This window comes from Paenibacillus sedimenti (genome assembly GCF_014534655.1).
Lineage (GTDB): Bacteria > Bacillota > Bacilli > Paenibacillales > NBRC-103111 > Paenibacillus_E > Paenibacillus_E sedimenti.
On sequence record NZ_JACVVD010000003.1, the window covers coordinates 461,372 to 517,738 of the forward strand.

Sequence of the window (56,367 nt, forward strand, 5' to 3'; positions counted from 1 at the left end):
AAGATAAAATTAAAAATAAGCATATGCTTTATATGAACTGGTCGAACGGATCCTTAGACTGGGAGATGACGAATAGTAAAAATGATCCTAACAAAGTATTGGAGAATGTGATGAAGCAACTTCATGGGGGCAGTAACATTTTAATGCACGAGCTGCCGTGGACGGTTACGATCTTAGATACGCTTTTGACCCAGCTTGAGGAAAAAGGATATTCCTTCGTTGATCCCAACGCAATTGAACTTGAGATGAAATGAGAATGAGCAAAAGGCCCTGTTGTCCGACCACGGACTTCAGGGCTCTTATTATGATATTAGTAGTTGATAAGGACAGTACGCGTGCTCTCTACATAATCGACTTTGGCGCCTAATGTTTCTGAAAGTAAGCGGACTGGAATCATCGTCGTCTCATTGATGAGCTTAGCTGCTGAGTCCGTTTCGCGCTCTACTCCGTTAATGCTATAAGCATTTCGATTCGTATAGAAAATGATCGTCTTTTCTTTTTTCTTATAAATCGCTGCTTTCTTTTGATCATCCCATTCTACAGAAGCCCCCAGCGCCGCGGCTAGATCCCGGATATAGAGATAGGACGTTCCATCCTCGATATAAGGCTTCTGCTGCATGTTGTATGAAATCAAATCCAGTTTGTACTTATCATCATTTAAGCCAAAAGTAACGGTATGTGTCCGGTTCAAGCCAAAGTTGGCCATTTGGATCGTGTAGGCGACTGCGTCACTATGCAGTTTTTGGACACCTAAACCAACCTTGGGCTCTGTCCGGAAGGTCCAATCCTTATTGAAAGCTCTTGTACTGCCATCCTCCATGGTAGCAGTCAGCTTAACGCTCGCTTTATAAGTGGTGTCCAACAGCAAGGGCTGTTTTGGCATCATAAACACTTCTGTATCCAGATGGTCGTCTTTACCTGGTGCATTCAATAAGAGAGGTACCTCTTTGCCGCTCTCGTCTTTTAATTCCGCTTCATTTAAGACGACCTTAGCGACACCGGGACCATTGACCGATGCCATAATCGGATACCCGACAGGATACTCGCTGCCAGAATGTATACGGATAGGATCAGGACTTTCGTGTCCATCAAAAATAGTCGGCACGTATATATCATTATTGCTCGGTGAAACGACTAACTCGGGAGCAACGCCATCAGAGAATCCGAACTCGACGACATGGTAATCCCCTGCCTTAAAAACGCCTATCTCCGTAAGACCTGGTACCATGAAAGGTGAACGATGGTATGGGGCATCAAACAAACTATCGATCGCTTCCACAAGAGAAACACGGTTATAAGCTACATCTTCACCGCTTGTACGTGAGTAACCTATGTACCTCATACGTTCCCCGAGCGTTTTCCCAATATACCCCGGTTTCGACGAATCCTCTTCATGCAAGGATACATCCGTATGGATCGGATCGATTTGGTTATCGTACAAATACTGGGCATGCTTCTGTGCAGCCGTATTCAGCAAATCACTGAATTTGACCGACGAAAGGCCAAGCTTTGCCCGATAATCGTTAATGGCGCGTAGACCATCTCGCTGCTCTTGCGTAGTTGCCGTAGATAAACTAGAGGCATTTTGCGTAATAGTAAATTTCCAATCAATGCTAACAGGCTCATACCCGCTAAACGAGAAGACTAGACGGGCTGTATAATCACCTGGAGCCAGATCTGCCGTTGGCCGGTAGATATATTTGACAGAGATCGGATCATATATCGCATTGACTTCTGTATTATTTAAGTAAAAATGATAGCTTTCAGGCGTTTTTCCTTCACTTAAGTTAATTGTAGCACCAATATCCGGTCTTAACAGTCCTACATTCCCTTGCGGATATGCCATATACCCATAAGAAAGCGCGTATGAAGGTTTTGCTGACCAAAACATACTGGAAACTAACATACAAACAATTACGCATACCTTGATTAACGATTGCCATTTAGTTGCTTTCAAAACGATCATCTGGCTGCTCCCTCCTAAAAAAAAGAAACTATGAATCTATCATAGCTTTTTGGTAGAAGTTGCACAACTTTGCTTCGTTGGTATATTTTAGACCAATTATTTAGGAATAGCGTATCCCCCATACGGTTAAGCCGACTACAAGCGTGATAAACAACCAGAGTAAAGTTAGATAAAAAATGCGAGTCCATTTCCCATTCTCGGAGGGATGCACCGCTTTTCGCGGCGGCAAATAGGTATCGTCCTTTCCTTGTTCACTCCTCGTTTGATCTGATCGCAATGGTGTCTGTTCTTCCACGCTCATGAGCCTTGTTCTTCCTCCTTGCCAAATCGTAAAATACAGCCCATCACAAAATCAATGACAAAATGGGCGATAATTGGGGTCCATAGACTGCCCGTTTGCTGATAGATCCAGCCTAAGCCATAACTGATGCTGAAAACCATCCCAGTCATCAGCCAATGCTGCAAATAACGAATATGAATCGCCGCGAACACAATACTGGTCCAATAAGGTCCCCACCAATGTTGAATCGCCCCGCGGAACAATAATTCCTCGCAAATAGATACGATCAAGGAAATGAGCGCAATATGCCATACAGCGCGATTACCGAAAATCATCTCATTAATCCCGCCGTCGTCGGATACTTCTTTGGGTACCCATCTGGATATGATCAGATCCACACCAAGCACGACTGCAGCGAATAAACAGCCCCATATTGGTATTGCCCACCCTGCACCAAATTGAAACATGGAAAGAATATTATTATTACTCTGAAAAAAAACGATGACGATACCGATAATAAGCGTAAGAAGTTGGGTTATGTACAAATTGAGCAATAAAGTCCGATCATTTAAGTCGTTCAGATCGACTTTGCCGAAGCGAATATTTTTGAAATCGAATTTTTTCATGTAAGCTTCCTCATTTCCTCACATATTCCCTTTTCTAGCTATTTCACCTATACTAATTAAAAGAAAAAGAGAGAATAAGGAGCTTTTGATTATGGATAAGCGTCTGACCCGCACTGATTATTTATTCGCCCTCATGTTCATTTTTATGCTTGTTTGTATACTAGGCGCTTTTTTCTACGGCCTCAAGATAGGAGGGCAGAAATCAGACCAGAAGTATGAGAAAATATTGCATGCGGACAAGGCTGCAGTCCAAGAAATAGGGGCTTACGATCAGCAGGTTTTGGTCTCTTATTACCATACCATCTTTTTACCCTTTAGGGAATTTCAGAATAAATGGTTTGAACAGATGAGTCAAATTGAAATCGGCAACTCAGCGATTGATGCATCCGCCGTTCTCAAAGAACTGAATAAAGTCGCTGATGACAAATATAATCAGTTACAAAGCAAAAACATGCCTGCCTCCTCACCGCTGCTTGTGCAGTCGCATCAGGGTTATTTAAAGAGTCTCAAGCTGTTTGCTGACACATCGAAAAGCTACCAAAGCAAAGCGAACGGCATGAGCGGCGCCCAGCTTCTAGCAGCCATTGATAGTGATGCCTATTTCCAGGAAGCAAAGACGCAAGCTTTGACGGCGCAAAAGAACTACTTCGAATCGATTGTCGCTTGGAACGTAACACTGGATCACGACTTGGAATCTTTCGATCCTAACAATAATGCAAACTTAGATCAATGGCGGGCCATGAATGTGAATGTTAAAAATCTATACATAACAGCAAAATTACTGAAAAATAAAGCATTTTCACCATTTTATCCGCAAGATTTGACAATTCGCATTGATGAATTCATCGTTTCCGGGCAAGCCAAGAAATTGAATGTAGGCGATGTGAATCAAACCATAGATTTGCTGCTTAGTACGAATGCTGTAAGATCCGGCGATTTCGTAAAAGGAAAAGCCAAATGGTACAGCAACGAGCCGCTTCCACAGCTGCCATTTTTCTCGGATGTAAATTGATATGAAGAGCCGGGCGCATTGCGCCTGGCTTTTTTCATTTTTGATAGCGGGGGACTCTAGTCGTATTGAAAGCCGCGCAGCGTGCCGATCGCCGCCATCCCGCCTTCCACATTAATGACGCGGTCAAAGCCGTTTTCTTGTAAAAATTCGGCAACGCGATAGCTCCGCACGCCGTGCGCACAAACGAGATAAATATCCTTATTTTCCGGAAGCTCGCCCATTCGATGCGGGATTTGCTGCATCGGAAGCAGTACGGCCTCCTCCATGTGATAGTAGTCCCATTCATAAGGCTCTCTCACATCCACGATGATGCTGTCCTGCAGCTGACCCTGATCAAGAACTTCCAGAAATTTATGCGGTTGTATGCTTGTAATATCCATATATAATCCCCTTTCATAACCTGCTAATCATAGTAATTGATGTACTGAGAAGAATAGCGAAAAACAGGTTGAAATTCAAGCTTTATGCATTGCATTCTCTCAGCGCTTACTATAAAATGGAGTACGGTAAGCTTGCAAAGAGGACCTGAAGGGTTTATTTATAACTTTCATGTAAATGAATCGACATGTATTGACACGATTTCAAACCCATGTTAAGCTATTGAAAATTCTATAACACAGTAAAGCATTGACGGAGCCAAGCAAAACAAGTAGCTTTCAGAGAGCCGGTGGCAGGTGTGAATCGGCAGTGAACTTTTGCGGAGCACTCCAGAGTTATTGCATTGAATCATAGTAGATGCAATCGGCAATAGGAACCCGTTACAGTTCCAGGTCGCAAGACCATTGAGGCTGTCCGTGCGAACGGATAGCGAATTAGGGTGGTACCACGAAAGCAATCTCTCGTCCCTTTGGCTATAGACACTCGTGTCTGTATCTGAGGGATTGGGAGTTTTTTTTATATCCAAATTCGCAAAATTCTAAGGAGGCATTCAATTATGTTTAAAGTATTAGTATCTGATCCGATCAGCGACATGGGAATTCAAATGCTTTATGATGCAAGCGACGTTGAGGTTGTTAAACAGCCAGGACTCTCCGAAGATGAACTCGTAGCGATCATCGGTGAATATGATGCCCTGCTCGTTCGCAGCCAAACGAAAGTTACTGAAAAAATTATGACGGCCGGAAGCAAATTGAAAGTCATCGGCCGTGCCGGCGTAGGCGTTGACAATATTGACCTGGAAGCTGCGACCAAACGAGGCATCGTTGTTATCAATGCTCCGGACGGAAACACAATCGCGACTTGCGAGCTTACATTTGCCATGATGATGTCAACGGCACGCATGATTCCGCAGGCATATAAGAAAACAGTTGGCGGCGAATGGGATCGTAAATTTATCGGTGTCGAGCTTCGCAACAAAACACTCGGAATTCTAGGTATGGGTCGTATTGGCAGTGAAGTTGCCAAACGTGCGAAAGTATTCGGTATGAATGTGATCGGTTACGACCCGTTCCTCACCGAAGAACGCGCTGAGAAAATGGGCGTGAAACTGGGTTCCGTAAATGAAATTGCAGCGCAAGCGGATTTCATTACTGTGCATACGCCTCTTACCCCGGAAACTCGCCATCTGATTGGCAAGACACAATTCGAGTTGATGAAAAAAGGCGTTCGCATCATCAACTGCGCTCGCGGCGGAATTATCGATGAAATGGCGTTGGTCGAAGCGATTGATCAAGGTATCGTAGCTGGAGCTGCATTCGACGTATTTGAAGTGGAACCTCCGCAAAAAGATCATCCGTTCTTAAATAACCCTAAAGTCATCGTAACGCCTCACCTTGGCGCTTCCACAATCGAAGCACAAGAGAACGTAGCGATTGACGTATCGGAAGAAGTACTTCACATCTTGCGGAACGAGCCGTTCAAAAATGCGGTTAACATGCCTCCTGTTCCTGCAAACGTGCTGAATAAGCTGCAGCCTTACTTCAGTCTTGGCGAGAAAATCGGCAGCATCCTCGGTCAAATCGCGCATGGAGCCGTTGCCGAAATCGTTGTTAACTACGCAGGCGATCTCGTTGATGTCGATACAAGTCAATTGACCCGTTACATCGTAAAAGGTGTATTCCAGAACCAATTAGAGTCGATTAACATCATCAATGCGATGCATTTGGCAAAATCGCGCGGTGTTAACATCGTGACTCAAACGTCAAATGTGGCGAGCAGCTTCACGAACTTAGTGACGGTTACCGTAAAAACGAAGCAGGAAGAAAAAACACTCGCAGGCACATTACTCGCTGGTTTTGGCGAGCGTATCGTACGCATTGATCAATATCCGGTAGACTTCGCTGCGGAAGGCAACCTGCTGCTTATCTCCCATAACGATAAACCGGGCATTATCGGCCGCGTAGGTACACTGCTCGGCAGCAATGACGTCAACATCGCTACGATGCAAGTAGGCCGTAAAGTTATCGGCGGATCGGCGATCATGGTTCTGACTATCGATAAACCGGCACCAGCTGAAGTACTGGCTGACCTCACGAAACAAGCAGAAATCGTCAACGTACGAGCTCTTACGATTTAAGGGATTCTTGTTAGGAGCCCCCTCAAGGCTGTCCCTAAAGTAGGACACGTCTGATATTCATAATCATGAACAAAGGAGTTAAGCAGCTTATATGTGCTTAACTCCTTTGTTTTTAGCATCTATCGCTGATTTCTTCAGTAGATTGGGGCGAAATCGACCGTGCTGCTCACTGCTAAGTCGGAAAAACCGACTTACAATGGTCGGAGCACCGAAGATGAGCCAGGTAAGCCGGAATAATCGGATTACGGCATAGTTACTGGTGAAATCGACCGTGCGGCTCACTGCTAAGTCGGAAAAATCGACTTACAACGGCCGGAGCACCGAAGATGAGCCAGGTAAGCCGGAAAAATCGGATTACGGCATAGTTACTGGTGAAATCGACACTGCGGCTCACTGCTAAGTCGGAAAAATCGGATTACAGCAGGGTTACAGGCGAAATCGACCGTTCGGCTCATTGTTAAGTCGGAAAAACCGACTTACAACGGCAGGAGCACCGAAGATGAGCCAGATAAGCCGGAATAATCGGATTAGGCCAGGATACGGCGCCAACGTTCGTAAATGAAAACTTCCTCTCGAGTGTTTCACGAACAACAAGATTTTTTCTGAATATTCTACAAAATAAAGGCGTTTGCTGAGAAATTCATCAGCAAACGCCTCTTAATTTGTCGAAATAGTTACGCAATTCTCACTTTGGATCGCAAGGCAGCAATATGGTGAAAGTTGTCCCTTGCCCCAACGTGCTTTGCGCGTTTACGCTGCCTTGATGGGCATCGATGATGTTCTTTACGATGGCGAGGCCCAGCCCCGTACCGCCTGAAGAACCGCGCGTACGCGCTTTATCCGCCTTGTAAAAGCGCTCAAAAATAAAAGGCAGGTCATCTGCGGGGATCCCTTTCCCCTCGTCGGTGACCTCAATGCGGATCGCCGGCTGTTCCTTGTAGGCCGCCGGCTCCGCCTTCACGGCAATACGGGCCCCGCTGGCCGTATGCCGGAACGCATTGTCGAGCAGGTTCGTCAGCACCTGCTCGAGGCGATCCTCATCCGCCCGTTGGAGGATGAGGGACTGGTCCGGCAGCTCGGCGCTAAGCGCGATGCCGCACTCTTTGGCCAGCACCGTAAATTTACGGTGCATGCGCTTCACCAGGGAGTCGACTTCGACCTCCCTGAAATAGAGCTCGAGATGGCCCGCTTCCATCCGGGCCAGATCGAGCAGGTCGCGGACGAGACGCCCCATGCGGAGCGACTCGTCGTGGATGACCTGCGCCAGCCCCTTGCGCTCCTCCGGCGAGGAGGCGATATCATCCAGCAGGGCTTCGCTGTAGCCCTGCAGCATCGAGAGCGGCGTGCGCAGCTCGTGCGACACGTTCGCGACAAAGTCTTTGCGCAGCTTGTCGAGGCGCTCCTCCTCCGTGACGTCGCGCAGTACGGCGACCGCGCCACGCACTTGATCGCGTGAATAGAGCGGCGTCATGGCGACAGACCATACTCCGTTTTGCACGTACAGCTTCGACGCAGCCTCGGATGACTCTGCTACGACCGCTTCGAACAACGGTATGAGAGGCACAGGAATCGGCTTGGAATCCAGATTGCTATAGCTGGTAAGCCCCCAGTCACCAAGCGATGTGTCAGGCTTACGGAATCGATCGGTACCTTCATCATCCGACCAGTCAATCGTACTCCACTCTTGAACGATCTTCTCGCCTTGCGGATTCGTCAGCATGACCGAACCATCCGCATCCAGGGTAATGACGGCGTCTGTCATGCTTCTCAGAATGCTGGACAGGTGCTCTTTTTCTTCACTAAGCGCTCTAACGCTTTCCTGCATTTTCCCGCCCATATGATTAAAAGTTTTGGCAAGCTCTCCAATTTCATCCTTGGACAGAATGGGAACGCGCGTTCCGTATTCGCCTAACGTAATCAGATCTGCCGCTTTTTTCAACTGCTGCAGCGGACGCGTAATCCGAGAGAACAAGAAGAATGCGAAAAAGGTGGTCATCAAGAAGCCCACAAGTGATACATAAACAAAAAGTCTCAGCATATAGGACTGCGTGGCTTCAAGCGATTGAAGAGATTGGTAGAGCAGCGTCGCGCCGATAATCGCACCTAATTGATTTTTCAAAGGAACAGCGACAATCAGATACTCTGCCCCCGCATGAAACCGCCCGCTCCCGGAGCTGCTGATTTTCTTCTCCAGCGTTTGCCCGGCGAATACTTGCTTCAGCTCATTCTCAGTAAAGAAGTCCGTCGCATGAAAGTTAACCGGATTGCTTCCCGCAGGTGTTGGCAGCGGCGTCTCCTTCATGTCCTTTGTGATGACAAGCATTCTTGCATCCTGAAAGCTTAACAGTTCATTACTTAGTAAATAAAACTCATTATCGTACATATGCCGCGAAGCTTCATCCGAGAAGCGAAGCGCGAGTTTTTTCGTATTCTCCGTTTGATCATTGACTTGGGAGAAATATTTTTCCATATAATTGACAAGAAAAAAGCCCAGTATGAGCAGTACAACCGCAACCAGGCCAATAATCGTTAACCACAGCTTGCCTACGACGCTTCTAAAAATAAACACGTTATTTGGGCACCTCTAGCTTATAGCCAACTCCCCATACGGTCGTAATCATTGCAGCAGCATCCGGGGATACTTTGTTTAATTTTTCGCGAAGTCTTTTTACATGGGTGTCTACAGTCCGCAAATCCCCAAAGAACTCGTAATTCCATACATCCTTGAGAAGTTCCTCACGGGAGAACACTTTATCAGGAGAAACCGCCAAATAGTGCAGCAGTTCGTACTCTTTTGGCGTTAATGCCACCTCTTGACCGCCTGCCGTTACCCGGTGCGCATCATGCTCTATGACCAGATTCGGGAATACGATATTATTGCTGGATCCTGCATCCTTAGATAAATATGCTGTCGCTGAAGAGCGGCGAAGAATCGCCTTAACCCGGTAAATGACCTCACGCGGACTGAAAGGCTTAACGACGTAATCATCGGCGCCAACTTCAAAACCGCTTACCCGGTTCGTCTCCTCCCCTTTGGCCGTCAACATGATGACCGGTGTGGACTTCACCTGGCGAAGACGTGAGCAGACCTCAATACCGTCAATACCCGGCAGCATGACATCCAACAGTACCAAATCATAGTCCGTATCAGTTGCCATCCGCAATGCGGTTTCGCCGTCCTCCGCTTCTTCGATGATATAGCCTTCTTTTTCCAGATACATCCGCAGCAATCTGCGAATCCGTTCTTCGTCGTCAACAACCAGTATGCTTGCCTTCATTTCCATAAAGCTTCACATCCTTCATGTATTAATCACTAGACACCCGCGTAAGAGTGAAGACCGGCAATGACCAGATTCACCCCAACTAAGGTAAACATTACCACGATAAAACCAATGACCGATAACCAAGCTGATTTTTTGCCTTGCCAGCCTTTGGAAAGACGCAGATGTAAAAATACAGCATAGAACAACCAAGTAATCAATGCCCATACTTCTTTGGGATCCCATCCCCAGAAACGACCCCAAGCTTCTTGCGCCCAAATCATGGCGAAAATGAGTGCGCCCAAGGTAAAGATCGGGTAACCGATCGCAATTGCCCTGTAGCTGATTTCATCCAAGTCCTCAGGATCCATTCCTTTTACAACAGGTCCGATAGCAGCACCTAACGGTTTACGTGCAACCAATCGAGCTAAACCGTATAGAATTAATCCGCCGAGGACCGACCAGATCACAGTATTCAGCTTACGCCCCGCGCTAGCGCCTTCCATCCAGGATGGGGCAGTGAAAAGCGGCTCAGTCATACCCAGAAAAGGTCTCATTTCGACCGCTTGCATTCCATAAGGCTGAACGATTGGAGGCAATACGTAGGTTTCATTTTGTGTGTTGGTCTGCTGCTGACCTTGGGCATCAGTAACCGTCACTTGTTTGGTGAATGTTACTTTATATCCGGATCCGTTAAATGTGAAAATACTGCCAATGAAAGCAATCAGCATCAAAATGAAGAACAACGTCAATTCGATGCCTCTTTGCTCACGCTTATCCTGCTTGGTTGTACCTTTGAAGTCAACCGCTCGCAGCAGATACATCAATCCGCCGGCAAAACCCACAGCGAAAAAGGCTTCTCCCGCCGCGGCAGTGGTCACGTGTATTTTGAGCCAGTAGCTCTGCAAAGCAGGTATTAATGGCTGTATTTCACTTGGGAACACGGATGCATAAGCAATCATGATGAATCCGATCGGCAAAGCGAAAATACCAAGGACAGGCGTCCGATAAATCAGGTAGACGATTAAGAACGCAAACATGATCATCATGCCTAAAAAGGTCATGAATTCATACATATTCGATGTAGGAATATGCCCTCCCTCAGCCCATCTTGTAAAGAAAAAAGTCACCTGACAAGCAAATCCTATGACAGAAACTATGAAAGCGATGAAGCCCCAACGTTTAGTATGTTCTTCAGGTTCGCGATTGCTCCACCTTTTCCCTGTAATGGATAGGACGAAAAGCAAAAAGGCTAACAGATATACAAAAAAGGCGATGAGCAGAAACGTACTGCTGACTGAATTTACGTTCACCCTTGCTTTCCTCCTTGATCTAGTAATTTAGGCGAAATCGTGATGTTGTTCTTTGCAAGTGCGGCCGCCACTTCATTGCGTAATCCAAAATAGTTTTTATTCGTATGCGCACCGAGCGTAATCTGATCCCCATCAATGCGGAGCCAAATGCGGCGATGCTGCCAGTAAAAGCCCATGATGACGCCAATCATGAAAATCGCGGAACCTACCCAAATGTAAGGCATCGCTTTATCTACCCGAATATTCAGATAAGTCGTAAATTCAGCAAATTGTACGCCCTCCATCGATCCTACAGCGATATTCAGCTTCTTCGCGATAGCGCCGTTGATCGCATCTTGGGAGAACGATTCTTTATCAATTTGTCTGGGAAAATACATGTAAGGCTCGCCATTAGCGGCAAGACCAGGACCTGTAATACTAAAAATAAATGCAGGCGCTTTCGGTTCATTGGATAGGCTGATCGGCTGTCCTTTGCTATCCAAACCGAACTCCGGGAAATATCCCTTCAGCTTCAATTTGTAAGGACCTGCTTGATACTCTTCCTTCGGATTGTTCATCGGAAGCTCAAAGCTGCCATAGGCCTCGCCTGTTTGCGGATTGCTGACCGTGGGCTTGACCGAGATCAGCATCGGCGATGCTTTGTAATCGAATTGATACGCTTGCAATCCTTTGTAGTTCAATGGATGATTGACAAGAATGTCCGCCCTGTGCACTTCTTCGAGTTCAGGTTCTTTCGATGGATCGTCACAGTTTGCTGTGCAATGATACAAAACGGCTTTCGTCTCGTACGTTTTCGGTACGATTTGCCCCTTATCCTTGATGTTCTCCGGCAATTCCTTGTCATCGTACAGCTCAAGGTTGAACTTTTCATTTTTCAAATAATAGGAAGTATGCGGAATTTGCTTGGTTTCACCTTCAAGTACGCCGATATATTCGTCCATGTGCCATCCAGGGATACTGCGCATCAGCACACCTAACAGGAAGATGATAAGACCGATATGGTTAATGTAAGGCCCCCATCGGCTAAACCGGTATTTCTCAGCAAGAAGCGCCGTACCATCCGTATGTACGCGGTAGCTCTTTTTGCGTAGCAAAGCGCCTAGCTGGTTTGTCCACTCTTCTGCTTTGGCATTCTCCGGCAACGCCCCTGCATATGTCACCCTTTGCCTGGTCAAAAAGCTTTCATGTTTGCGAATTTGCTGTTTGGATAGTGCTTTATATAGTGGAAGCACGCGGTCTAAGCTGCATACGACAAGCGATGTCCCGATCATGAACAGCAACGTGATAAACCACCAGGAGCTGAACGTGTGAGAAAAGCCCAAGAAATGATAAATCTTGCCGAGCGTTCCATAATTCTCTGCATAATACTGGGCCGGATCGATATCAAGAAACGTATTTTCTTGCGGATAAATCGTTCCAACTGCTGATGCCACAAGTGTTACAAGGATAATACCTACCGCTATTTTAACCGATGAAAAGAAATTCCAGACTTTATCCAATACAGAAGGATTCGATTTTTGAGAGCGGCGGGCCATGCCGTCATAACGCATTTCCAGCAGATCGGTGCCATCCTCATCAATGAGCGGCTTCCCACAGGATTCACAAAGCGTGGTGCCAGTCGGATTCTGATGCCCGCAATCGCATTTGGTGTTGTGAAACATGATGTCCTCCTAAGAGTTTTGCTGTAAGCAAAACTTTCTTCGTAAGCGTACGCTGAGTTTTCCATAGGAAAACTAACTTCGTAAGCATATGCTGAGTTTTGCTGTAAGCAAAACTTACTTCGTAAGCATATGCTGAGTTTTGCTGTAAGCAAAACTTACTTCGTAAGCATACGCTGAGTTACTTTGTCTTGCCTGCCAATTGGGTGAGCGTTTGATCGATATACGATTCGGTCATTTGTCCAATCTTTTTCACTTCAACCTTGCCGTCCGGACTAATAAAAAATGTCGTAGGATAATCCATTACGCCATACTTTTTGCGCACTTCTTCTTTCGCATCCAGTAAAACAGGCATATTCAAATTATACTGGTCCATGAATGCTTGAACCGTTACCTTGTTTTTATCGACGTTCACTTCCAGGAAGACAACGCCCTGAGGGCTCCATTTGTCATATTGTCTTTGGAGATCCGGCATTTCTTCTTTGCACGGCGGACAGAAAGTTCCCCAGAAATTCATTAGTACCGGCTTTCCTTTATATTCAGACAATTTATGCGTTTTCCCATCGAGACCGATTAAGGAGAAATCGGGCGCTTTATCCCCAACCTGCGGGTATTTTTTGCTATCCGCTGCAGATAAATTTGTAATAATGGTAAATACGCCAATAACAAGCACGACGGCGAATATCGCAATCTGTACCCATTTTTTTCTTGCACCCACTGTCGATCACCTTGCCTTTTTTATTAACATTGTTAGCCATTTCACAAACGTTTATAGCGATTTACACTCACTTATATGTTCATTATAACGAAAAGAAGGCCAATTCCTATTGGCCTTTTTGAACTTTATGTGTCGAGAGCGCAGCGTCTCTGAGCTCTTTGATTTCGCTCACGGAGAGATGACGGTATTTGCCCCTAGGCACCCCTGTCAGGAAGATCGGACCGAACTTTATCCGCTTCAGCCGGATGACAGGGAATGAGATCGAGTCGAACATACGTCTTACTTGTCGATTCCTGCCTTCATAGATGGTGATCTCGATAATCGATTCATTCTTCTCCGGATTCACGTCCGCGTATTCTACTTCTGCCGGAGAGGTCATTCCATCCTCTAACTGAACGCCTGTTCTCAGCTTTTCTAGCAGTGTACCATGCGGCACACCTTTAACGGTAGCCTGATAAGTTCTCGGGACGTGATGTTTCGGATGTGTCAATAAATGTGCGAATTCTCCATCATTGGTCAAAAGGAGCAATCCTTCGGTATCATAATCGAGACGTCCAACGGGATAAACACGTTCCTTAATGCCGGGCAAGAAATCGGTGACGACTTTCCGGCCGCCCGGATCGGTCGCGCTTGTGATAACGCCTTTGGGCTTGTTCAAAAGCACATATATTTTTTGCTGCTGGTTGATGGCTCGTCCATCCACCTTGATTTCATCTTCCTGCGGGTTCACTTTTACCCCGAGCGTCGTGACGACTTCTCCGTTCACTTGCACCCGCCCGGCTGTAATAATATCCTCGCATTTCCGGCGGGATGCGATTCCCGCTTCAGCCAATACCTTTTGCAGTCGTTCCATGATCCGCTATTCACCTCATGCTAATGATAACGGAGTTGCATGTAAATCACAAGCGCACGGCTTAAGCAAACACCAGATAACAAATGACAATAGAGGCAACGAAGCCTACCAGATCGGATATGAGTCCGACTTTCAGTGCATAGCTCGCTTTGCGGATGCCGATCGCGCCAAAGTACACCGTCACAACGTACAGCGTCGTATCCGTGCTGCCTTGAACGGTGGAAGCAATCCGCCCGATCATGGAATCAGGTCCGAACTGCTCGATGAGATCGGTCGTGAAAGCCAAAGACCCTGCGCCCGTTATAGGGCGCAGAATCGCCAGCGGCAATACCTCGGTTGGTATGCCTAAGCTCTCGAAAAACGGCCGCATCCAGCCGAGCACGATATCCATCGCCCCTGATGCGCGGAATACCGAAATGGCGACCATCATGCCGACGAGATGGGGAATTATTTTAATAGCCGTATCGAATCCCTCTTTCGCCCCGTCCACAAAGGACTCATAGACCGGAACTTTGCGGTATGCAGCGTATAAAGGAATGAAAACGATCATAACAGGGATAGCCCATGCCGATAGGAGCGAAACGAAGGCGTACATACGTAATCATCCTTTCAGAGGGGGTAAAGGCGAACGGGACCTTCGGTACCAACGATCGACAAGTATGGCCGCAGCGGTCGATATGGCTGTCGCAATGAGCGTGGTACCCACGATTTCAGCCGGATTCACGGAATTAAAATTCATTCTTATAGCAATCAATGTAGTTGGAATGAGTGTAATACTCGATGTATTCAGTGCCAGCAGTGTGCACATGGCCGGACTAGCCGTATCTTTATCCGCATTCAGCTTCTGCAATTCTTGCATCGCCTTGATTCCCATCGGCGTCGCCGCGTTTCCGAGCCCCAAAATATTAGCGCTCATATTGGACATGATGTAGCCTAATGCCGGATGATTTTTCGGAATACTAGGAAACAGGAACCGCACGACCGGACGTAAAAGAACGGCTAACTTGCTTAGAATGCCGGCATCCTCTGCGATACGCATCATTCCGAGCCAAAAAACGAGTACACTAATGAGTCCGAAGCACACGGTTACACCGCTTTTCGCCCCGTCAAAAGCAGCCTGGGTCACGGTCTCAATATTTCCGTTAATAGCGGCTACGACGAACCCTACAACAATAAAAAACAACCAAATCCAATTGACCATTATTGATACCCCCTAATCGGTCCACTCAGACTTAGAGAAAGTGAATAATTTCTGGATAAGTAACCTGCAAATCAGCCCATATCTCGACAATAATGTTTCTGTATAGGCCTTTCCTTCTTTAAAACTGAACGCCGACTGATCTGACGCTTGCATGCGAGTGCTTGTTTTATCGTACAATGGAACGCTGCGGATCAGCTTCTGATTGAGGTAGATTTGCATGATACCTCTCTCTCCGAGACGATAATCGGTTGATGCCGCGTCCGTGAACGATACCTTTTTGCTGACTAAGCCTGCTTCACCTTCAGCTAGCGGATAGGAGAAAGAACGGCCGACTACCCAAGGGCTGCCTTCGACAGTATCCCCCTTCGCAGCCACTAGCTGGAGCGGATAATACTTGAATCCGTATTGAAGCAGTTTGGCATGGTCTGCCCAATCATTCGGATCGTCAAGGGTGACGACGACCAGCTGCTGTCCATTTCTTGTCGCCGATGAGACGAGGCAGCGTTTAGCCAGTTTGGTGTAACCCGTTTTAACGCCGTCTGCCCCCTCGAATAGGGACAGCATCTTGTTTTTATTGAACCAGGTATAATTCCACTTTTCATTCGGATTCGGAACCTTTTTTATTTTCGTGCTCACGATTTCTTGAAATACAGGGTTTTTCAACGCATAGGCAGTCAGCTTGGCCATATCATTGGCGCTCGCGCGATGCCCTTCGCCTTCATCCAGTCCGGACGGATTCGTAAAATTCGAGTGATCCATGCCGATCATTTTCGCCTTCTCATTCATCATGTAGACAAAACCTTCTACGCTCCCGCCTACATGCTCAGCGATTGCGGTCGCCGCATCATTGCCCGAACGCATCATTAGGCCGTAAAGCATATCGTGCAAGCGCATTTCTTCGCCAAGCTTTAAATAAATGGATGATCCTTCTTTACCGAATGCGTTCTTGCTTACCTTCACCTTATCCGTCAGCTTCCCGTTCTCAATGGCAACAATAGCCGTCATGATTTTGGTCAAGCTGGCAATTCGCATAGGTATGTCGCCTTTAACATTATAAAGAATGCGTCCGGATTCAACATCAATGAGCGAAGCGCCGACTGCTTTCGTGTCGATTCCGGGCGGGGAAGCTTCAGCTTGTCCTAATGGCGTCCAAAATAAAGCAATGATCAACGTCCATATGATCGAATGAATGACTCTCTTCTTCATCTTAATCCTCCTACGCGAAAGAACTTAAGGATCCTTGATCGTAGATCAAAGTCTCTCCTTTTTGCCAGCCAAAACTTTGTACAAGTATATGCTTCTCCAGCAGGGATAGACCTTGGATAAGGTTATTTACAAACCGGGCATCTCTCGTAATAATGTTAAAGAATTTTATATGGAGATCACCGGAGGAGCCTGCCAACGCAGGCTTCTTTTTGCATTTTTTGGGTTCTCCAAGCAAATTATCATATAAAAAAGGAGGAATAAACATGCTTACATGGCTCGCTCTGATTATTTTCTTAATCACATATGCATTGATTATTTCTGAATAAGTAAATCGTGCTGTAATTGCCTTGCTGGGTGTGGTTGTTATGGTATTCGCGGGAATTCTCGATGTCCATAAAGCATTCCAGCATTACATTGAATGGGAAACCATCACCCTGTTGGTCGGGATGATGATACTCGTAGGAATAACGAATCAAACTGGCGTATTTCAATTCGTAGCGGTTCGCGCGGCTAAGCGGGTAAATGGGGATCCGCTGCGGATTTTATTGGTCATGTCTGTTTTAACGGCCATCGGCTCTGCACTATTGGATAACGTTACAACCGTTTTACTGGTTGTGCCCGTGACATTCGCCATCACTCGCATATTGGAAGTTAACCCTGTTCCATTTCTAGAGGCCGAAATTATCGTTCACCGGAAGTGAATACCCTATGGTGGTCGCTTGCACTCGGCGCATGTCTGGGAGGAAACGGCACCATCATCGGGGCTTCCGCCAATGTCATTGTTGCAGGGCTCGCCGCTAAAGAAGGCAAGAGTTTCAGGTATATGGAATTCTTGAAGATTGGCGCACCGATTACCATTGTTTCTTTGGTGCTCGCGCACATCTATGTCTATCTTCGATACCTGATGTAAATAAAGAAAAAATAAAAAAAAGCTGTCCGCAAGGACAGCTTTTTCTTTGATATTTTGTTCCATTTTAAACGATAAAGTTCTGATTCTCGATATTGGTTACGTTCGTCGATCCCGCGGTCGTTGCACCCAATGTACTCGTAGATTTGGTTCCTACGCCTTTGAGCATGCTTTGGATCTTATCCACAACTTGCGGCGCAGAGTCGATCAGACGCTCCAGAATGTGTGTTTGATTGTCAAGTGGAACCACCTTCACTCCGCTCTTTCCTACAACCAGAAAAGCAATCGGCGTAATGGATACCCCGCCGCCGCTGCCGCCGCCGAAAGGAAGAGCGACTCTTGCGTTTAGCGCATCACTTTTGTTAATGGTGCCGCCTTCGATCTCGATTTCGGAGTCCGTCACGAACTCGCTGCCGCCTGCCGCGAAGCCGAATCCGACTTTGGATATAGGCATGATGACGCTGCCGTCAGGGGTTTCTACAGGATCGCCGACAATCGTATTGACGTCGACCATTTCTTTAATATTTTCCATCGCCACTTTCATTAGACCTTGAATCGGATGTTCGGACATCTTCATATTCCTCCTTTGAGTTTTCGTAAAGAACGAAAGCCATAAGCTTTAAAGAGCAATAATGGTTCTTTTTTATAGTGCCCTCTTGGGAAAGCCCTTATGTACAAAATTCAAGAAGCCATTTTGGCTCTAGCTTTTAAGAAAATTTGGTACCAGGCGCGAATACCGCCTTTGATCTTCGCCGCTCTCGCCAGCAGTCTGATGCCGGCAAACAAAATAAACCATACCCTGATACGGCCTGCAAGTCGAAACTCCGTTGAAAACTGGGGCTCGTTGTATTGTGGCACAACGTCGACACAAGGCTTGGTTCGCAGCCGGACAAACCGAGCGGCAAACCCGATCAAAGAAGATTTGATCCCCCATATCGCACCGGTTGTAATCGCCGTTTCAGGGGCATCTCCGATACCAATACGAGTGATCCATTTTAATTCCGTGCACTCTACTTTAGCTAACGTTTGTTTCATCCAATCATACATATTGAGCGTATTTTCCAGAGCAATTTTACCCTGCTTGAAAGAATCCAAAACCTTTTCTTTCGTAAGATGATCTTTCATTTCATCTTTCAGTCCATCGCTTGATCTGGTCGCAGTTTCTGATTTGACTATAATTCCCTGAGCCAAGCCCTTAAACTGAATAATCGGAATCACGTAGCGATACCGTACCAGACCGAAAAAAGCCCTCACATTCATAGAAAGCGTGTCATCGTCCTTCACCCGGGAAAAATAGAGCTCGCCGCGAATATAACTAACCAAGGCAATGATAATAGCTATTACAATTAGGATGACAATAATGCCTAACCAAAACAACGCACAGTTCCCTCCTCCTCGGAACAAAGTCCCCCAAAACTAAAAAACTCCATTGCAAGAATGTATCTTCTCGCCAATGGAGTTAGTATGACCGTGAAAAGGAAATGAAATGCATACGGAGAACTGTGAAAGTCATTATTCCACAACTTTATCCATATCCTCAAAAGTAATCTGCTTCTGATCATCACCTAATCGATCAAATAGCATGCGTGTCTCTTCTTCTAAATCAAAAGTCCCTTGGATGCTCGTTGAATCCGGCAGATCTTGAATGGAGCTAAGCCCAAAATATTCAAGAAACTGCTTTGAGGTACCGTATAAAATCGGTTTGCCTACCGCATCGGCACGTCCCACTTCTTCAATAAGATCTTTGGCCGCTAGCGTCTGCAAAGCGCGGTCGCACTTGACTCCGCGTATCTCTTCAATCTCTACCCTTGTAATCGGCTGCTTATAGGCAACGATCGACAACGTTTCAAGCGCAGCTTGGGAGAGCGATGAACGTGAAGGAGAATAGGCAAGCCGTTCAAAATAAGGAGCATGCTCGGCTAGCGTTGTCAATTGATAAGCACCCGCTACCTCAACAATTTGAATGCCGCGGCCTTTACGTTTAAAGTCAGTCTTCATATCGCGGACCAAGTCGTGAATCAGATGCGCGTCGAGCTCCAATACTTCAGCTAATTGCTTGGCATCCAACCCTTCGTCGCCGGAGGCAAAGAGCAGTCCTTCAATAATTGATTTCATTTGTTGGAAATTGAGCGTCAATTTCAGAATCCTCCTCTTTCGCATGGATGACAATGTCTTCAAACAGCTGATGCTGGAAGCACACAATCTTTTTCATTTTCATTAATTCTAATAAAGCCAAGAAAGTGACGACAATCTCTTCCCGCGTCATTTCGTAATCGAATAATTTGGAGAAAAGCAGCTTTCCGCCTTTGAATTTGAGCATATCTACGACTTCTCGCATCCGGTCTTTAACCGAGATCTCATCCCGGCGAATTTTGGCGACGACGTTGCGGTTGGCGAGCTTACGCAAGGTACGCCTAAAGGCGAATAACAAATCTGTGACATCAAGCCCCTCAACCGGATTCTCGTGCACAACCGGCAAGAACGGCGTTAAATCCTCCGGTTCGCGGGTATAGACCATGCTCCGCTCCACTTCTTTATCCCGGAGCATATCGGCGATCGACTTGTATTTCCGGTACTCGATCAGTTTGGCAACGAGCTCGGCCCGAGGATCCAATTCATCTTCGAATTCATCATAATATTCTTCAAACTCAATGACCGGCGGTTTAGGCAAGAGCATTTTGCTCTTGATTGATAATAGCGTGGCCGCCATAACGAGGAATTCGCTCGTAACTTCCAGCTCCAGTTCTTGCATCGCTTGCACATAACCTAAGTATTGATCGGTAATCTCTTTGATCGGAATGTTATAAATATCAAGTTCATTCTTATCGATGAGATGCAGCAGCAGATCAAGGGGGCCTTCAAACGCTTCCAGTTTATAAGTGACTTTCATCCAGCATTCCCCCTTGTCATCGTGCAAATAGATTGCGGGTATTAAGGCAACATATGTATGATTAATACCATTAAATTCGCAATTACGCAATACTGCAAATAAACTCGCCATTGTTCTACGGCAATCGTCTCTATGCCGCCTCCAATCCAAGAGGGCAGAAAGAAACACAACCGCCAGAAGAAAAAGACGAGTAATAGATTCATAAAAGGACCAGCCATAAGGACGAGCACAATCATCGCAAGCCCAAAGCATCCAAGCGTGCCAAGGGGTTTAGCGAAATCTTTTGCCGCCCCGCGCTTTCCGATCTCCCAATAACCATGCGGTTCCCGCATGCGCCGCATCATGCAGCGTCATTGCGATGAGAAATGCGAACAACCGGGGCAGCAATGTTTCCAGATGGAAAAAAAAGACAGCATTAGGAAGACAATTGTTTCGTCAAGTTCGCCATTTCAATAGCGGTAACTGCCGCTTCCCAACCTTTGTTGCCTGCTTTGGTGCCGGCACGTTCAACAGCTTGTTCGATGGAATCTGTCGTTAATACACCGAATATGGTCGGCACGCCTGTTTTCAAATTAATGGCAGATACGCCTTTTGCCACTTCACTGCATACATAGTCAAAATGCGGCGTAGAGCCCCGGATTACCGTACCTAAGGTGATGATGGCGTCGTATTTGCCGCTTTCAGCCATTTTTTGTGCGATTAATGGAATTTCAAAAGCGCCCGGCACCCAAGCGATTTCTACTTCATCGTCTTGCACGCCGTGGCGTTTCAAAGCGTCTTGAGCTCCGCCGAGCAGTTTGGACGTAATAAATTCGTTAAAACGGCCAACGACGATACCGTATTTCAAGTTTTGCGAGACTAAATGACCTTCATAAATTTTTGCCATTTTGATTTCTCCCTTTTCTATTCAACTTATTTATTTAAATACCGCTGCCTGAGTCATGAAACTCCAGCATATGTCCAAGCTTTTGCTTTTTCGTGTGCAAATAATGCAAGTTGTGCTCTTTGCCTTCCATTTGGATAGCCACACGCTCAACAACTTCAAGACCGTAGCCTTCCAAGCCTTTGATTTTGCGCGGATTGTTCGTAAGAAGGCGAAGCTGGCGGATGCCCAAATCTTTCAAAATTTGTGCTCCAATGCCATAATCGCGCAAATCCGGAGCAAAGCCAAGCTTAATATTCGCCTCAACCGTGTCGAATCCCTGCTCCTGCAAGGCGTAAGCTTTCAATTTATTGATTAGACCGATGCCGCGACCTTCCTGACGCATATATAATAATACACCAGTGCCTTCTTCATCAATCTGTTTTAATGCCGCATCCAGCTGAGGGCCGCAATCGCAGCGGTGGGAATGGAACACATCTCCAGTCAGACATTCAGAGTGAACTCGCACCAGAGTTGGTTTTTCAGGGTCGATTCTTCCTTTTACAAGAGCGACATGCTCCTTATTATCTAGCTGATTCGTATAGGCAATCGCTTTGAATGTGCCAAAGTCGGTCGGCAGGTTGATCTCCACTTCACGCTCAACGAGCTTCTCCTTTTGATTCCGGTAATGAATCAGGTCTTGAATCGTAATTAGCTTCAGGTCGTGTTTAGCCGCAATTTCTACCAGATCCGGAACACGTGCCATCGAACCGTCTTCCTTAATAACCTCACAGATGACAGCCGCCGGATAGGAGCCGCACATGATAGCAAGGTCAACAGCGGCCTCGGTATGGCCTGCTCTGCGCAGTACGCCGCCCTTTTTGGCGATCAGCGGAAAAATATGCCCGGGTCTCCGGAAATCGTGCGGTCTCGTTTTGGAATCGATTAATGCCAGGACAGTTCGGGAACGTTCATGAGCAGAAATCCCGGTGCTAGTCTCAACATGATCGACAGAAACGGTAAATGCTGTTCCATGGTAATCGGTATTCCGCGCCACCATGGGAGGCAGGTCCAGCTCTTGCGCTCTTTCTTCCGTGATCGGCACGCAAACGAGCCCGCGCCCTTCTTTAATCATGAAATTGATCACTTCCGGAGTTGCTTTATCCGCAAGCGCAATAAAATCCCCTTCGTTTTCACGATCTTCGTCATCCACGACAATAATGACTTTGCCAAGCATCAGATCATAAATCGCTTCTTCAATCAGATTAAAACGTATGTCCTCCATTTTTCATCTCTCCTAAGAGTTTTCCCGAAGGAAAACTTACTTCGTAAGCATTTGCTTAAGCCTACATAAAGCCGTGTTCGGCCAAAAAGCTTTCCGATAATGAGCCTTGCCGGTTTTGATTACCTCCGGCAGCGCCTGTCGGACCGAATCCGAGAAGACGCTCCATATACTTGCCAAGCACATCGCACTCAATATTGACGGTATCACCGGCTTTTTTATCGTGGAGTATGGTTTGAGCGAGCGTATGCGGAATAATGGAGACCGCGGCGTCGCGCTCTGTCACGCTAACAACCGTAAGGCTTATGCCATCGATTGTAATCGAGCCGCCAGCAATGATATATTTGAAAATTTGCTTGTTCTCCGGTTCGAACCGGTAGACAACCGCATTTTCTTCGGGAATACGGGATAAGATCGTCGCCGTTGTGTCGACATGTCCTTGCACGATATGCCCGCCGAAGCGGCCATTTGCAGCCATGGCCCGTTCCAGGTTGACGCGGGTGCCATTCTGCAGCTTGCGTAAGTTCGTCTTGCGATACGTTTCAGGCATGACGTCCACGGAAAAGGAATCCGTGTCATAAGCGATTACCGTCAGGCAGACGCCGTTTACGGAGATGCTGTCTCCAAGATGTACGTCTTCCAACACCTTCATGGCGCCGATCGTCAGCACCATCGCTTGTCCTTGACTATGGATGCGGCGCATGTGGCCGATTTCTTCGATAATTCCGGTAAACATGCCAGCCCTCCTTAGAGTTTTCCGTAGGAAAACTTGCTTCGTAAGCATATGCTGAGTTTTTCGCCAGAAAAACTGGCATCGTAAGCATAAAATTTCCTCGGGTGATGATTATGTGTAAATCGGGTAGCCGGTTATGCTGATGTCGGGACCGAACTGCTCGACCTCCACACGGTCGAGCGCAATCGCATCCGCCATCTTCTCGAAGCCGGCGAAATTGAAACTCCCTGGTGCCAAGTGACCGCCGCCGATAATTTTCGGCGCAAACATCAGCACCAGCTTGTCGATCAGGCGCCGCTCCAGCATGGCACCGTTCAGCCGGCCTCCACCCTCTAGGAGGATGGAGCCGATCTCGCGCTCGCCGAGCTGCCGCATGGCGAGCGTCAGATCCACCTGCGGGCCGTCGCCGCAGGTGAGCACCGCGATACCGCGCGCTTCCAGCGCGGCACGCCGCTCTGCGGGCGCTTGTGCGCTCGCAAGAAGGATCGTCGGCTGACGATCCTGCTCCTGCAGCACGCGAGCGCCCAGGGGTATGCGCAGCTGCGAGTCGGCGACGATCCGTACCGGCTGCACAGCCGGTACGTCGCCGCGCGCGCTCAGCTGCGGATCGTCGGCGATGACCGTGTCAACGCCGACCATGATACCCTGATGCCGGTGGCGCAGGGTATGGACATAGGCACGCGACGCCTCGGACGTGATCCACTTGCTGTCGCCGGTCTTCGAGGCGATCCGGCCGTCAAGCGTGCTCGCCGTCTTGAGCGTCACGAAGGGCATGCGCGTGACGATGTACTTATTGAAAGCCTCGTTCATGGCCGAGGCTTCCATTTCCAGCAGCCCGACGGTCACGTCTACGCCGTGGGCGCGCAGCTTGGCAATACCCGAACCGGCGACCTGCGGGTTCGGATCGGTTCCGGCGACGACGACGCGCGTCACGCCGGCTTCGACAAGCCGGTCGCTGCAGGGCGGTGTCTTCCCGTAATGGCTGCACGGCTCCAAAGTCACATAAGCCGTGCTGCCCTTCGCCTCCTCGCCTGCCATCTGCAAGGCGAGCACTTCCGCATGCCCTTGGCCGCGCTTCAAGTGCGCCCCCATACCGACGATGCGTCCTTCCTTTACAAGGACGCACCCGACTACCGGGTTAATGCCGGTCTGCCCCAGCGCGCTTTGCGCCATTTGCAGCGCAAGCCGCATATAGGCTTCGTCGTTCAATAGCTGCATGACACTCACCATCCGTCCCTTGATGAAATCGAATGCAAAAAAGCCCCATCCATTGTAGGATAGGGGCTCAGAGATTGTTAGGTAACACGAAGAAGCTTCGTCTATACGCGCTTGTCTACATTTTTGCTCAAATCAAACAATAACGACGAATCCGTCCATAAAGGCAGACCTGCCGAATTTATGTTCATGTGAAAAAATGTACAAACGTGCACAGCGAATCTATGAGTTCGCGTTCTCCTTCTCCCATCCAGACTATACTGTCGGTCCCGGAATTGCACCGGGTCAGCCGTAGAGAAGCTGTAAGTCAGGTACCTTTGAGCTTCAAAACGGGTCACGGACTGAACGATCCGGAAGCAATGGACATGCCCCCAAACGTATCACCGCCGGTGTGGAATTTCACCACGCCCCGAAGGTTGCACACATTATAAAAGATATCATGTAAGTCTCTTACGAGAAACAGATTTCTTGGTAATGAATTTATCACTAGCACTTGGAAAAAGCAAGGGCTTTTTTTTCATTGGCTTGCTCACAGGGAGTCGTACACATCTCCGAATCAAGAATAGATACAATTTATATTTACCGAGACAGCGATAAGTAAAAAGGCTATCTCAAGGGTCTTTTCGACCTAAGAGACAGCCTTATTATTGCTACACGCTTTTGCTTATTTTATTAATTACACTTCAACAACTTCAACTTTCTCCATCAAATCTCTGCCTTTGAATGCGTCAACGAACTCCATACCTTTCGTTACTTTACCGAATACGGTATGCTGACCATCAAGATGCGGCTGAGGTGCGTAGCAGATGTAGAATTGGCTTCCGCCTGTGTTTCTGCCTGCATGAGCCATCGCGAGTGTTCCGCGCTCGTGTTTGTTAGGGTTGATTTCACAATTGATTTGGTAACCAGGGCCGCCTGTGCCCGTACCCGATGGGCATCCGCCTTGAGCGACGAATCCAGGAATGACACGGTGGAAAACAAGTCCGTTGTAGAAACCGGAGTTTGCTAATTTTTCAAAGTTAGCAACGGTATTAGGTGCATCCTTTTCGAAAAGATCGATGACGACTTCTCCGCCGCCTGCGAGGTTAATTTTTGCTTGTTTGGCCATTTATGGTCCACTCCTTTAGACAATATTACCTTATTCTACTATGAATGCGTTCATTTCACAAACCTCGTCCTGCTCGAAAACAAAAAAAACCACCGGCTTCCATTTTGAAGTCAGGCGGTTTTTTGCTCTTCGTATTGATTTTCCGACTTTACATGTTATCAAGTTATCTCACGTTCGATGACTTCATTCAGCGACGAGCTTTCCTCATGCGTCGCCGCAAGCACACGTTGATCGGCTTCGTTGAGTCCTTGAATTTCTTCTGCAGCTTGCGCCTGGTTGTTCAACTGTTTTTCCGCTTGCCCAATGCCAAGGGCGTTTTGTTGGCCTTTGCTCTTAGCCATCGTGATTCGCTCCCTTACTTAATTGGAATCATGCAACGAACCTTACTATGCGCTTACGGAGCCATACTTATTCCCTAAAATAAAAAAGAAACCGAGAGCCGGGCTCAAGGTTTATTTCATTTTGTCTTAAACGGTTCTGCTGACTTGTTTCATTCTTGCAGGAATCACGTCGTTACCCACGATGTTGTCGAAGGATTCCCGTTTCACAACAAGGTCGCTTTGACCATCCTTCACGAAAATAACTGCCGGACGGCGAATACGGTTGTAATTGCTTGCCATTGCATAGTTATAAGCACCTGTGCAGGATACAGCCAGAACATCGCCAACGTTAACCTTAGGCAATTTTAGATCCCAGATTAGCATATCGCCGCTTTCACAGCATTTTCCAGCGATGGATACGACCTCTTCAGGCGCCTCTTTTGCGCGGTTAGCCAGCATTGCTTCGTATTCTGACTCGTACAAAGCCGGACGCGGATTATCGGTCATACCGCCATCCACGGCTACATATTTGCGCACACCTGGAATGTCTTTAGTCGTTCCCACGCTATAAAGCGTAGTCCCGGCGTCGCCAACAATGCTGCGGCCCGGCTCTACCCAAATCTCAGGCAGCGGATAGTCATTACTGCCGAAATTCTCTTTAATCGCATCCGTGATCGCTTTAACGTATACCGCAACCGGAAGCGGCGTATTGCCTTCCACATAGCGAATACCGAAGCCGCCGCCAAGATTGATCACTTTGAAGGTTACGCCATCTTGCTGGCGTACTTGGACTGCGAAGCCTGCTACCTTCTCTGCAGCGATTCGGAAGCCGTCCACTTCGAAAATTTGCGAGCCGATATGGGAATGTACCCCTAAGAGCTCCAGGTTACTCAATTGAGAAGCTTCTTGAACGGCGCGGAGTGCAGAACCGTTGCCCAAGTCGAAGCCGAATTTGGAATCAATTTGACCTGTCGAAATATATTCGTGCGTATGCGCCTCTACACCTGGCGTTATCCGCAATAGAATCTTCACTTTTTGACGTTTCTCAAAGGCAATGGCGTTCAGCAGATGAAGTTCGATAAAGTTGTCGACAACGAAGCAGCCGATTTTCGCATCGATCGCCATCGCGATTTCTTCCGGTGTTTTGTTATTGCCGTGGAAGTGGATTCGATCGGCAGGGAATCCTGCTTGCAGCGCTGTATACAGCTCGCCATCGGATACGACGTCCAGCGACATGCCCTCTTCTTCGACGATACGGCACATAGCCATTACGCAAAATGCTTTGCTGGCGTAAGCAACCTGAAATTTTAAACCGGAAGCTTGGAAAGCTTCTACGAACTCTCTGCAGCGCTGACGTACAAGCGCTTCGTCATAGACATATAAGGGTGACCCATACTCGGCAATCAGCTTAGTTGTGTCAATACCGCCGATTTCGAGGTGGCCTAGATCATTTATTTTACTCGTACCGTGTAAATACATAGCTTTGTTTTCCCCTCTTCCTACACATGGCTATTCCTATATTCCGCGGAGCACCTTGATGAGCATTTCTATTAAACGTACCATAAGAAACGCGCTTTTGACAATATACCCTTCGACACAAAAGCAAAAAGGACAGGATGGTTCCATGTCCTTTTTTTATGGTTTTACGGGGGCTCCCCCAAAAGTAATGTCTAAACTCTTATCGAAGCAATTCAAAGAAGGATGACCGCTATGAAATGGGGAGTTTAGACGCCGATTGGGCAAAGACCAATGCGGACGGAATACGCTTCGAAGCTTAAGAGTCACTTTTGGGGAACTTTGTATCATTTCGGTTGGCGAGTGCCATCGACCGGCTTCGTTAAGCTGAGCCGCGTTTTCCCGGCTAATACCGGCCGGCGCAGCAGAATGGAGAAAAAGCTCTTGGCGTTGAATGGAATTAACGGCCACATATAAGGCGAGTTGTAAGACCTGCGGGTTGCCAGCCACAACAACCACAAAGTTCCGCCTATAACGAGGCCCGGAACTTTGAATATAGCGACTGCGATAAGAAGAACCAATCTTGTTATTCGGTTCGCAAGCCCCAGCTCGTAGCTTGGCGTAGCGAACATCCCGATTGAAGCCAGAGCCAAATATAAGATGACTTCATTGATAAACAGCCCCGTTTTTACCGCAATATCTCCTACCAAAATCGCCGCGACCAAGCCCATTGCAGTAGCAAGCGGTGTCGGCGTATGGACGGCTGCCATCCTCATGAGATCAATACCGATATCGGCAAGCAGGAACTGCACAAGCAAGGGCAGCGTTCCTTCCTTTTGCGGACCGAGGAATTCCAAACCGGCCGGCTTCAAAGCAGGGTCCATCACCATCAGGAACCAAAGCGGAAGTAGGAACAAAGATGCCATAATCCCGGCAAATCGCACCCATCTTAAGTAAGTTCCGATAAATGGCGTCTGTCTGTATTCCTCAGCATGCTGTACGTGATGGAAAAACGTTGTCGGCAAAATCATCACGCTCGGCGAAGTGTCTACGAACACACACACGTGGCCTTCCAGCAAGTGTGCCGATACCACGTCAGGTCGTTCCGAATACCGAACCATCGGATACGGATTCCAGCCTCTATTGACGATGGCTTCCTCTAACTGCTTTTCGCCAAGAGGAAGTCCGTCGATATTAACCTTTTCGATCTTATCTTTCACCGATTGTACCAAATCAGCATCCGCAATATCGTTTATATAGGCGATGCAAACGTCCGTTTTGGTCCGCTTCCCGATCTGCATAATCTCCAGCTTGAATCTTTCATCACGCAACCTGCGCCGGACCAGTGTAACATTAATAAGCAGCGTCTCGACGAATCCGTCCCGGGAGCCGCGAACAACCCGCTCCAAATCGGGCTCTTCCGTGGAACGTGCAGGGTAGCTCTTGGCGTCTATCGCAATGGCAGCAGCCTCGCCTTCAATAAAAAGCGCTGTACCGCCCATTAGCACTTGTCCAACGATTTCAGACATTTTCCTGTAGCTCTTGACTTGAATATGCGGAATGAGCATATCCATAAAAGTTTCGACCGTGTGGTGTGAAACGGCTTCTTTGTCCACATAAGACAGTCGGGTTATGATGTCCGTCAGCACGGTATCCTTCGCAAAGCCGTTACAGTAGAAAATGCCCACTCGTTTGGAGCCAAACACCATCTCTCTAAGCACCAAATCGAAGCTTCGATTCAGGCCAACCCGTTCCTCCAGCACCCTCTGCACTTCTCGCAAATTACGTGGAATATCTTCTTGGACCTTCAGTTCTTTCTCTTGAGGCGTCATATCCGTTACCGGGTTGTACGGGGACAGATTCCCTTCCTCATCGACAGCGAGTTTTCGTTCTTCATTTTGTGGCCGGGCATCGCCTTTGTCGCTTGAATCTCCAGCTTTCACAATAAACTTCATCTTGATCCCTCCAACTATTTCTAATCAGTAGAGCAGCCACTCGAATAAGGAGCCGATCACTTTGCCGAATATCATGGCCATCAGCAATAAAATCATATACGCTCCCATGCCGACTCGTTTGGCGAGAATAGGCAGTACATTGATGATTTCCGTCAAAGCAGCGGCCAGCATCCCGACAAAACACCCTGCTAACAATCCAACCAAAGCCGTCCCCATCGGGAACATATGTAGCTTGCCATCCCAAAAATCAGCCCATGTAAAAACTAAAGAACCGGCAACGACAGCCGCCTCATAAGCATGGATTTTATTGAATGAACGCGTGATTTGTGCGAGCCTAGGAATAATATCCAACACGACCAGAAAAGCAACCATACCGCTCCCTACAGCGATGCCGCCGGAGAGCCCGATGAATATGGCAAGAACTGCTTCCCCTAGCTGCACAATCACTTGACGTCGTCTCCCTTATGAATCTTGCTATATTCTTCAGTGATGACATAATGATTGATATTTTCCTGATACATAAACATTTCTACTTCCAATGGGCTCGGTTCTTCGTTAAATTTTTTCTTAAATAAATGATTGAAGAAGACTACCATGCCTACGCCAATGCCAATGGAATATGGAATTTGCAAAATAAGCGGATGATCTATTTTTTTCCCAGTCATCAGTTCATAAATGCGCCTATGAACCTCCAGCATGCTGACATCCGCATGAAAGTTCATAATCGCGAGTCCGGAACCGACAAACAACAGCAGCCATACCATTCCGATGAGGATCGGATTCGGCTTCTTGTTATCGGTATAGATTTCCAGCAGCACATGAGGCTCACCGAAATGCTCAATTTGCAGTTCCGGGTGACACTCTTTGACTTTCCGGACGATCAGCATCATATCGATGAGTACCCGATTGCCGTCCTCGTGCTGCGGCTTATGAATAACAAGATTATTGAGCGGTTTCTCATATCCGGGCTCTACAATCATTTGGGCAATATCACTTAATAGTACGGGTTTTCCTTTGCGAACACGGGCTCTCCGACGAAGCCGGATATAAAGGTACGGTGCGGCAGCGTGTCCCATTTTCTCACCTCTTAGTACGATCCATGTATAGGAGTAGTATGCAAAATCTCTCTAGCCCATAATCATCTTCTTCCATGGTAAATCCTAGCTTGTTCAAAATAAAAGCCGCGGCTCCCGGAAACGTGGAAGTACGCGGCTCTTTTCATGATCTGGATAATCGAATGACATCCATAAGACTTACTTTGTGATTCGTATGATCGTGATAAAGGAAGGGTTCGCTCACATGATCGATGAACAATGTCCCGTCCAGATGATCCATTTCATGCTGCATACAACGAGCAATAAAGCCTTCGCCCTCCATGAAAACATTATCACCCTTACGGTTCAGCGTTCGTATTTTCACGTACTGGGCTCGTTTAACGTTGCCTGAATAGTCCGGGAATGACAGGCAAGCTTCCGGGCCGTATTGCTCCCCGCTCCTTTCCAGTATTTCAGGATTAATCAGCTCTATGAGCCCGCTTCCGCAATCCATGACGATGATCCGCCTTAGAATGCCGACTTGGGGTGCCGCCAAACCCGCCCTCCCTTCTTTGGCATACAGCGTTTCGGTCATATCATCCAGCAATTTAAATAACTTCTCATTGAACTCGGTAACCGGTTTTGCTTTTTTCCTCAGAATCGGGTCTCCGAACGAAAGGATCACTTTTTGAGTCATTGCGTTTCACCTCCATGTCAGCTGATTCAAGTTCAGCATCCATACGATCAATTCGATCACCTCTTTATTAGGTATCAACTAAATTATTTAGGTATTACCTAATTTACACATATGAACTGAAAAAGGAAAGTGTTTATCTCTTCCCAACCGGTGGGAGACTACGAACAGGTCTCATGACAATTACACGAAGGAGCTCTATATGGATCTTCATACAGGAGTTTTATATTGGCCTCAAACCTTGCCTGCTCCCCCCGCATACCCTTCTCTTCAGGAAGATATTGAATGCGATATTCTCGTGATAGGCGGTGGAGAAGCCGGAGCGCTTATCTCTCATGAACTTATGAAGTTCAGGTTCAATACAGTTCTTGTCGAGAAGAGGACGATCAGCGGGGGAATCTCCCGTGCTAACACTGGCATTCTCCAATATGCGAACGATCTGCACTTAAACGCATGTATCGATACTTTGGGCGAGCAAAAAGGATTACGTATTTATCAGCTGTGCAGACAAGCTTTAGATGAACTTGAAGGGATTATTGCCGGTTTGGACTTGGACTGCGAGTTTCAACGCAGAAGCTCACTCTATTTGGCCAGTTCCCACTCCGATGTGCCTGAGCTTAGGCAAGAGTTCCACACGCTGCAAGACAACGGCTTTGACGTTACATACCTGGAAAAGGGACAAATCGCCGCCTCGTTCTCCTTCAGCAAACCTGGAGCAATTTGCTATAAAAATGATGCCGAAGTAAATCCTTTCCGGCTCACGCACGCTCTTATTCATCAGGCCCGTCAACATGGAATTCGAGTTTACGAGTATACCGAAGTGATCTCTCATACGTCTGAACAGGATCGCTTGGTCTTCAAGACAAAGCAGCAGCATCAAATTAAAGCCCGCTTTGCGGTGTTTGCAACCGGCTATGAAACGCAAAGCATCAAGCGCAATCCGGGCGCTGTTTTATCAAGCAGCTTTGCCATTGCCACGCAGCCGCTGAAAGAGTTTCCAGGATGGCCGGGCCGTTGCCTCATTTGGGAAACAGCTCGTCCTTACTTATTCATTCGGACAACGGCGGACAATCGGATCATTGCCGGTGGTCTGGACGAAGCGACGGTCAACACTGCCGAGCGGGACGCCAAGCTGGAGGGCAAAAAAAATTCCCTGCTTCACGAAGTGCGCCAGCTGTTTCCCGGCATCCCCGATCTTCAGGCGGAGTACTATTGGGCTGCTACCTTTGGGAGTACTCACGACGGTTTGCCTATGTTCGGCGTTCAAGAGGGATTTCCGAACTGCTACTTCATTACAGGCTATTGCGGCAATGGCACAGTGTATAATAGGGTCGCGGCTAAGATTATATCCGGCATGCTCATCCACGGCAGTCATCCGGATGCCGAACTTTTCCGCTTCGATCGCCGGACGCTTACGCCAAGCGTAAATGAGAAAGAGTAGATCTTCCCTTTTTTCTCCGTAGACCGATAATAGTCATTATCAGTGGGTAACCCCCCCTGTTGCAAAGCAAGCGCCGTCCTCATGAACCCTTCGTGAGGCGGCGCTATTTTATTTGAATGGAGCTGTCAGATGAATTTGTCCAGCGGACGTACGGGCTCTCCTTCAATGTGATTACGATACGGCCAGAAAAAACTTACCCTGTTCGATAAAAACGGCTCTTCCCGGAAGGGAAAGGAACAGCCAGAACACACGTATGGCGGGTTGATCCGACTCGAAAACCGCCTTTGTTGTAAGGGGAGTAGTTATAGTTCGATTTCACCCAATTATGTAAAGCTGGTTAGATAATTAGCAAATGCAATCCCAATTTACCAACTTACGATGACCTTATTGAACATGCGATCGTATAAACCATTTAATAATTAGGTAAAATCGGACTGCAGATATTTTTGTTGATACAGATTTCCCCGCAATTCGGCGTTTTCGGACAGCAGTGGAGATTACCTCTTTGTTTGAGAGGGGAATGAATCTCTAATAATTACATTTTCCGGGTATGTTTATTAGAAAGGGTATCCCTAACGCTTTAGTTCTGTAAAGGATTTAAACATTCTGTCAAAATAGAACAAACGCCTGTCTCATAAGAGAGGGCGTTTGTTCTCCTAACAACTATTGTGCGATTTGATCTTTGATCGATTGGAGGATCTTCTTTTCCAAGCGGGAAACCTGTACTTGCGATATCCCTAAGCGGCTGGCCACCTCGGACTGTGTCTGATCGCGGAAATAACGCAGATATACGATCAATCGTTCCCGCTCCGAAAGCGTTCCTATGGCTTCGTTAAGCGCCAGCTTCTCAAACCACTTTTCCCCTGACTCGTCCGAGATTTGATCCATTAAAGTGATCGGATCACCATCGTTTTCAAATACGGTTTCATGGATCGATGACAGCGGCTTATTCGCTTCCTGTGCGAACACGACTTCCTCCGCCGTAATCATGAGCTCTTCCGCGACTTCTTTGATCGTGGGCAGCCTACCGAGCCTTTTGGATAACTCATCCTTCGTCTTACGAATTTTGTTCGCCAGCTCTTTGAGCGACCGGCTCACTTTAAGCGTCCCATCATCACGCAGGAAACGCTGGATTTCACCGATAATCATCGGTACCGCGTAGGTGGAAAATTTGACATCATAAGATAGATCGAATTTGTCAACGGACTTGAGCAGTCCGATACAACCGATCTGGAACAAATCTTCGGCTTCGTATCCCCTGTTCAAGAAACGTTGAACAACAGACCAAACCAGTCGGATATTGCAGCTGACGAGCGTTTCTCTAGCGAGACTGTCTCCGGATTGGCTGAGGGCGATCAACCGTTTGACTTCCGTGTCGTCCAAATAACTGTGAGAGGCGTGTTTCAAATCGACATCCATAGATCAAACCCCTAATTGTATAAAGCTTTTTTAGATTCAATTCGCTTCATCATTTTTATTTTGGTTCCGATTCCGACGGCCGTCACAACATCCACTTCATCCATGAAGTTTTCCATGATCGTAAAGCCCATGCCTGAACGTTCGAGCTCAGGTTTGGACGTATAAAGAGGCTGCTTCGCTTGTTCCAAATCTTCAATCCCTGTGCCGTTGTCTTCCACTGTGATGTGGACCATATCCTCATCGATCTGCGTGGAAATCGTGATTACGCCATCGGTACGGTTGTTGTATCCATGAATAATCGAGTTGGTCACAGCCTCAGATACAACGGTCTTAATATCCGTCAATTCATTTAGCGTAGGGTCCAGCTGAGAGACGAAAGCAGCTACGGCTACACGCGCGAACGCTTCATTCTCCGAACGGCTGGCGAACTGCAGCGTCATAAAGTTTTTATCACTCATAGCGCAACCTCCAGACTGGAGATCGCGGATCTTTCATTTTCCTGAATCGATACGATTTTGAACAATCCGGATAGCTCGAACAAGCGATATACCGCAGGTGTTACGTCGCAAACGACCATCTTGCCGCCTTTGCTCGTAATTTGCTTATAACGACCGAGAATGACGCCCAGACCTGAGCTGTCCATGAAGGATAGATCCTTCAGGCTAAGTATGAGATGGCGCGTATCTTCTTTGGCGATCGCTTCCTCCATCCTTGCTTTCACGCTATCAGCCGTATGATGATCCAACTCGCCTTTCAATCTAACAATCAGCGCTCTTCGGCCTTGCTCGAATTCAATTTGCAGGCTCAACATGTTCACTCCTTCCCAGTCATGAAAACTAGATTTCTACAGGGAAGATGGAATTTCCTGCCACACGACAAAACTAGAAGAAAAGCGCTAAAACTAGAAGAAAAGCGAGTTCATTCGGGAATCCTCCCTATGAATCGGTATGGAACAAATTCGAGGTCGTCCGTTTAAACAGTTTCCACCATGAAGCCTTGTTCACGGCTACCGGGGACTCTAAAGGGTACTCGGCAAGTACGGCGTCGCCATTGTACACAACAATTTTGCCAATCGACTGCCCTAAAGCAACCGGTGCTTTGAGATTCGGATCCACTTGCAGTTCATGTCGAATATTTTGAGTGGCCTCGCCTTTTTTCATCAGAATGCTGTAATTTTGCTTAGCAACCAGCGGAACTGTCGAAACTTCACCTTTGTTAATCGTAAAACTGCCCAGACTGTCACCGGATTTAAACAACGGGTAATTCGAATATTGAGCAAAGGCGAAATCGAACAGTTTGCTCACTTCCGCATTGCGTGTTTTTGTATTAGGTTCCCCGAGCACAACTGCGATAACGCGAAGATTCTCCCGCTTCGCCGTAGCTGCTAAACAGAACTTAGCCTCACTGGTATAACCGGTTTTCAATCCGTCAGCACCACTGTAGAATCGTACCAGCTTATTCGTATTGACAAGCCAGAAAGGGTTTGCTGTATCTTTACGCAAATAATCTTGATATACGCCTGTAAATTTCGTAATTTCCTCATGCTTGAGCAGTTCTCGGGACATGATGGCGATATCACTCGCTGTCGTATAATGATTGTCCACAGGCAATCCGTTAGAGTTCGAAAAATGTGTATTTTTCATCCCTAGCTGCTGGGCGCGTTCATTCATCATGTGTACGAAATTTTCTTCCGAGCCGGCTATTTTCTCAGCCATCGCGACCGAAGCATCGTTACCCGATGCCATTGCGATACCTTTAAGCATTTCTTGTACAGTCATTTCTTCTCCTGGTTCAAGGAAAATTTGTGACCCGCCCATGGAAGCCGCGTATTCGCTCGCCCGTACTTTCTCATCCATCTTGATTTTCCCTTGATCGATCGCTTCCATAATGAGCAGCATCGTCATGATTTTAGTTATACTGGCCGGCGGCAGTTTAGCATCCTTATTCTTGTCTACGATCACAGTGCCCGTGTCCGCATCCATCAATACGGCGGATTGTGCGTTAGGCGTCAGATCCACCGATTGGGTTTTCTTCTCTTCGGCAAAAACTGCAGGCATTAAGAGCAGCATGCATAACAGTAAACAAATTAGACTGATAAACCCTTTTTTTAGCATAGCGATTCTACCCCTCCTGAGAGTTTTGCGCCAGCAAACTGGCTCCGTAAGCGTGAACTGATCTATGAAGCAAAGCACTAGACTTGCATCGAGAATTACTGCTAATCAGTGTTGACGGTTTCTCCGCAAAATATTCCAATCATGGGAAAATAAAAAAGCACTTTCCTTAATTGGAAAGTGCCTGACTTTTACTCTATTTTAGACGATAACGTCGTAAATCAATTGCACATCCGCAGGCTTCGTACTCTCGATACGGTAAGCCTCATGGATCATCGCTTCAACTTCCGCCACGTCTTGGCGATTGGCATGCATCGTGCAGATGGACTCGCCTGCCTTTACGATATCGCCGATCTTCTTGTTCAATGTCAGCCCGACTGCATAGTCAATCTGATCTTCCTTCTTCGCTCTACCTGCACCCAAGAGCATGGCCGCGATCCCGATTTGCTCCGCATCGATTTGGTTGACAAAACCGTCTTTTGCGGCTATCACATCGAAATGATATTGGGCAGTCGGCAGCAGCTCCGGATGATCCACAACATTCGGATCTCCGCCTTGACTAGCGACGAAACGCTTGAATGTCTCCAGGGCCTTACCATTTGCCACGATATCCCGAATGGCCGCTTGCGCTTCCTCAAAGGTTTCAAATACTTTGCCAAGAATGGACATATAGGAGGCAACAGATACAGCTACTTCGGTCAGCTCCTTATCACCTGTGCCCCTCAGCACTTCGATCGATTCACGGATCTCGTTGGCATTCCCGATCTCGCGGCCTAGCGGCTGCTCCATATCGGTTATCATCGCAATCGTGTTGCGGTTCAAGCTCTGGCCAATGTTTACCATCGTACGCGCAAGCACTCTCGCGTCATCGACGGTTTTCATGAAGGCGCCGGAACCGATCTTCACATCAAGGACAATTGCATCGGCGCCGGAGGCGATTTTTTTGCTCATGATCGAACTGGCGATCAGCGGAATGGAGTCTACCGTAGCGGTCACATCACGGAGTGCGTACATTTTCTTGTCTGCCGGAGCCAAGTTTCCGCTTTGACCGACGATGGCAATTTTGTTCGCGTTAACCGCTTCAAAGAAAGCTTCTTTGGTCAACTCAATCTGGAAGCCAGGGATTGATTCAAGCTTATCGACCGTTCCACCCGTATGCCCAAGACCACGGCCAGACATTTTGGCGACGGGGATTCCCAATGAAGCCACGATGGGTCCTACGATCAAACTGATTTTGTCACCTACGCCACCGGTTGAGTGTTTGTCAACTTTCACACCGGAGATCGCGGAAAGGTCGATCATTTCTCCCGATCCTGCCATCGCGAGCGTCAAGGAGGAAATTTCTTCTCCCGTCATCCCGTTGAAGTAAATAGCCATCAGCAGTGCCGACATTTGATAATCGGGAATATCCCCGCGGGTATAACCACCTACAATAAATTGAATTTCTTGTTCGTTCAGCGCCTCGCCGGATCGCTTTTTATGTATCAAATCCACCATTCTCATTGTTACTTCCTCCTTGTAGCATAAAATCGAAAAAAGGGAGCTGCATAAGCCCCCTTTGTTAATTATATTCTATTGTACGACCAATTTCGACTTCATTTTGGCATGCCCTTCACCGCAAGGAAGTGAACAAATAATTTCATAAGTACCCGGTTTATCAAATGTTACTTGCGCGGAAGGATTATCTTTGCTCAATTTGATATCCAGGCCAATAATTTCAATGGCATGAACGCCTTCTTTTAAGGACATGGATACTTTTGTCGGTTCACCGCTCTTAACCGTATAATCCGCGCTATCAAACTGCCAGTTTGAAGCTGCGATTTTTAATTGTTGACCTTTGTTAGCGGCAGCTTCTGCTTCCTTCGCCACTTGGCGATCGGAAATATCTTGAAAGAGGACTCCCAGCCCCAGTGCGCCCGCAAGTATAAATAACACAAAGAAAATCCACTTTTGCATGCATATCCCCCTCATAATGTGTTCACTTCATCTATTTTACCTAACAAGACCAGACAATCCCATACATGATTGATGGCAAAACATTGAAGATTTTGTGACAAAGATGTGAACATCTTAATCGTGAAAACATCCCCCTTCCGGAGGATATTACTTAATTTACTATTGCCTATTTCTTAACAATTTACACACCGTTCAATCTCTCGCGAATCTGGAACCCGCCTACAGCGCTAACCGCTTTTTCTCTACGGACTTGAATCGGTCGCTCCTTGGCATGCAATTCTCGAATATCTTTATTTAATCGAGCTATGCAATCCGTGCACAGCTTGTGCTTCCGAATCGGCCGTGCGCAGCTGGCGCAAGCATAATGCAAATTCGGATAATCCGAGAGCAGCAATTTGCCTTCTTTCATCCATGTGGTTAACTGCTCTTTCGTCACACCGGTTGCGGCAGAGACTTCTTCACAGGAAGAACGATGGTTTTTTCGCAAATAATCTAGGCAACTATTGAGCAAGAAATCCAAATCACGGCTGCAATCCGCGCATTGATTTCTTAATTTTTTTTGAAAAACCTTCCCGCAGAGCGGGCAATTGGCAACTGACAATTGAGAGATGGTCATGCTCCATCACGTCCTTGTTTTGAAGATATAGTTCTAATTGACTATATTGTAGCATGGCCAAGCTCTCAATCATAGGTCTTAAGTTACTTAAATTTTCATGAGAAAACCTTTATCGAGGCCATTCAATGATGTGCGACCGTGTTTAACAAGGAGAGACTTTGGTCTCCGACCAAAGATCCCTATATTCGGTTTTATCGCCAATAAGAAAACGGTTTTCGGGAACCGAAATTTTATACTTATGTGGTAAAGAGATATGCACTAGAGCGCGTATTAACCTACGTTTACTTCGCGGACAAAAGCTTTGACAAGCGCGATGAACTTCGGCTTTGTACGATTTGCCACAGCTACGACTTGCTCATGGGTTAACGGCTCCAGCTCTTCCCCGATCGCCATATCGGTGATACAGGAGATGCCCAGCACCTTAAGGCCTGTATGACGCGCAGCAATGACCTCACCCACAGTGGACATGCCGATCGCATCGCCCCCGATGCGAGCAAGCATCGTAAGTTCCGCCGGTGTACAATAAGTTGGACCGGTAATGCCTGCATAGACGCCTTCTTGAAGCTTCAACGGCTCGCCGTCTTCGCCCACTACGCTTTGTGCGAGCTTGTGAGCAAGCTGACGGTATTCACGGTTGTAGGCTTCGGACATATCCGGGAAACGGACACCGAGGTCACTATGGTTCGGTCCGATTAGCGGATTGTCCCCCGTCATGTTGAGGTGATCGCTGATGACCATCAGATCGCCGGCTTTGAAATCGCGGTTCATCCCGCCGGCCGCGTTTGTCATAACGACGGTTTGAACACCGATCGCTTTCATCACATAAACAGGGAAAACAACTTTTTTCATCGAGTAGCCTTCATAATAATGAAAACGTCCCTGCATGACGATAACTTGTTTGCCTTCCAATGTACCGGCAACAAAACGGCCCTCATGACCCTCTACGGTCGAGATAGGAAAATGAGGCACTTCACTATAATCGATAGCAATCGGATTTTGAACCTGGTTCGCCATGTCGCCGAGGCCGGAACCTAAAACCAAGCCGATAACTGGCTTTACATCGCCCAGACGTCCTTGGATGTAGCTTGCTGCTTCTTTAATCTTTTCTATGTATGTCAATTCCATGTCGGTTCTCCTTTTGATTTCGAATGCTTATTTGTTAGAGAGCTTTAATGATGCCCAAAACTAATTTGAGGAATTTGGGTTTTACTTTCTCCGTCGTCTCCATCACTTCGTCATGGGAAAGCGGTTGATCCAAAATACCGGATGCCATGTTCGAAATACAGGAGAAACCGAGCACATCGATACCTGCATGGCGAGCCACGATAACTTCCGGTACTGTCGACATCCCTACTGCATCACCGCCAAGTGTTCGGAACATGCGAATTTCAGCCGGCGTCTCATAGTTAGGACCGAGAAGACCGACATATACACCTTCTTGAAGCTTAAAGTTTTGGGAAGCAGCCACATCATGCGCAAGCTTGCGTAATCGTTTGCTGTAAGCCTCCGACATATCCGGGAAGCGAACGCCCAGCGCATTATCGTTAGGTCCGATAAGCGGATTGCGATTCGTGAGGTTAAGGTGGTCGCTGATGACCATCAAGTCACCTACTTGATACGACGTATTGATGCCGCCGGCCGCGTTCGTCACGATAAGCGTCTGAACACCGAGCTCTTTCATCACCCGGACAGGGAACGAAACCGTATCCGCACCGTAGCCTTCATAAGCATGGAAACGTCCTTTCATGACAAGCACTGGTTTGCCTTGAATGGTTCCTACAACTAATTCCCCTGCATGGCCTTCGACGGTGGACACCGGGAAATGTGGAATTTTTGAATAATCCACTACAATGGGCTGTTCGATTAAATCGGCAAGCACACCCAGACCTGAGCCGAGAATTAACCCGATTTGCGGCTGAATGCCGGTTTCTTTTCTAATAAAAGCAGCTGCTTCTTGAATTTTTTGAATGACGGTCGTTTCGGACATGTTCAGTGGCCTCCTTAGAATAATTGATATTTATTTTAAAAGATTCAAGAAACTCTCGCCGTTTCCTGTCGCTGCCACCCCAAAGTTCTCGGCAATGGTAGCACCCAGATCGGCGAATGTTGGACGGATACCGATCGAGGCGGGCACCTGAAGGCTTGGACTGTAGATCAAAATCGGCACATATTCACGGGTATGATCCGTGCCTGCGTGAATCGGGTCGTTCCCATGATCCGCCGTGAGAATAAGCAAATCGTTTGGACCAATGACCGCCTTGAGCTGTGGAATATAAGCGTCGAATTCCTCTAACGCTCTGCCGTATCCTTCCGGGTCGCGCCTGTGACCGTACAAGGAATCGAAATCGACGAGATTCGTAAACGCCAAGCCCTTGAATGAAGTACCCAGCGTATCAATCGTTTTATGAATGCCATCCAAGTTGCTTTTGGTCGATGTCGCTTTCGTTACGCCTTCACCATCGAAAATATCATTAATTTTGCCGATTGCAATGACATCTAGTCCTGCATCCTTCAGATGGTTCATAACCGTAGGCGCAGGAGGTTTAACGGCATAGTCGTGCCGATTAGGCGTACGTTTGAATTGTCCCGGCTTGCCAACGTAAGGTCTTGCAATAACACGCCCAACGGCAAACTCCTCGGACAGCGTCAGTCGTCTGGCAATCTCGCAGGCGCGGTAAAGCTCGTCAAGCGGAATGATTTCCTCATGCGCGGCTAATTGAAAAACGCTGTCAGCCGACGTATAAACGATCCAAGCGCCCGTTTTCATTTGTTCTTCGCCCAGCTCATCCAAAATATCGGTTCCGGAAGCCGGCTTGTTGCCAATAACTTTACGACCGGTCTCCTCTTCAAATTGACGGATCAATTTCTCAGGAAAGCCGTCCGGATATACATTGAAAGGAATGGTTACGTTAAGCCCCATCAGCTCCCAATGGCCGGTCATCGTATCTTTGCCGACGGAAACCTCCGCCATTTTACCGTTATAACCTTCCGGCTTTTCGGCAGCCGGAATTCCTTTTAATTCGGCAATGTTGCCTAATCCTAATTGCTGCATATTCGGCAGCGAGAAATCTTTTACCTTCTCAGCTATGTGTCCTAGCGTATGTGAGCCCACATCACCAAACTGCTCTGCATCCGGCAATTCGCCGATGCCAACGCTATCAAGTACGATTACGCAAATCCGTTCGAAGCGCACTTATGTCCCTCCAAATCAATTGCTAGTTTTAACCACCCTTTATTATCTCATTTCCGCTCTACGAATGCAAAACAGCGACACCTCCTACGGGAGAATGCCGCTGTAACGTATTACATATTTGCGCGAGGATGCGCCCGATTGTATACTTCCTTCATTTTGAGCTTCGTCACCTGAATATACATTTGCGTTGTGGAAATGTCGGAGTGCCCGAGCATCTCTTGCACTGATCTGAGATCAGCTCCGTTTTCAATCAGATGCGCGGCAAAAGAATGACGAAGTGTATGCGGTGTAATATCTTTTTGTATGTTCACTTCCAGCGCATACCGTTTTAAAATTTTCCAAAATCCCTGCCTTGTCATGCGAGTGCCAAGATGTCCAATGAACAGTGCTCCTTCGTCAGCAACCTTTTTCAGCAGCTTAGATCGGTACTTGGTTAAGTATGACTCCAAACAGCGAACCGACATCGATCCGATTGGAATGTTTCGTTCTTTATCCGCTTTGCCGATACAACGAATGAAGCCCATATCCAGATTGACATCCGTGATATTTAAGGAAGTCAACTCCGAAACTCGAATTCCAGTCGCGTAGAGAAGTTCCAGCATTGCTTTATCTCTTGCTCCGCCAGCCGATTCCGGTTGAGGGGCTTCCAGCAATGTCTCTACTTCTGCGATCGTCAGCACCTTAGGAGGTTTTTTCTCCAGTTTAGGCGTCTCCACCGTAATCGAAGGATCAGATTCCAAGATGCGTTCGCGTATTAAATATTGATAGAGAGCACGGATGGATACCATCGTGCGGGACATTGTTGCCGAGGCGCGTCCCAAAAGCTTCAGCTTGGATAAATAGCCGGCAATATGCGTTTTCCCGGAATCTCTCCAAGCGGTTACTCCTTGTTGTTCCATATATGCCACAAACTGCTGCAAATCCCTTTCGTATGATTCCAGCGTATTTCTAGAAAGTCCACGTTCCACGGACAAAAATCGGATGAAGGATTGCAAATCCTTATTCATCATGCCGATATGCTCCTTCGCTAAATGCCTTGTATTTATAATTAAGCATTCAACGATTCCACCCTCAACTCCTTTTTTTTAGGTTATTCGCCGTACCAATAAAATAAGCGCAAGCGATCGCTCATCGAGGCACCCGTGTCCTGAACCAAGGCATGCTGGTGCTGCTGAAACACTTTAACCGACTTGCCTGCGGGTGTCTTGTATTTATTCGTAGGCTGAATCCAACCGGTAAGCACAACCATAACCTGATAAAGCAAGATCGTAAGCGCCATAAAGAGCACGATGAAACGCAAGCGTGTCAACCATTTTCGATAAGAAAAAATCATAGCCAGTCCCCTTTTCAAGGTTATAAATAAGTGTTTAAAAAGTCTGCTTTCAGAACCGAGAAGGTTGGATGAAATCCGGAGAAGGAGGAACGGAGCGTAGAGGGTTTCTACGTGAGTACCGGACTTCCCGGTTTCATTCAAGATTCGATGCCGAATTTGCTAAATATAATACTTCGTTATCAAAGTAGACTTTTTAAACTACCTATTTAGGGACAGGATATGATTGATGATAAGCATTTATGTCAGAGCAGACAACGGCATATACGGCATACTAAGCGCATCGGCTACAGCAGAGTGTGTAACATGACCTTTGCAGGTGTTGACGCCGAGTTGAAGAGGCGTGTTCCCTGCGATCGCTTGTGAAAACCCTTTGCCCGCTAATTCAAGGGCATAAGGGATCGTTACATTCGTAAGCGCTAATGTAGAAGTTCGAGGTACTGCTCCAGGCATGTTGGCTACCGCATAGTGCAGGACTCCGTGCTTCTCATAAGTAGGATCGCTGTGCGTAGTCACACGATCAATCGTTTCAATCGAGCCGCCCTGATCAACCGCTACATCAACGATGACCGCGCCTGGTTTCATACCCTGCACCATCGCTTCCGTTACTAATCGGGGTGCTCTCGCCCCTGGAATGAGCACTGCCCCAATCAGTAAATCCGCCTTCTGCACAGCATTGGCGATATTGTGAGGATTAGACATCAACGTGCGCAGCCGACCGCCGAAGATGTCGTCGAGCGCTCTCATCCGATCTGCGCTGCGCTCGATGATGACGACATTGGCGCCCAAACCCAGCGCCATTTTGGCCGCGTTCGTTCCGACGATGCCGCCTCCGAGAATAATCACATCGGCAGGCGGCACACCCGGAACACCACCTAATAATATACCCCGCCCCCCGTAGAATTTCTCCAGAAAGTGGGCGCCGATCTGAACGGACATCCTGCCTGCAACCTCACTCATTGGCGTCAACAATGGCAGACTGCCATTTGCCAGTTGAATGGTTTCGTAGGCGATGCCTGTCACTCCCTTGCTCACCAAGTGTTCCGCCAAGTCCTTGGCAGCTGCCAAATGCAAATAAGTAAATAAAATGAGCCCTTCCCGGAAATAGCCATACTCAGAAGGCAATGGCTCCTTGACCTTCATGATCATTTCGCTTCTCGCCCAAACCTCGGCAGCATCTGTGATCAGCGTAGCCCCTTCTTTGGCATAATCATCATCACCGAAGCCGCTGCCAACACCAGCTCCAGCCTCAACCAACACCTGATGCCCGGCCATCCGCAGCATTCCGGCTCCACCGGGTGTAAGGGCAACGCGGTTTTCGTTGTTTTTAATTTCTTTCGGCACGCCAACTATACACTGATGAAGGGACATAATCATAACCTTCCTCCAAATTTAATAGGTCGTTTAAAAAGTCCACTTTGACCACATCAGACTAAAGTCTGATTGGCGAATAAACCTTCATATGAACGCGGTCGATCATCTTCGAATGACCTCGATAAAGGTTTATCTCATAACGAAGTAGTTCGGGAGGTGATATCACATCGAATCTTGAACGAACCCGGGAAGTCCGGTACTCACGTAGCAAATCTCTACGCTCCGTTCCTCCTTCTCCGGAATTCGTCCAACCTTCTCGGTTCTGAAAGCGGACTTTTTAACCCCATAATTTAATAGTCATAATATTCCAAGCTCGCAGTCAGATTATGTGTTTAGAAAGGCTCGTTCTCTTGTTACATCATATGAACGTCAAACAAAAATGCCTGTACTCGCAAACAGCGAATACAGGCATTTTCCTTTGAAAAACAGCTTTTAATGAGAAGCTGTTGTTTTTGATTTATCCAATGAGTCCGGCTTCCCTCTATCGTTACAGCGATGGCATATACCTTGAAAATCAAGTCGATGATCCAGCACCTGAAAATGAAAATCTCGTTCCAATCGTTCTTCGAGCGGTCCAAGCCAATCTTCCATTATTTCATCTACGGCTCCGCATTGCACGCAGATTAAGTGATGGTGATGATGACGCGTACTATCGTCTCGCAAATCGTAACGGGCCACACCGTCTCCAAAATTCATTTTCTCCAATACATGCAGCTCGCTGAGCAGCTCTAAAGTTCGATAAACCGTTGCCAATCCGATCTCAGGAGCTTTATCTTTCACGAGCATAAACACGTCTTCAGCACTAAGATGATCTTCTTCATTCTCCAGTAGTACTCGCACCGTCGCTTCCCGTTGAGGGGTTAGCTTGTACCCTTGGGATTGCAGCTGCTGCTTAATCTTCTCGATCCTTGCTTCCATACTCCTCCCCCTCAAACCGGTGGGCATCAAAGCCCAATTGTAGCCACTTTACTCATTATAGGGGGAGGATGCTGACAAAGTCAACAGAACCTGCAAGACTAATCAGCTGTAAAGACCAGCAAGCATAGGCGTAACCCACTTCATCATCAATTGCGAGACGTAACCTTCCCATAACGCAGCGCCGAGCAAAAATACGCCCATAAGCAGTGTTATTGACGTATAACGCATGAATGGCTGATACATGTTCCCATTACGGCTCATGAATCGATGTTTGATCATATATATGGAGAATGCCATGGCGGCAACACTGCAAAAAAGAATGGCAGGAATAACGATCAAGTTCTGGGGAGCAACCGAAACAAGGGCAAAAAGCATGCCCTTCCACGACATTTGACCAACCATGTAGCCTACGGTAAAACCGATCAGCACTCCCTTAAGAAAATCCAACACGAGTATAAGCGGCAGACCGACAATAGAAAGCCCAAACAACCAAATGAGCAAAATCCATTTCATGTGCATGCCAAAAGATTGCACAAAGGACTGCCTGCTGTCAAATTCTGCACCATCGTTGATTTCATGAAAAAAACTGCCGAGATGACGCGACATTTCCTGCTTCTGCTCCAGGGAGAGCGCGTTCACCATCACAGCACCGAACACGACGCCAATGACAAAAAGCACTGAGACGAATATAAAGAGCGGCAAATTTTCCTTCATATAGTGCTTCATCGATAAGTTTCTGTTCATCCCGCTGCTCCTTCCCTTTGTACAACCCTTACAAAGACAAGCTTATGAGCAATAATCAGAAACTATGAATGATTTTTCACTTTGCCGTATCGGCCGCCGCCGCCGACCTCTAGTGCTAACCGCCCTTCTCGGGCTTGTACAATATATGCGGCAATATCTTCGCCAATTTCAGTTATGAGTTCCGCGAGTGTCGTACGGTGAAGCACATTCATCTCCGTCCCAAATCGCCCTAGCAGCTGACCGAGCTTCTTCGGCCCCAAACCGGGAATGAATTCCAGCGGTACTTGAAAGTGATACGGAGGTCGATATGACGGCAAAAAAGGCTCCTCCCGATCCGCTATAGCCAAAATTCGATCCATAACGCCACGAACAATCTTCTTGCTCCCGCAATAAAGACAGCGCTCAACTGTTGTGACGCTTTCATCCAGAATGGATTCGCAGTCGCCGCAATACGTTCTGTGATATTTACCGAGTCGCGGATTCAGCCCGTAGTTGGCAAGCACTTCCCTGCCTTCTTGACGGTGCAGAGCTTTAACAATCTCCTCGTAAGTAGGAGCTGCAAGCTGCATTACATTGTACTCCCGTCCTATTTTACCAAGTGAATGCGCATCGGAATTCGTCACGAATGTATACCGATCGAGCTCTGAAATCAATCCGGCCATATCGGAGTCGGCGCTGAGTCCAAGTTCAACGGCGGCAATGCCATCCAGCTCAAGCAGGTGCTCCATCCGTGTAGAAGAGCTGCCGTAAACGCTTTTGTGAGGAGTAAAAATATGTGCAGGAATTAGGATTCCGCCTCTGCCAATCACCTCTTCTTGGAGGATTCGGCCCGGTACATAGATACGCTGCGAGCTTAGTTCCACATTTTTCATATGTTTCCTCATAAAGAGGGTGAAATCTTGCATCGTAGAGAGGTCTGGCATATAGGCAAGCAAATGAGCAGCACCCATACCGGGGTCCCGTACCTCAATTTCGCTGCCCAGCATAATCGTGGTTTCCCGATAACGGATTCCCCCGCCCTCTTGCTCCACCATTTCTCCTTGATCCAGGTACATCATAATCTCGTCTTGAACCGTCGGTGAATGGCAATCAATGATGCCGATCACTTCCATCCCTTTCCGCTCAGATGCCTCGCGGGCAATATTGAAAAAAGTGAGATCATTGGCCGCACTGATCTTAACCGCATTGCCTTTTTCCGTTCGGCCTATATGGATATGCAGATCTACATAATAGCTATTCATCCTAGATTTGTCCGGTTAGTCGGTACAACTGCCATGCATACACAGCCATGATCGTCTTCGCGTCGCTGATCCGGCCATCACGGATATACTGCTGCGCTTCTTCCAGCGTAATCGCTTCACACTCGAGAAACTCATCCTCATCAGGACGCGCTTCCCCTTTTATGAGCTGCTCAGCGACATATAAATGAATGATTTCATCCGCAAATCCAGGTGATGTATAGAAGGAGCTTACATGCTTAACATGCTCGGAACGATAGCCTGTTTCTTCTTCCAACTCGCGTAAAGCCGCTTGTAACGGTTCCTCTCCGGCATCCAACTTACCCGCAGGAATTTCGACCTGACTTTTCTCAAGAGGCTTTCGGTATTGTTCTACGACGATCATTTTGTCATCAAGAAGCGGGATCACCGCAACGGCTCCGGGATGCTTAACGATTTCTCTTGTTGCCGTCTCCCCATTGGGAAGCTGGACATGATCCACCTGCAGTGAAATGATTTTTCCTTTGAAAATGGGCTCCGTGCGCAGTGTGATTTCTTCGAATTTTTTATGTGCAGTCATGATAATTTCATCCTCCTAATGTTCATTTGGAGCTCCCGCAAAATAACAGGAATACGCTTCAGAGCTTACTGGCATAACTTGTCCAATCGGTGCATATCGATCATTATATCAAAATTTTATAGGGAATGAGGAACTCGATATGAAAAGCTATGTAACCGATCGTCAAATCCGGCTGGTAGGAAAAGCATGGGAAATTAAACGTCATTTGCAGGTTTTACTGCAGCAAGCCGGTAAAGACGTCAAACTTATCGATTATGCCCGTTCCTTGCCCACTCCGCTGCTGCACAAACCGTTTGAAAAAAAGCAGGGTCCTCATATAATCCCCTTCCCATCGAGGTAATCGTTTTCGGGTACAGACTGAACAGCCCGATAACCCTCACGAACGGATAATCTTGCCAAAACTAAAAAACCGATCGGCCGCCCCGTAATGAGTAGCGTGCTGATCGGTTTTTATTGAGATGAGTTAGCCTTTGGCGGTTTCTTTTACAATGGCAACGAGCAATTCGGCGGTTTTAACCAAATCACTGATCGCAATATGCTCTTTGGTTGTATGAATTTCTTGATACCCAACGGCCAAATTCACAGTAGGAATTCCCATGCCGTTAAAGATGTTCGCATCGCTGCCGCCGCCGGAATGGAACGTGCGAGCTGTCAAACCAAGCGTTGAGAGTGCTCTGGAAGCCAGCTGTACAACCGGAGCAGCGTCATCGTGCATGTAGGATGAATAGACGATATCCGCATTAAATTCGCAGGTAGTTCCTGCATCAGCTGCTGCCGTTTCACAGGCATCTTTCATAGCAGCAATCTGATTTTCCAGCTTATGCTGTACAATACTGCGAGCTTCCGCTTCCATTTTCACTTTGTCGCAGACAACGTTCAAAGGGCCTACGCCTGAGAAGCTGCCAATATTTGCCGTTGTTTCGCTGTCAATGCGGCCCAGCGACATACGCGAGACCGCCTTGCTGGCCACTTGAATGGCGCTGATGCCGTCTTCCGGATTAACGCCGGCATGAGCGGATTTGCCGTGGAAAATAATCTCGATTTCGGCACGGCCAGGCGCCGCTGTCGCGATATCGCCTATGTTGCCGTTGGAATCAAGCGCGAAGCCGTATTTCGCTTCCAACCACTTGGGATCCATCGCGCGCGCGCCTTTCAAACCGCTCTCTTCGCCCGCTGTGATGACGAATTGGATGCGTCCGTGCGGAATATTATGTTCTTTTAACACTTGAATGCCTTCGATCATCGCTGCGATGCCTGCTTTATCGTCGCTGCCCAAGATGGTAGTTCCGTCGCTTCGAATGTAGCCGTCTTCGCCGATTTGCGGTTTGATGCCTTTGCCGGGAGCTACTGTGTCCATATGGGACGTGAAGAGGATCGTCGGAATAGCTTCATTCTTATCCGTTGCATCAAGTGTACAGATCAAATTGCCGGATCCGTGACCGCTTTTGGCCATCGAATCATCTTCGACGACTTGCAGACCTAGCTTGCCGAATTTCTCTTTCAATACGACACTTATTTCTTGCTCGAATCTCGTCTCACTATCCACTTGAACGAGGGAGATGAATTCTTGCACCAAACGGTTTTGTTGGATCATGTACTTTCCTCCGATATATACTATGGGTTATTATATGGATGAGACAAGCCGCTCCCCCCCAAAAGTGAAGAAATCTTTTGAAGCTTATTCCATTTACTTTTGCGGGAGCACTGTATCAACATAAAAAGGAGTGAATCGCCGTGCTTCAGAATAAGCGCTGGTTTAAAGTAGTCGTATACATCATGCTCATTACCATGGTATTATCAAGCGTATTGTTTACTGCAGGTTTATTCTTCAATTCATAAGATTAGTATATTTTCGTATCTGCGTTATAGCTTTCCAGGTTCTCTTTGACTCTTTGAAGGAACCTTCCACAAATAACCCCATCCAAAATACGGTGGTCCAGCGATAAGCACAGGTTAACCATGGAGCGAACTGCGATCATATCTTGAATAACGACAGGCTTCTTCACAATCGATTCAAAGGTCACAATAGCTGCCTGCGGGTAGTTTATGATCGGATACGACAGAATCGAGCCGAAGGAGCCTGTATTATTTACCGTAAAGGTTCCACCCACCATATCGTTCAACGAAAGTTTTCCGGCGCGCGTTTTCTTCGTTAATTCATCGATTTCTCTAGCGAGGCCGGCGATATTTTTTTGGTCCGCTTTTTTGATAACCGGTGTCATAACCGAGTCTTCCGTTCCTACCGACAATGAGATGTTAATATCACGTTTCACGATAATTTTATCAACAGCCCATACGGAGTTAAGGATCGGATAGTCTTTAATCGCATTGACGACAGCTTTCAGCATAAATGCAAGGTACGTCAAATTGATACCCTCACGGCGCATAAATTCGTCCTTCACTTTGTTACGCAGCACGACGAGATTCGTCACGTCGACTTCGATCATTGTCCATGCGTGCGGGATTTCCGTCACGCTTTGACGCATGCGGGTAGCAATGGCGTTGCGGATCGGCGTAACGTCGATAAAGTGTTCATTGCGGGTATCCAAGGAATGACCCTCCGCTTCAATGAGCGGCGTCGGCGGATTCGCCGACAAGTGAATGCCTGAACTTCGTACCGGCATCTTCGACGGTTGAATGTTCTCTACTGCTTCTGTTTGTGCAGCTGCTGTATGAGCGCTTATCACTTGTGGAGCTGGTTGAGCCGCAGCAGGTTGTTGCTGTACAGGAGCCGCGGCTTTCGCTATGTTTGCACCACCGGATGCAATAAATTGTTCTACGTCTTTGCGCGTAATTCGTCCGCCTAAACCGGTTCCCGAAACACGCGACAAATCGACGTTATTATCCATGGCCAAACGGTGAACCGCGGGGGAGTATCGGCCTCTCATGCTTGTGTCCGCATTTTCGGACAAAGCTGCTTCTGACTGTAAAGCTGCGCCATGTCCAGGATGCCCGGATCCGGCAGCATCAGCTGTTTCTTCGGCAGGCACCTCAATTAAACAGATCGCTTCGCCGACGGCAGCCGTCTCTCCATCGCCAACTAAAATTTTGACCAGCTTGCCTTCGATCGGCGAGGGCATTTCCGTATTGACTTTTTCCGTGAACAGTTCACAAAGCACATCGTACTGCTCGATATAATCGCCGGGCTGTTTGAGCCACTTGCCTATCGTAGCCGAAACGAGGCTTTCCGCCAGATGAGGGACTGTTACCTCGGTGATCCGGCTGTTGGTATCATTCATATGTATACCTCCTATAAAACTGGCATCTTGAATTGTTCGTAAGTTAAACCTCTAACGAAGTCTCTTCCAGAAAAGAGACTTCGTTTAGAGGCTCGTTATGTGTTCATTATTCAAAACGTTCGGATGGTTAAAACAGTGCGAGCTTGCGCATCGAGTCCTTCAGCTTATCCGTGCTGAGCAGGAAAAACTTCTCCATCGGCGGATTGTTGCCGACAGCCGGAACGTCAGGGCCGCAGAGCCTGGCGATTGGGGCATCCAGCTCGAAGAGCAGCTCCTCGGCGATGATCGCGGACACTTCCGCGCCGACGCCGCCGGTTTTGTTATCCTCGTGCACGATGAGCACCTTGCCGGTCTTGGAGACTGCCTCCAAGATCGCTTCCTTATCGAGCGGCTGCAGGGTGCGCAGGTCGAGTACGTGCGCGGAGATGCCCTCTTTGGCGAGTTCTTCGGCAGCGAGCAGGGCGTAATGAACGGCGATCCCGTAGGCGATCACCGTAATGTCCGTGCCCTGGCGCTTGACGTCAGCCTTGCCGATCGGCACGATGTAATCGTGCTCCGGCACGTCCGCGGATAGCGCCAAATAGCATTTCTTGTGCTCGAAGTACAGCACAGGATCAGGGTCGCGAATGGCCGCCTTCAGCAGCCCCTTGGCATCGTAAGGATTAGAAGGCGCTACGATCTTGATGCCCGGCGTGCCGAAAAACACCGATTCCGGACACTGGGAATGGTACAGGGCGCTAGCGCCGGTCGCGCCGTAAGGTGCCCGAATGACGACCGGGCACGTCCAGTCGTTGTTGGAGCGATAGCGGATCTTCGCCGCTTCGCTGATGATCTGGTTCGTTGCCGGGAAGATGAAATCGGCAAACTGGATCTCGGCGATCGGCTTCATGCCGTACATCGCCGCACCGATCGCCACCCCCACGATGGCGGACTCCGCCAGCGGGGTGTCAAGCACGCGATCTTCGCCGAACAGATCGCGCAAACCTTTGGTGGTGTTTAAGACACCACCCTTGCCCACGTCTTCGCCAAGCACGAAGACGTTATCGTCTTGATGCATTTCCTCCTGCATGGCAGAGCGGATTGCTTCCAAATATGTAATGACTGCCATCTGTTATACGCCATCTCCTTCCGCATAAACGTGGAGGAGCGTATCTTCCGGTTTCGGATACGGCGCAAGATCCGCGTATTTCGTCGCATCATTAATCTCCTGCTTTTGCCGATCCTGCAGTTCACGATCTTGCTCTTCGCTCCAAAGTCCACATTCCATCAAATATTCTTTGAACTTCACAATACCGTCCTTCTGACGGTTTTGTTCAACTTCCTCTTTGGTTCGGTACAGCATATCATCATCCGAAGTCGAATGCGGCATTAAGCGATAGGAGACCATTTCGATCAACGTCGGGCCTTCGCCGCGAATCGCTCTTTCTCTCGCTTCTTTCATTACCCGATACATTTCGAGTGCGTCGCTGCCATCTACCTGAACGCCAGGGAAACCGTAACCGATCGCGCGATCCGCGATTTTACCGGACACTTGCTTATGAAGCGGAACCGAAATCGCATATTGATTATTTTCGCATACAAAAATGACAGGAAGCTTATGAACGCCTGCAAAGTTGCAACCCTCATGGAAATCCCCCTGATTGCTGGAGCCTTCTCCGAAGGATACGAAAGTAACGAAATCTTGCTTTTTCATTTTCGCGGCAAGCGCAATACCTACAGCATGCGGCACTTGTGTCGTAACCGGGGAAGAGCCCGTGACCACATTATTTTTCTTATCGCCAAAATGACCCGGCATCTGTCTGCCGCCGCTGCTGACATCCTCCGCTTTGCAAAAGAGCGAAAGCATCAAGTCCTTCACCGTCATTCCGATGGAAAGAACGAACGCAAAGTCGCGATAATACGGAAGAAAATAATCTTTTTGCGGCTGCATGGCAAAGGCCATACCGACCTGACCTGCGTATTGACCCATTCCGGAAATGTGGAAGGGCACTTTGCCTGCGCGTTGCAGCATGAGCCCGCGCTCGTCATATTTTGCAGTAAGGCTCATGATCGTGTACATACGAATCGCTTCGTCGTCGGAAAGACCTAAGCTCCTATGTTTGTAAAGCTGGCCGATTGACATGGAGTTTGCCTCCTTAGAGTTTTTCGCCAGAAAAACTGGCTTCGTAAGCGTTACTGGTTTGAATATAATTAATACCTGGTCCTAAGACTTGACTCTATAAGCTTATTATAAACGTAATCGGATATGAATACAATTTTTATCCGCAAATTATCCGCTAATTGCTATACCGTCTACAGCGAGCATGGCTTCGCCCAGCGCTTCCGATAAGGTTGGATGCGGATGGATCGTCTGCCCGACTTCCCATGGGGTCGCATTCAGCACTTGCGCCAGGGCAGCTTCGGTAACGCTGTCCGTCACATGAGGGCCAATCATATGAACGCCAAGGATATCGTCCGTATCGGCGTCTGCAATGACTTTAACAAACCCATCCGCCTCGCCGTAAACAAGCGCTTTACCGATAGCTTTGAAGCTGAATTTGCCAGTCTTTATCCGGTATCCGCGTTCGGAAGCCTGCTGCTCCGTCCAGCCGACACTGGCGATTTCCGGTCTCGTGTATGTACAGCGCGGTACGAGATGAGCTTGCAGTTCATGAGGGGTTTGGCCAGTGATATGCTCAGCCGCCAAAATCCCTTCATGTCCGGCCACATGCGCCAGCATGAGCCCGCCGATTACATCGCCGACCGCATAAATATGCGACTCTGTCGTCTGATTAAAGCGGTTCACGCTGATGAAGCCTTTTTCGACTTTAATATCTGTATTTTCAAGTCCGATTCCTTCCGTATTCGCAACGCGTCCGACAGACACCAGCACCTTATCGGCGGTCAACTCGATCATTTCCCCCTGCTTGTCCGCTTTCACCGTTATCCGGCCATCCGCAACATTTACCGATTCCGGCAATATTTTAGCTCCGGTCACGAGGTTGATGCTGCGTTTTTTGAACAATCGCTCCAGCTCTTTGGAAATGTCCGCATCCTCAAGACTAACCAGACGCTTGTCCAGCTCAACGATCGTCACCTCGACGCCAAAATCATTCAGCATGGACGCCCACTCTACGCCAATGACACCGCCGCCAACAATGATAATCGATTTCGGCAGTTCTTCCATCCGCAAAGCGTCCTCACTGGAGATGATGTGCGTGCCGTCCACATCCAATCCAGGTAAACTGCGTGGTCTGGATCCGGTCGCAATAATTAAATTCGTATTGAGAAGCGTCTCGATATCGCCATCTTCCTTCTCTACGGAAACAGCACCGCTTCGAGGAGAAAAAATAGAAGGACCAATAATGCGACCGTTGCCGTAATGGATCGTAATTTTGTTTTTCTTCATAAGGAATTGCAGCCCTTGATGCAGCTGATCGACAATGCGTTGTTTGCGACCTATGACAGCTTCAAATTGAAGCTCTACGGAAGAGGCCGTTATGCCGTATTCCTCGCTTCTCTTCATCGTGGCAAATACTTCCGCGCTGCGAAGCAACGCTTTGCTTGGTATGCAGCCCTGATGCAGGCAAGTGCCGCCCAGCTTCTCCCTTTCCACCACTGCAACTGTCTTTCCTAATTGTGCAGCCCGGATAGCAGCCGTATAACCGCCGATCCCTCCGCCAAGCACTACCACATCATATCTATATTCACTCATACTGACTCCTCCTAAGATCAACTGCCCAATAGATTATTTACCTCATATGTATACGCTAGTCTCTACTATATTACCCTTTTTTGGCATTGAAATCATAGTCTTATTTGTGAATTAGACACAAATACAGATTCAGAGTATGATGATAGAAAAATATCAGAATTACTTTGTAAGGAGCAACTATGAAAGCGCCATTTTATCGATTTATTGCCATTCTTCTCCTTGTCATCCCCGGCTTGACCGCTACTTATGGCTTTCTTGCCATGAAGGATGCTATTTTCGCTCAATTTAATGGGGAAGACGGTCATGTGCTCTGGGGAAAATTCATACTCGGACTCATTTTGTTTCTGCTTGGGGTCGCATTTATCGGGGGCTGGACGTTCTTCCGTGATCGTAAAAGAAATTATGTAGCTCCCAGATTTAAGGCGAAGCGTCCGAAGAAAAGCTCTTGAGTATTATGGCTCGAAAAATAGCAAAAAAGACCGTTCAAAGCCATTTTGCAGCTTGAAGACGGTCTTTGTGCATCGTAAAAACATGTCATCAGGACTTTTTCAAGCGGCATTAGCTGCCTCAGGTCCTTATCTCATACGTTTGAGCATGGAGCGGGAAATGGGCATTGGCCCAAGTCCGTTGGCTGCCGATGACGAATCTCGAGACCGTACTTTCAGCGCTGTCACGCTCAAGGATTAAATAACGGCAATGGTCGCTATTTAGAGCACAATTGGACGATAATCGTTGGCGATACAGTCAAAATCATGTGTCCGGCGAACAGGTTTCTCTATTATAAGGCCTTGTTCAATTTTCATGCATCTGCTGCGCTCCTGATCGCTTGCTGATATAATCCTTCCTCAACATCTATGTCCGGACTAATCGAGGATCGATCCGATGAGGATCATACCGGCTTCCTCTGCTTCCAGCGAGTCAGCAATGCTGCTCCCACCGCGACGAATTGCTTGCCGCGGTGGACGAATCCATGCCAATCCCGCCCCGTTTCACGGTGCGAGATTGGCACATCCAGTTCAACGATGCGGAGGCCGTGCCGCGCCGCATCGATCGTCAGTGCGACTTCCACACCGAAGCCGCGCGCCAAGCTTCCCAGCTCCCGCAGACGATCAGCGCGCAACGCGCGCTGTCCGGATAAGGGAGCTCCGGTCTGGTAGCCGCTGAGGCGGTAAATACCGCGGCTGGCCAAGCCCTTCACCAGGCCGAAGCCTGCTTTGGCGCCGGAACGCGGCAGCTTCGCAATGACCATATCCGCTTCTTGACGAAGAAGCGGCTCTGTCAATACCAGCGCGTGCCCCGCCGAGGCTTGAACGTCAGCATCAATAAACAGCAGGACATCGCCTCTGGCCTGCTCGATGCCGGACTGCAGCGCAGCGCCTTTACCCCGCCGCCGGTCATGCCTAACCAATTTGTCTACCCACGGCCAAGCGGTCTCATACGTTTTATCGCGGCTGCCGTCATCGACGACAATG

61 protein-coding genes, 1 pseudogene, 1 riboswitch and 1 other annotated feature (2 of these 64 only partly in view) are annotated in these 56,367 nt (G+C 47.8%); of the genes and pseudogenes, 10 read left to right on the forward strand and 52 right to left on the reverse strand.

Annotated elements, in window-relative coordinates; all coding sequences use genetic code 11:
• On the forward strand, window positions 1-254 hold the 3' portion of the coding sequence (locus ICC18_RS10860; RefSeq protein ID WP_188174408.1) for a polysaccharide deacetylase family protein. Its footprint begins 598 nt before the window's first position; 254 of the gene's 852 nt are visible here — the last part of the coding sequence; its start codon lies beyond the left edge, outside the window; the stop codon is at window positions 252-254.
• Between the two features lie 56 nt (window positions 255-310).
• On the opposite strand, the gene ICC18_RS10865 is transcribed toward ICC18_RS10860, so the two are convergent.
• The 3 genes from ICC18_RS10865 to ICC18_RS10875 all read right to left on the reverse strand — a co-directional run bounded on the left by ICC18_RS10865 (window position 311) and on the right by ICC18_RS10875 (window position 2,872).
• The gene (locus ICC18_RS10865) at window positions 311-1,966 is read right to left on the reverse strand and encodes a stalk domain-containing protein (RefSeq protein WP_188174409.1); all 1,656 of its coding nucleotides are present in this window, start codon (window positions 1,964-1,966) and stop codon (window positions 311-313) included.
• A 100-nt stretch (window positions 1,967-2,066) separates the two neighbouring features.
• Complete coding sequence (locus tag ICC18_RS10870; RefSeq protein WP_188174410.1) at window positions 2,067-2,267, reverse strand: hypothetical protein; 201 nt, start codon at window positions 2,265-2,267, stop codon at window positions 2,067-2,069.
• Window positions 2,264-2,872, reverse strand: coding sequence for a type II CAAX endopeptidase family protein (locus ICC18_RS10875; protein WP_188174411.1), 609 nt, complete (start codon window positions 2,870-2,872; stop codon window positions 2,264-2,266). Before ICC18_RS10875 ends, ICC18_RS10870 begins: the two co-directional genes overlap by 4 nt.
• A gap of 91 nt (window positions 2,873-2,963) precedes the next feature.
• Between ICC18_RS10875 and ICC18_RS10880 the strand changes: the two genes are divergently transcribed.
• Complete coding sequence (locus ICC18_RS10880; protein WP_188174412.1) at window positions 2,964-3,884, forward strand: hypothetical protein; 921 nt, start codon at window positions 2,964-2,966, stop codon at window positions 3,882-3,884.
• Window positions 3,885-3,940: 56 nt separating this feature from the next.
• Here the strand turns inward: ICC18_RS10880 and ICC18_RS10885 are convergent, their stop codons facing one another.
• Window positions 3,941-4,264 (reverse strand): rhodanese-like domain-containing protein, encoded by a 324-nt coding sequence (locus tag ICC18_RS10885; protein WP_188174413.1) that lies wholly within the window; start codon window positions 4,262-4,264, stop codon window positions 3,941-3,943.
• 238 nt (window positions 4,265-4,502) lie between these two features.
• Window positions 4,503-4,734 (forward strand) — a binding site (T-box leader).
• Between the two features lie 84 nt (window positions 4,735-4,818).
• Between ICC18_RS10885 and serA the strand changes: the two genes are divergently transcribed.
• Entirely contained in the window at window positions 4,819-6,399 is a 1,581-nt protein-coding gene (gene serA / locus ICC18_RS10890) for a phosphoglycerate dehydrogenase (protein ID WP_188174414.1), read from the forward strand.
• Window positions 6,400-7,084: 685 nt separating this feature from the next.
• Here serA and ICC18_RS10895 read toward each other — a convergent pair.
• From ICC18_RS10895 to ICC18_RS10935, 9 genes are all read right to left on the reverse strand, one after another.
• On the reverse strand, window positions 7,085-8,968 hold the full coding sequence (locus ICC18_RS10895) for an ATP-binding protein (protein ID WP_188174415.1): 1,884 nt from the start codon (window positions 8,966-8,968) through the stop codon (window positions 7,085-7,087).
• Between the two features lies 1 nt (window position 8,969).
• On the reverse strand, window positions 8,970-9,683 hold the full coding sequence (locus ICC18_RS10900) for a response regulator transcription factor (RefSeq protein ID WP_188174416.1): 714 nt from the start codon (window positions 9,681-9,683) through the stop codon (window positions 8,970-8,972).
• Between the two features lie 29 nt (window positions 9,684-9,712).
• Window positions 9,713-10,972 (reverse strand): c-type cytochrome biogenesis protein CcsB, encoded by a 1,260-nt coding sequence (gene ccsB, locus ICC18_RS10905; RefSeq protein WP_188174417.1) that lies wholly within the window; start codon window positions 10,970-10,972, stop codon window positions 9,713-9,715.
• Window positions 10,969-12,633, reverse strand: coding sequence for a cytochrome c biogenesis protein ResB (resB, locus tag ICC18_RS10910; protein ID WP_188174418.1), 1,665 nt, complete (start codon window positions 12,631-12,633; stop codon window positions 10,969-10,971). The genes ccsB and resB overlap by 4 nt, the downstream gene beginning before the upstream one ends.
• 178 nt (window positions 12,634-12,811) lie before the next feature.
• The gene (gene resA, locus ICC18_RS10915) at window positions 12,812-13,348 is read right to left on the reverse strand and encodes a thiol-disulfide oxidoreductase ResA (protein ID WP_188174419.1); all 537 of its coding nucleotides are present in this window, start codon (window positions 13,346-13,348) and stop codon (window positions 12,812-12,814) included.
• Between the two features lie 106 nt (window positions 13,349-13,454).
• The gene (locus tag ICC18_RS10920) at window positions 13,455-14,201 is read right to left on the reverse strand and encodes a pseudouridine synthase (protein ID WP_188174420.1); all 747 of its coding nucleotides are present in this window, start codon (window positions 14,199-14,201) and stop codon (window positions 13,455-13,457) included.
• 61 nt (window positions 14,202-14,262) lie between these two features.
• Window positions 14,263-14,796 (reverse strand): spore maturation protein, encoded by a 534-nt coding sequence (locus ICC18_RS10925; protein WP_188174421.1) that lies wholly within the window; start codon window positions 14,794-14,796, stop codon window positions 14,263-14,265.
• 6 nt (window positions 14,797-14,802) lie between these two features.
• Window positions 14,803-15,402, reverse strand: coding sequence for a nucleoside recognition domain-containing protein (locus ICC18_RS10930; RefSeq protein ID WP_188174422.1), 600 nt, complete (start codon window positions 15,400-15,402; stop codon window positions 14,803-14,805).
• 12 nt (window positions 15,403-15,414) lie between these two features.
• Window positions 15,415-16,608 (reverse strand): D-alanyl-D-alanine carboxypeptidase family protein, encoded by a 1,194-nt coding sequence (locus ICC18_RS10935; RefSeq protein WP_188174423.1) that lies wholly within the window; start codon window positions 16,606-16,608, stop codon window positions 15,415-15,417.
• 263 nt (window positions 16,609-16,871) lie between these two features.
• On the opposite strand from ICC18_RS10935, the pseudogene ICC18_RS10940 reads away from it, so the two are divergent.
• Window positions 16,872-17,294, forward strand: a pseudogene (locus ICC18_RS10940) (ArsB/NhaD family transporter); the annotation flags it as partial.
• Between the two features lie 11 nt (window positions 17,295-17,305).
• Window positions 17,306-17,518 (forward strand): hypothetical protein, encoded by a 213-nt coding sequence (locus ICC18_RS34970; RefSeq protein ID WP_446673939.1) that lies wholly within the window; start codon window positions 17,306-17,308, stop codon window positions 17,516-17,518.
• A 64-nt stretch (window positions 17,519-17,582) separates the two neighbouring features.
• On the opposite strand, the gene ytfJ is transcribed toward ICC18_RS34970, so the two are convergent.
• From ytfJ to def, 16 genes are all read right to left on the reverse strand, one after another.
• Window positions 17,583-18,086 carry a GerW family sporulation protein gene (ytfJ, locus tag ICC18_RS10945; protein ID WP_188174424.1) on the reverse strand — a complete coding sequence of 168 codons (504 nt, stop codon included), beginning with the start codon at window positions 18,084-18,086 and terminating at the stop codon, window positions 17,583-17,585.
• A 110-nt stretch (window positions 18,087-18,196) separates the two neighbouring features.
• Window positions 18,197-18,892, reverse strand: coding sequence for a DUF2953 domain-containing protein (locus tag ICC18_RS10950; protein ID WP_188174425.1), 696 nt, complete (start codon window positions 18,890-18,892; stop codon window positions 18,197-18,199).
• Between the two features lie 135 nt (window positions 18,893-19,027).
• The gene (gene scpB, locus ICC18_RS10955; RefSeq protein ID WP_188174756.1) at window positions 19,028-19,630 is read right to left on the reverse strand and encodes an SMC-Scp complex subunit ScpB; all 603 of its coding nucleotides are present in this window, start codon (window positions 19,628-19,630) and stop codon (window positions 19,028-19,030) included.
• On the reverse strand, window positions 19,614-20,405 hold the full coding sequence (locus ICC18_RS10960; RefSeq protein ID WP_188174426.1) for a segregation and condensation protein A: 792 nt from the start codon (window positions 20,403-20,405) through the stop codon (window positions 19,614-19,616). The genes scpB and ICC18_RS10960 overlap by 17 nt, the downstream gene beginning before the upstream one ends.
• A 41-nt stretch (window positions 20,406-20,446) precedes the next feature.
• Window positions 20,447-20,737, reverse strand: a complete 291-nt coding sequence (locus tag ICC18_RS10965) for a zinc metalloprotease (protein ID WP_188174427.1) — start codon at window positions 20,735-20,737, stop codon at window positions 20,447-20,449.
• 83 nt (window positions 20,738-20,820) lie between these two features.
• On the reverse strand, window positions 20,821-21,291 hold the full coding sequence (gene ribH, locus ICC18_RS10970; RefSeq protein ID WP_188174428.1) for a 6,7-dimethyl-8-ribityllumazine synthase: 471 nt from the start codon (window positions 21,289-21,291) through the stop codon (window positions 20,821-20,823).
• Between the two features lie 34 nt (window positions 21,292-21,325).
• The gene (locus ICC18_RS10975; protein WP_188174429.1) at window positions 21,326-22,552 is read right to left on the reverse strand and encodes a bifunctional 3,4-dihydroxy-2-butanone-4-phosphate synthase/GTP cyclohydrolase II; all 1,227 of its coding nucleotides are present in this window, start codon (window positions 22,550-22,552) and stop codon (window positions 21,326-21,328) included.
• Window positions 22,553-22,613: 61 nt separating this feature from the next.
• Window positions 22,614-23,285, reverse strand: a complete 672-nt coding sequence (gene ribE, locus ICC18_RS10980) for a riboflavin synthase (protein ID WP_188174430.1) — start codon at window positions 23,283-23,285, stop codon at window positions 22,614-22,616.
• A 108-nt stretch (window positions 23,286-23,393) separates the two neighbouring features.
• Window positions 23,394-24,500, reverse strand: coding sequence for a bifunctional diaminohydroxyphosphoribosylaminopyrimidine deaminase/5-amino-6-(5-phosphoribosylamino)uracil reductase RibD (ribD, locus tag ICC18_RS10985; RefSeq protein ID WP_188174431.1), 1,107 nt, complete (start codon window positions 24,498-24,500; stop codon window positions 23,394-23,396).
• Between the two features lie 231 nt (window positions 24,501-24,731).
• Window positions 24,732-24,918, reverse strand: a riboswitch (FMN riboswitch).
• 255 nt (window positions 24,919-25,173) lie between these two features.
• Window positions 25,174-25,605: a peptidylprolyl isomerase gene (locus ICC18_RS10990; RefSeq protein WP_188174432.1), complete on the reverse strand. Its 432-nt coding sequence runs from the start codon at window positions 25,603-25,605 to the stop codon at window positions 25,174-25,176.
• 158 nt (window positions 25,606-25,763) lie between these two features.
• Window positions 25,764-25,946 carry a hypothetical protein gene (locus ICC18_RS10995; protein WP_188174433.1) on the reverse strand — a complete coding sequence of 61 codons (183 nt, stop codon included), beginning with the start codon at window positions 25,944-25,946 and terminating at the stop codon, window positions 25,764-25,766.
• Window positions 25,947-26,072: 126 nt separating this feature from the next.
• Window positions 26,073-27,404 carry a diaminopimelate decarboxylase gene (gene lysA / locus ICC18_RS11000; protein ID WP_188174434.1) on the reverse strand — a complete coding sequence of 444 codons (1,332 nt, stop codon included), beginning with the start codon at window positions 27,402-27,404 and terminating at the stop codon, window positions 26,073-26,075.
• Window positions 27,405-27,727: 323 nt separating this feature from the next.
• Window positions 27,728-29,335, reverse strand: coding sequence for a spore germination protein (locus ICC18_RS11005; RefSeq protein ID WP_188174435.1), 1,608 nt, complete (start codon window positions 29,333-29,335; stop codon window positions 27,728-27,730).
• A gap of 24 nt (window positions 29,336-29,359) precedes the next feature.
• Complete coding sequence (locus ICC18_RS11010; RefSeq protein ID WP_312029514.1) at window positions 29,360-29,782, reverse strand: stage V sporulation protein AB; 423 nt, start codon at window positions 29,780-29,782, stop codon at window positions 29,360-29,362.
• Window positions 29,779-30,411, reverse strand: a complete 633-nt coding sequence (locus ICC18_RS11015) for a stage V sporulation protein AA (protein ID WP_188174436.1) — start codon at window positions 30,409-30,411, stop codon at window positions 29,779-29,781. Before ICC18_RS11015 ends, ICC18_RS11010 begins: the two co-directional genes overlap by 4 nt.
• 142 nt (window positions 30,412-30,553) lie before the next feature.
• A complete protein-coding gene (gene def / locus ICC18_RS11020) occupies window positions 30,554-31,066 on the reverse strand; it encodes a peptide deformylase (RefSeq protein WP_188174437.1) in 513 nt (170 codons plus the stop codon).
• A 199-nt stretch (window positions 31,067-31,265) separates the two neighbouring features.
• Between def and ICC18_RS11025 the strand changes: the two genes are divergently transcribed.
• Entirely contained in the window at window positions 31,266-32,504 is a 1,239-nt protein-coding gene (locus ICC18_RS11025) for an NAD(P)/FAD-dependent oxidoreductase (RefSeq protein ID WP_188174438.1), read from the forward strand.
• Between the two features lie 663 nt (window positions 32,505-33,167).
• Here ICC18_RS11025 and sigF read toward each other — a convergent pair.
• The 17 genes from sigF to ICC18_RS11110 form a co-directional block, all read right to left on the reverse strand.
• A complete protein-coding gene (gene sigF, locus ICC18_RS11030) occupies window positions 33,168-33,923 on the reverse strand; it encodes an RNA polymerase sporulation sigma factor SigF (protein WP_188174439.1) in 756 nt (251 codons plus the stop codon).
• Window positions 33,924-33,934: 11 nt separating this feature from the next.
• Entirely contained in the window at window positions 33,935-34,381 is a 447-nt protein-coding gene (spoIIAB, locus tag ICC18_RS11035; RefSeq protein WP_188174440.1) for an anti-sigma F factor, read from the reverse strand.
• A complete protein-coding gene (gene spoIIAA / locus ICC18_RS11040) occupies window positions 34,378-34,731 on the reverse strand; it encodes an anti-sigma F factor antagonist (RefSeq protein WP_188174758.1) in 354 nt (117 codons plus the stop codon). The genes spoIIAB and spoIIAA overlap by 4 nt, the downstream gene beginning before the upstream one ends.
• A 127-nt stretch (window positions 34,732-34,858) precedes the next feature.
• Window positions 34,859-36,037 (reverse strand): D-alanyl-D-alanine carboxypeptidase family protein, encoded by a 1,179-nt coding sequence (locus ICC18_RS11045; RefSeq protein ID WP_188174441.1) that lies wholly within the window; start codon window positions 36,035-36,037, stop codon window positions 34,859-34,861.
• Window positions 36,038-36,235: 198 nt separating this feature from the next.
• Window positions 36,236-37,537, reverse strand: coding sequence for a pyrimidine-nucleoside phosphorylase (locus ICC18_RS11050; RefSeq protein ID WP_188174442.1), 1,302 nt, complete (start codon window positions 37,535-37,537; stop codon window positions 36,236-36,238).
• 69 nt (window positions 37,538-37,606) lie between these two features.
• Window positions 37,607-37,990 carry a cupredoxin domain-containing protein gene (locus ICC18_RS11055; protein ID WP_188174443.1) on the reverse strand — a complete coding sequence of 128 codons (384 nt, stop codon included), beginning with the start codon at window positions 37,988-37,990 and terminating at the stop codon, window positions 37,607-37,609.
• A gap of 181 nt (window positions 37,991-38,171) precedes the next feature.
• Window positions 38,172-38,606 (reverse strand): flagellar protein, encoded by a 435-nt coding sequence (locus ICC18_RS11060; protein WP_188174444.1) that lies wholly within the window; start codon window positions 38,604-38,606, stop codon window positions 38,172-38,174.
• 270 nt (window positions 38,607-38,876) lie between these two features.
• Complete coding sequence (locus ICC18_RS11065; RefSeq protein WP_188174445.1) at window positions 38,877-39,731, reverse strand: purine-nucleoside phosphorylase; 855 nt, start codon at window positions 39,729-39,731, stop codon at window positions 38,877-38,879.
• A gap of 34 nt (window positions 39,732-39,765) precedes the next feature.
• Window positions 39,766-40,593 (reverse strand): purine-nucleoside phosphorylase, encoded by an 828-nt coding sequence (locus ICC18_RS11070; protein WP_188174446.1) that lies wholly within the window; start codon window positions 40,591-40,593, stop codon window positions 39,766-39,768.
• A 30-nt stretch (window positions 40,594-40,623) separates the two neighbouring features.
• Window positions 40,624-41,799, reverse strand: coding sequence for a phosphopentomutase (deoB, locus tag ICC18_RS11075; RefSeq protein ID WP_188174447.1), 1,176 nt, complete (start codon window positions 41,797-41,799; stop codon window positions 40,624-40,626).
• Window positions 41,800-41,909: 110 nt separating this feature from the next.
• A complete protein-coding gene (xerD, locus tag ICC18_RS11080; RefSeq protein ID WP_188174759.1) occupies window positions 41,910-42,806 on the reverse strand; it encodes a site-specific tyrosine recombinase XerD in 897 nt (298 codons plus the stop codon).
• A gap of 83 nt (window positions 42,807-42,889) precedes the next feature.
• Window positions 42,890-43,132: a DUF4227 family protein gene (locus ICC18_RS11085; protein ID WP_188174448.1), complete on the reverse strand. Its 243-nt coding sequence runs from the start codon at window positions 43,130-43,132 to the stop codon at window positions 42,890-42,892.
• Between the two features lie 237 nt (window positions 43,133-43,369).
• Entirely contained in the window at window positions 43,370-44,500 is a 1,131-nt protein-coding gene (ald, locus tag ICC18_RS11090) for an alanine dehydrogenase (RefSeq protein ID WP_188174449.1), read from the reverse strand.
• A gap of 435 nt (window positions 44,501-44,935) precedes the next feature.
• Complete coding sequence (gene fur, locus ICC18_RS11095) at window positions 44,936-45,421, reverse strand: ferric iron uptake transcriptional regulator (protein WP_188174450.1); 486 nt, start codon at window positions 45,419-45,421, stop codon at window positions 44,936-44,938.
• A gap of 102 nt (window positions 45,422-45,523) precedes the next feature.
• Window positions 45,524-46,165 carry a stage II sporulation protein M gene (gene spoIIM, locus ICC18_RS11100; RefSeq protein WP_188174451.1) on the reverse strand — a complete coding sequence of 214 codons (642 nt, stop codon included), beginning with the start codon at window positions 46,163-46,165 and terminating at the stop codon, window positions 45,524-45,526.
• A 62-nt stretch (window positions 46,166-46,227) separates the two neighbouring features.
• On the reverse strand, window positions 46,228-47,406 hold the full coding sequence (locus tag ICC18_RS11105; RefSeq protein WP_188174452.1) for an endonuclease Q family protein: 1,179 nt from the start codon (window positions 47,404-47,406) through the stop codon (window positions 46,228-46,230).
• Between the two features lies 1 nt (window position 47,407).
• Window positions 47,408-47,962, reverse strand: a complete 555-nt coding sequence (locus ICC18_RS11110; protein WP_188174453.1) for an NUDIX domain-containing protein — start codon at window positions 47,960-47,962, stop codon at window positions 47,408-47,410.
• 139 nt (window positions 47,963-48,101) lie between these two features.
• Here ICC18_RS11110 and mciZ point away from each other — a divergent pair, with 139 nt between their 5' ends.
• On the forward strand, window positions 48,102-48,302 hold the full coding sequence (gene mciZ, locus ICC18_RS11115; RefSeq protein ID WP_188174454.1) for a Z-ring formation inhibitor MciZ: 201 nt from the start codon (window positions 48,102-48,104) through the stop codon (window positions 48,300-48,302).
• A 123-nt stretch (window positions 48,303-48,425) separates the two neighbouring features.
• Here the strand turns inward: mciZ and ICC18_RS11120 are convergent, their stop codons facing one another.
• The gene (locus tag ICC18_RS11120; protein WP_188174455.1) at window positions 48,426-49,556 is read right to left on the reverse strand and encodes a M20/M25/M40 family metallo-hydrolase; all 1,131 of its coding nucleotides are present in this window, start codon (window positions 49,554-49,556) and stop codon (window positions 48,426-48,428) included.
• A 140-nt stretch (window positions 49,557-49,696) separates the two neighbouring features.
• Here ICC18_RS11120 and prli42 point away from each other — a divergent pair, with 140 nt between their 5' ends.
• Window positions 49,697-49,801: a stressosome-associated protein Prli42 gene (prli42, locus tag ICC18_RS11125; protein ID WP_188174456.1), complete on the forward strand. Its 105-nt coding sequence runs from the start codon at window positions 49,697-49,699 to the stop codon at window positions 49,799-49,801.
• Window positions 49,802-49,803: 2 nt separating this feature from the next.
• Here prli42 and ICC18_RS11130 read toward each other — a convergent pair whose 3' ends face one another.
• The 4 genes from ICC18_RS11130 to lpdA all read right to left on the reverse strand — a co-directional run bounded on the left by ICC18_RS11130 (window position 49,804) and on the right by lpdA (window position 54,895).
• Entirely contained in the window at window positions 49,804-51,201 is a 1,398-nt protein-coding gene (locus ICC18_RS11130) for a dihydrolipoamide acetyltransferase family protein (RefSeq protein ID WP_188174457.1), read from the reverse strand.
• Window positions 51,202-51,328: 127 nt separating this feature from the next.
• The gene (locus tag ICC18_RS11135; protein ID WP_188174458.1) at window positions 51,329-52,309 is read right to left on the reverse strand and encodes an alpha-ketoacid dehydrogenase subunit beta; all 981 of its coding nucleotides are present in this window, start codon (window positions 52,307-52,309) and stop codon (window positions 51,329-51,331) included.
• Between the two features lie 3 nt (window positions 52,310-52,312).
• A complete protein-coding gene (locus ICC18_RS11140) occupies window positions 52,313-53,323 on the reverse strand; it encodes a thiamine pyrophosphate-dependent dehydrogenase E1 component subunit alpha (protein WP_188174459.1) in 1,011 nt (336 codons plus the stop codon).
• Window positions 53,324-53,470: 147 nt separating this feature from the next.
• Window positions 53,471-54,895 (reverse strand): dihydrolipoyl dehydrogenase, encoded by a 1,425-nt coding sequence (gene lpdA / locus ICC18_RS11145; protein ID WP_188174460.1) that lies wholly within the window; start codon window positions 54,893-54,895, stop codon window positions 53,471-53,473.
• Between the two features lie 179 nt (window positions 54,896-55,074).
• On the opposite strand from lpdA, the gene ICC18_RS11150 reads away from it, so the two are divergent.
• On the forward strand, window positions 55,075-55,344 hold the full coding sequence (locus tag ICC18_RS11150) for a DUF2627 domain-containing protein (RefSeq protein ID WP_188174461.1): 270 nt from the start codon (window positions 55,075-55,077) through the stop codon (window positions 55,342-55,344).
• 67 nt (window positions 55,345-55,411) lie between these two features.
• Entirely contained in the window at window positions 55,412-55,582 is a 171-nt protein-coding gene (locus ICC18_RS11155; RefSeq protein WP_188174462.1) for a hypothetical protein, read from the forward strand.
• Window positions 55,583-55,784: 202 nt separating this feature from the next.
• Here ICC18_RS11155 and ICC18_RS11160 read toward each other — a convergent pair whose 3' ends face one another.
• A protein-coding gene (locus ICC18_RS11160) for a glycosyltransferase family 2 protein (protein WP_188174463.1) crosses the window boundary here: on the reverse strand, window positions 55,785-56,367 show its 3' portion. It continues 122 nt past the right edge of the window; only the last 583 of its 705 coding nucleotides appear in the window; its start codon lies off the right edge, out of view — the gene reads right to left on this strand; its stop codon occupies window positions 55,785-55,787.

Excerpts from the sequence above, each read along its gene's own strand:
- ICC18_RS10920 (WP_188174420.1), bottom strand. The coding sequence starts at position 14,201 with ATGGAACGACTGCAAAAGGTATTGGCTGAAGCGGGAATCGCATCCCGC.
- ICC18_RS11060 (WP_188174444.1), bottom strand. The coding sequence starts at position 38,606 with ATGACCATCTCTCAATTGTCAGTTGCCAATTGCCCGCTCTGCGGGAAG.
- def (WP_188174437.1), bottom strand. The coding sequence starts at position 31,066 with ATGACTCAAAAAGTGATCCTTTCGTTCGGAGACCCGATTCTGAGGAAA.
- ICC18_RS11055 (WP_188174443.1), bottom strand. The coding sequence starts at position 37,990 with ATGCAAAAGTGGATTTTCTTTGTGTTATTTATACTTGCGGGCGCACTG.
- sigF (WP_188174439.1), bottom strand. The coding sequence starts at position 33,923 with ATGGATGTCGATTTGAAACACGCCTCTCACAGTTATTTGGACGACACG.
- ICC18_RS10930 (WP_188174422.1), bottom strand. The coding sequence starts at position 15,402 with ATGGTCAATTGGATTTGGTTGTTTTTTATTGTTGTAGGGTTCGTCGTA.
- ICC18_RS11005 (WP_188174435.1), bottom strand. The coding sequence starts at position 29,335 with ATGAAGTTTATTGTGAAAGCTGGAGATTCAAGCGACAAAGGCGATGCC.
- serA (WP_188174414.1), top strand. The coding sequence starts at position 4,819 with ATGTTTAAAGTATTAGTATCTGATCCGATCAGCGACATGGGAATTCAA.
- ICC18_RS10975 (WP_188174429.1), bottom strand. The coding sequence starts at position 22,552 with ATGGAGGACATACGTTTTAATCTGATTGAAGAAGCGATTTATGATCTG.
- ald (WP_188174449.1), bottom strand. The coding sequence starts at position 44,500 with ATGTCCCTTCATCAGTGTATAGTTGGCGTGCCGAAAGAAATTAAAAAC.
- ytfJ (WP_188174424.1), bottom strand. The coding sequence starts at position 18,086 with ATGTCCGAACATCCGATTCAAGGTCTAATGAAAGTGGCGATGGAAAAT.
- ICC18_RS11070 (WP_188174446.1), bottom strand. The coding sequence starts at position 40,593 with ATGTCCGAAACGACCGTCATTCAAAAAATTCAAGAAGCAGCTGCTTTT.
- lpdA (WP_188174460.1), bottom strand. The coding sequence starts at position 54,895 with ATGAGTGAATATAGATATGATGTGGTAGTGCTTGGCGGAGGGATCGGC.
- spoIIM (WP_188174451.1), bottom strand. The coding sequence starts at position 46,165 with ATGAACAGAAACTTATCGATGAAGCACTATATGAAGGAAAATTTGCCG.
- ICC18_RS11025 (WP_188174438.1), top strand. The coding sequence starts at position 31,266 with ATGGATCTTCATACAGGAGTTTTATATTGGCCTCAAACCTTGCCTGCT.
- ICC18_RS11085 (WP_188174448.1), bottom strand. The coding sequence starts at position 43,132 with ATGATTTTTTCTTATCGAAAATGGTTGACACGCTTGCGTTTCATCGTG.
- ICC18_RS10885 (WP_188174413.1), bottom strand. The coding sequence starts at position 4,264 with ATGGATATTACAAGCATACAACCGCATAAATTTCTGGAAGTTCTTGAT.
- ICC18_RS10990 (WP_188174432.1), bottom strand. The coding sequence starts at position 25,605 with ATGGCCAAACAAGCAAAAATTAACCTCGCAGGCGGCGGAGAAGTCGTC.
- ICC18_RS10925 (WP_188174421.1), bottom strand. The coding sequence starts at position 14,796 with ATGTACGCCTTCGTTTCGCTCCTATCGGCATGGGCTATCCCTGTTATG.
- spoIIAB (WP_188174440.1), bottom strand. The coding sequence starts at position 34,381 with ATGAGTGATAAAAACTTTATGACGCTGCAGTTCGCCAGCCGTTCGGAG.
- ICC18_RS11110 (WP_188174453.1), bottom strand. The coding sequence starts at position 47,962 with ATGACTGCACATAAAAAATTCGAAGAAATCACACTGCGCACGGAGCCC.
- ICC18_RS10995 (WP_188174433.1), bottom strand. The coding sequence starts at position 25,946 with ATGGCTAAGAGCAAAGGCCAACAAAACGCCCTTGGCATTGGGCAAGCG.
- ICC18_RS10870 (WP_188174410.1), bottom strand. The coding sequence starts at position 2,267 with ATGAGCGTGGAAGAACAGACACCATTGCGATCAGATCAAACGAGGAGT.
- ICC18_RS11065 (WP_188174445.1), bottom strand. The coding sequence starts at position 39,731 with ATGGAATTGACATACATAGAAAAGATTAAAGAAGCAGCAAGCTACATC.
- mciZ (WP_188174454.1), top strand. The coding sequence starts at position 48,102 with ATGAAAAGCTATGTAACCGATCGTCAAATCCGGCTGGTAGGAAAAGCA.
- ICC18_RS10875 (WP_188174411.1), bottom strand. The coding sequence starts at position 2,872 with ATGAAAAAATTCGATTTCAAAAATATTCGCTTCGGCAAAGTCGATCTG.
- resB (WP_188174418.1), bottom strand. The coding sequence starts at position 12,633 with ATGTTTCACAACACCAAATGCGATTGCGGGCATCAGAATCCGACTGGC.
- ICC18_RS11045 (WP_188174441.1), bottom strand. The coding sequence starts at position 36,037 with ATGCTAAAAAAAGGGTTTATCAGTCTAATTTGTTTACTGTTATGCATG.
- scpB (WP_188174756.1), bottom strand. The coding sequence starts at position 19,630 with ATGAAATCAATTATTGAAGGACTGCTCTTTGCCTCCGGCGACGAAGGG.
- lysA (WP_188174434.1), bottom strand. The coding sequence starts at position 27,404 with ATGTATTTACACGGTACGAGTAAAATAAATGATCTAGGCCACCTCGAA.
- ICC18_RS11105 (WP_188174452.1), bottom strand. The coding sequence starts at position 47,406 with ATGAATAGCTATTATGTAGATCTGCATATCCATATAGGCCGAACGGAA.
- ICC18_RS11120 (WP_188174455.1), bottom strand. The coding sequence starts at position 49,556 with ATGATCCAACAAAACCGTTTGGTGCAAGAATTCATCTCCCTCGTTCAA.
- ICC18_RS11150 (WP_188174461.1), top strand. The coding sequence starts at position 55,075 with ATGAAAGCGCCATTTTATCGATTTATTGCCATTCTTCTCCTTGTCATC.
- ribH (WP_188174428.1), bottom strand. The coding sequence starts at position 21,291 with ATGGCAAAAATTTATGAAGGTCATTTAGTCTCGCAAAACTTGAAATAC.
- fur (WP_188174450.1), bottom strand. The coding sequence starts at position 45,421 with ATGGAAGCAAGGATCGAGAAGATTAAGCAGCAGCTGCAATCCCAAGGG.
- ICC18_RS11130 (WP_188174457.1), bottom strand. The coding sequence starts at position 51,201 with ATGAATGATACCAACAGCCGGATCACCGAGGTAACAGTCCCTCATCTG.
- ICC18_RS11050 (WP_188174442.1), bottom strand. The coding sequence starts at position 37,537 with ATGAGAATGGTGGATTTGATACATAAAAAGCGATCCGGCGAGGCGCTG.
- ICC18_RS11135 (WP_188174458.1), bottom strand. The coding sequence starts at position 52,309 with ATGGCAGTCATTACATATTTGGAAGCAATCCGCTCTGCCATGCAGGAG.
- ICC18_RS10935 (WP_188174423.1), bottom strand. The coding sequence starts at position 16,608 with ATGAAGAAGAGAGTCATTCATTCGATCATATGGACGTTGATCATTGCT.
- ICC18_RS10880 (WP_188174412.1), top strand. The coding sequence starts at position 2,964 with ATGGATAAGCGTCTGACCCGCACTGATTATTTATTCGCCCTCATGTTC.
- ribD (WP_188174431.1), bottom strand. The coding sequence starts at position 24,500 with ATGCAGCTATTGAACGACGAAGCCTATATGCGGCTTGCGCTGCAAATG.
- ICC18_RS10865 (WP_188174409.1), bottom strand. The coding sequence starts at position 1,966 with ATGATCGTTTTGAAAGCAACTAAATGGCAATCGTTAATCAAGGTATGC.
- ICC18_RS10900 (WP_188174416.1), bottom strand. The coding sequence starts at position 9,683 with ATGGAAATGAAGGCAAGCATACTGGTTGTTGACGACGAAGAACGGATT.
- ICC18_RS10965 (WP_188174427.1), bottom strand. The coding sequence starts at position 20,737 with ATGCGGGAACCGCATGGTTATTGGGAGATCGGAAAGCGCGGGGCGGCA.
- ICC18_RS11015 (WP_188174436.1), bottom strand. The coding sequence starts at position 30,411 with ATGGGACACGCTGCCGCACCGTACCTTTATATCCGGCTTCGTCGGAGA.
- ICC18_RS10960 (WP_188174426.1), bottom strand. The coding sequence starts at position 20,405 with ATGAAAGTCACTTATAAACTGGAAGCGTTTGAAGGCCCCCTTGATCTG.
- ribE (WP_188174430.1), bottom strand. The coding sequence starts at position 23,285 with ATGTTTACCGGAATTATCGAAGAAATCGGCCACATGCGCCGCATCCAT.
- ICC18_RS11140 (WP_188174459.1), bottom strand. The coding sequence starts at position 53,323 with ATGTCAATCGGCCAGCTTTACAAACATAGGAGCTTAGGTCTTTCCGAC.
- xerD (WP_188174759.1), bottom strand. The coding sequence starts at position 42,806 with ATGAATAAGGATTTGCAATCCTTCATCCGATTTTTGTCCGTGGAACGT.